56 protein-coding genes and 1 other RNA gene (1 of these 57 only partly in view) are annotated in these 57,531 nt (G+C 55.9%); 9 read left to right on the top strand and 48 right to left on the bottom strand.

What is annotated here, in order from left to right; translation table 11 throughout:
• Positions 1 to 429, bottom strand: partial view of a class I SAM-dependent methyltransferase gene (locus PKO02S_RS11345; RefSeq protein WP_127582734.1) — the 5' portion only. It extends 702 nt beyond the left edge of the window; the window shows 429 of its 1,131 coding nt (coding positions 1-429); the start codon lies at positions 427 to 429; its stop codon lies beyond the left edge, outside the window.
• A 56-nt stretch (positions 430 to 485) separates the two neighbouring features.
• Here PKO02S_RS11345 and PKO02S_RS11340 point away from each other — a divergent pair, with 56 nt between their 5' ends.
• Both PKO02S_RS11340 and PKO02S_RS11335 read left to right on the top strand, forming a co-directional pair.
• On the top strand, positions 486 to 1,418 hold the full coding sequence (locus tag PKO02S_RS11340) for a hypothetical protein (protein ID WP_127582732.1): 933 nt from the start codon (positions 486 to 488) through the stop codon (positions 1,416 to 1,418).
• 82 nt (positions 1,419 to 1,500) lie between these two features.
• Positions 1,501 to 2,595, top strand: coding sequence for a hypothetical protein (locus PKO02S_RS11335; RefSeq protein ID WP_127582730.1), 1,095 nt, complete (start codon positions 1,501 to 1,503; stop codon positions 2,593 to 2,595).
• A 14-nt stretch (positions 2,596 to 2,609) separates the two neighbouring features.
• Here the strand turns inward: PKO02S_RS11335 and PKO02S_RS11330 are convergent, their stop codons facing one another.
• On the bottom strand, positions 2,610 to 3,932 hold the full coding sequence (locus PKO02S_RS11330; protein WP_127582728.1) for an extracellular solute-binding protein: 1,323 nt from the start codon (positions 3,930 to 3,932) through the stop codon (positions 2,610 to 2,612).
• 151 nt (positions 3,933 to 4,083) lie between these two features.
• Here PKO02S_RS11330 and PKO02S_RS11325 point away from each other — a divergent pair, with 151 nt between their 5' ends.
• A complete protein-coding gene (locus PKO02S_RS11325) occupies positions 4,084 to 4,566 on the top strand; it encodes a hypothetical protein (protein ID WP_127582726.1) in 483 nt (160 codons plus the stop codon).
• A gap of 17 nt (positions 4,567 to 4,583) precedes the next feature.
• Here the strand turns inward: PKO02S_RS11325 and PKO02S_RS11320 are convergent, their stop codons facing one another.
• A complete protein-coding gene (locus PKO02S_RS11320) occupies positions 4,584 to 5,456 on the bottom strand; it encodes an AraC family transcriptional regulator (RefSeq protein ID WP_127582724.1) in 873 nt (290 codons plus the stop codon).
• A 149-nt stretch (positions 5,457 to 5,605) separates the two neighbouring features.
• Between PKO02S_RS11320 and PKO02S_RS11315 the strand changes: the two genes are divergently transcribed.
• Positions 5,606 to 6,904, top strand: a complete 1,299-nt coding sequence (locus PKO02S_RS11315; RefSeq protein ID WP_127582722.1) for an alpha-glucosidase/alpha-galactosidase — start codon at positions 5,606 to 5,608, stop codon at positions 6,902 to 6,904.
• A gap of 248 nt (positions 6,905 to 7,152) precedes the next feature.
• Here PKO02S_RS11315 and PKO02S_RS11310 read toward each other — a convergent pair whose 3' ends face one another.
• Positions 7,153 to 8,427: an AGE family epimerase/isomerase gene (locus tag PKO02S_RS11310; protein WP_127582720.1), complete on the bottom strand. Its 1,275-nt coding sequence runs from the start codon at positions 8,425 to 8,427 to the stop codon at positions 7,153 to 7,155.
• Positions 8,428 to 8,515: 88 nt separating this feature from the next.
• Positions 8,516 to 9,847 carry a PhoH family protein gene (locus PKO02S_RS11305; protein WP_127582718.1) on the bottom strand — a complete coding sequence of 444 codons (1,332 nt, stop codon included), beginning with the start codon at positions 9,845 to 9,847 and terminating at the stop codon, positions 8,516 to 8,518.
• Positions 9,848 to 9,945: 98 nt separating this feature from the next.
• Between PKO02S_RS11305 and PKO02S_RS11300 the strand changes: the two genes are divergently transcribed.
• The gene (locus tag PKO02S_RS11300; RefSeq protein WP_127582716.1) at positions 9,946 to 10,515 is read left to right on the top strand and encodes a YhcN/YlaJ family sporulation lipoprotein; all 570 of its coding nucleotides are present in this window, start codon (positions 9,946 to 9,948) and stop codon (positions 10,513 to 10,515) included.
• Between the two features lie 42 nt (positions 10,516 to 10,557).
• On the opposite strand, the gene PKO02S_RS11295 is transcribed toward PKO02S_RS11300, so the two are convergent.
• The 14 genes from PKO02S_RS11295 to PKO02S_RS11230 form a co-directional block, all read right to left on the bottom strand.
• Positions 10,558 to 11,010 carry a pyridoxamine 5'-phosphate oxidase family protein gene (locus tag PKO02S_RS11295; protein WP_127582714.1) on the bottom strand — a complete coding sequence of 151 codons (453 nt, stop codon included), beginning with the start codon at positions 11,008 to 11,010 and terminating at the stop codon, positions 10,558 to 10,560.
• Between the two features lie 133 nt (positions 11,011 to 11,143).
• Entirely contained in the window at positions 11,144 to 12,163 is a 1,020-nt protein-coding gene (locus PKO02S_RS11290; protein WP_246066933.1) for an LCP family protein, read from the bottom strand.
• Positions 12,164 to 12,185: 22 nt separating this feature from the next.
• Positions 12,186 to 12,464 (bottom strand): hypothetical protein, encoded by a 279-nt coding sequence (locus PKO02S_RS11285; RefSeq protein ID WP_127582712.1) that lies wholly within the window; start codon positions 12,462 to 12,464, stop codon positions 12,186 to 12,188.
• Complete coding sequence (locus PKO02S_RS11280) at positions 12,461 to 12,922, bottom strand: hypothetical protein (RefSeq protein ID WP_127582710.1); 462 nt, start codon at positions 12,920 to 12,922, stop codon at positions 12,461 to 12,463. Before PKO02S_RS11280 ends, PKO02S_RS11285 begins: the two co-directional genes overlap by 4 nt.
• Before the next feature lie 23 nt (positions 12,923 to 12,945).
• Positions 12,946 to 13,236 carry a YlaH-like family protein gene (locus tag PKO02S_RS11275; RefSeq protein ID WP_127582708.1) on the bottom strand — a complete coding sequence of 97 codons (291 nt, stop codon included), beginning with the start codon at positions 13,234 to 13,236 and terminating at the stop codon, positions 12,946 to 12,948.
• Positions 13,237 to 13,323: 87 nt separating this feature from the next.
• Complete coding sequence (gene typA / locus PKO02S_RS11270) at positions 13,324 to 15,165, bottom strand: translational GTPase TypA (RefSeq protein ID WP_127582706.1); 1,842 nt, start codon at positions 15,163 to 15,165, stop codon at positions 13,324 to 13,326.
• 167 nt (positions 15,166 to 15,332) lie between these two features.
• Positions 15,333 to 15,815 (bottom strand): hypothetical protein, encoded by a 483-nt coding sequence (locus tag PKO02S_RS11265; RefSeq protein WP_127582704.1) that lies wholly within the window; start codon positions 15,813 to 15,815, stop codon positions 15,333 to 15,335.
• Positions 15,816 to 15,917: 102 nt separating this feature from the next.
• Entirely contained in the window at positions 15,918 to 16,559 is a 642-nt protein-coding gene (locus tag PKO02S_RS11260; protein WP_127582775.1) for a TerC family protein, read from the bottom strand.
• A gap of 121 nt (positions 16,560 to 16,680) precedes the next feature.
• A complete protein-coding gene (gene thiI, locus PKO02S_RS11255) occupies positions 16,681 to 17,883 on the bottom strand; it encodes a tRNA uracil 4-sulfurtransferase ThiI (RefSeq protein ID WP_127582702.1) in 1,203 nt (400 codons plus the stop codon).
• Positions 17,880 to 19,028, bottom strand: a complete 1,149-nt coding sequence (locus PKO02S_RS11250) for a cysteine desulfurase family protein (RefSeq protein ID WP_127582700.1) — start codon at positions 19,026 to 19,028, stop codon at positions 17,880 to 17,882. Before PKO02S_RS11250 ends, thiI begins: the two co-directional genes overlap by 4 nt.
• Positions 19,029 to 19,180: 152 nt before the next feature.
• Complete coding sequence (locus tag PKO02S_RS11245; protein ID WP_127582698.1) at positions 19,181 to 19,837, bottom strand: lytic transglycosylase domain-containing protein; 657 nt, start codon at positions 19,835 to 19,837, stop codon at positions 19,181 to 19,183.
• 121 nt (positions 19,838 to 19,958) lie between these two features.
• Entirely contained in the window at positions 19,959 to 20,375 is a 417-nt protein-coding gene (locus tag PKO02S_RS11240) for a hypothetical protein (protein WP_127582695.1), read from the bottom strand.
• A gap of 16 nt (positions 20,376 to 20,391) precedes the next feature.
• Positions 20,392 to 20,610 carry a DUF1540 domain-containing protein gene (locus PKO02S_RS11235; RefSeq protein WP_127582692.1) on the bottom strand — a complete coding sequence of 73 codons (219 nt, stop codon included), beginning with the start codon at positions 20,608 to 20,610 and terminating at the stop codon, positions 20,392 to 20,394.
• A 1,071-nt stretch (positions 20,611 to 21,681) separates the two neighbouring features.
• Entirely contained in the window at positions 21,682 to 22,182 is a 501-nt protein-coding gene (locus PKO02S_RS11230) for a YpuI family protein (RefSeq protein WP_127582689.1), read from the bottom strand.
• Positions 22,183 to 22,396: 214 nt separating this feature from the next.
• On the opposite strand from PKO02S_RS11230, the gene PKO02S_RS11225 reads away from it, so the two are divergent.
• Complete coding sequence (locus PKO02S_RS11225; RefSeq protein ID WP_246066930.1) at positions 22,397 to 24,247, top strand: S8 family peptidase; 1,851 nt, start codon at positions 22,397 to 22,399, stop codon at positions 24,245 to 24,247.
• 140 nt (positions 24,248 to 24,387) lie between these two features.
• On the opposite strand, the gene rnpB is transcribed toward PKO02S_RS11225, so the two are convergent.
• From rnpB to PKO02S_RS11090, 27 genes are all read right to left on the bottom strand, one after another.
• Positions 24,388 to 24,803: RNase P RNA component class A (gene rnpB / locus PKO02S_RS11220), an RNA gene on the bottom strand.
• A gap of 93 nt (positions 24,804 to 24,896) precedes the next feature.
• Complete coding sequence (locus PKO02S_RS11215) at positions 24,897 to 26,012, bottom strand: Nif3-like dinuclear metal center hexameric protein (RefSeq protein ID WP_127582686.1); 1,116 nt, start codon at positions 26,010 to 26,012, stop codon at positions 24,897 to 24,899.
• A complete protein-coding gene (locus tag PKO02S_RS11210) occupies positions 25,988 to 26,743 on the bottom strand; it encodes a tRNA (adenine(22)-N(1))-methyltransferase (RefSeq protein WP_174819901.1) in 756 nt (251 codons plus the stop codon). The genes PKO02S_RS11215 and PKO02S_RS11210 overlap by 25 nt, the downstream gene beginning before the upstream one ends.
• 3 nt (positions 26,744 to 26,746) lie before the next feature.
• A complete protein-coding gene (locus PKO02S_RS11205; protein WP_127582680.1) occupies positions 26,747 to 27,574 on the bottom strand; it encodes a hypothetical protein in 828 nt (275 codons plus the stop codon).
• A 76-nt stretch (positions 27,575 to 27,650) separates the two neighbouring features.
• Positions 27,651 to 28,766 (bottom strand): RNA polymerase sigma factor RpoD, encoded by a 1,116-nt coding sequence (gene rpoD, locus PKO02S_RS11200; protein WP_127582677.1) that lies wholly within the window; start codon positions 28,764 to 28,766, stop codon positions 27,651 to 27,653.
• Between the two features lie 52 nt (positions 28,767 to 28,818).
• The gene (gene dnaG, locus PKO02S_RS11195) at positions 28,819 to 30,654 is read right to left on the bottom strand and encodes a DNA primase (RefSeq protein WP_127582674.1); all 1,836 of its coding nucleotides are present in this window, start codon (positions 30,652 to 30,654) and stop codon (positions 28,819 to 28,821) included.
• A gap of 52 nt (positions 30,655 to 30,706) precedes the next feature.
• On the bottom strand, positions 30,707 to 31,177 hold the full coding sequence (locus PKO02S_RS11190; protein WP_164821397.1) for a YaiI/YqxD family protein: 471 nt from the start codon (positions 31,175 to 31,177) through the stop codon (positions 30,707 to 30,709).
• A gap of 132 nt (positions 31,178 to 31,309) precedes the next feature.
• Complete coding sequence (locus PKO02S_RS11185) at positions 31,310 to 32,119, bottom strand: pyruvate, water dikinase regulatory protein (protein ID WP_127582671.1); 810 nt, start codon at positions 32,117 to 32,119, stop codon at positions 31,310 to 31,312.
• A gap of 140 nt (positions 32,120 to 32,259) precedes the next feature.
• A complete protein-coding gene (recO, locus tag PKO02S_RS11180) occupies positions 32,260 to 33,006 on the bottom strand; it encodes a DNA repair protein RecO (protein ID WP_127582668.1) in 747 nt (248 codons plus the stop codon).
• A gap of 56 nt (positions 33,007 to 33,062) precedes the next feature.
• Positions 33,063 to 33,200, bottom strand: a complete 138-nt coding sequence (locus tag PKO02S_RS11175) for a YqzL family protein (RefSeq protein WP_127582665.1) — start codon at positions 33,198 to 33,200, stop codon at positions 33,063 to 33,065.
• Positions 33,201 to 33,300: 100 nt separating this feature from the next.
• Entirely contained in the window at positions 33,301 to 34,197 is an 897-nt protein-coding gene (gene era, locus PKO02S_RS11170) for a GTPase Era (RefSeq protein ID WP_127582662.1), read from the bottom strand.
• 12 nt (positions 34,198 to 34,209) lie between these two features.
• A complete protein-coding gene (gene cdd / locus PKO02S_RS11165) occupies positions 34,210 to 34,641 on the bottom strand; it encodes a cytidine deaminase (protein WP_174819900.1) in 432 nt (143 codons plus the stop codon).
• Positions 34,642 to 34,687: 46 nt separating this feature from the next.
• Positions 34,688 to 35,401, bottom strand: a complete 714-nt coding sequence (locus PKO02S_RS11160) for a diacylglycerol kinase family protein (protein WP_127582659.1) — start codon at positions 35,399 to 35,401, stop codon at positions 34,688 to 34,690.
• Positions 35,398 to 35,961, bottom strand: a complete 564-nt coding sequence (gene ybeY / locus PKO02S_RS11155) for an rRNA maturation RNase YbeY (RefSeq protein ID WP_127582656.1) — start codon at positions 35,959 to 35,961, stop codon at positions 35,398 to 35,400. Before ybeY ends, PKO02S_RS11160 begins: the two co-directional genes overlap by 4 nt.
• Positions 35,958 to 38,201 (bottom strand): HD family phosphohydrolase, encoded by a 2,244-nt coding sequence (locus tag PKO02S_RS11150; RefSeq protein WP_174819899.1) that lies wholly within the window; start codon positions 38,199 to 38,201, stop codon positions 35,958 to 35,960. Before PKO02S_RS11150 ends, ybeY begins: the two co-directional genes overlap by 4 nt.
• A 68-nt stretch (positions 38,202 to 38,269) precedes the next feature.
• Positions 38,270 to 39,208: a PhoH family protein gene (locus tag PKO02S_RS11145; RefSeq protein WP_127582765.1), complete on the bottom strand. Its 939-nt coding sequence runs from the start codon at positions 39,206 to 39,208 to the stop codon at positions 38,270 to 38,272.
• Positions 39,209 to 39,262: 54 nt separating this feature from the next.
• Positions 39,263 to 40,447, bottom strand: coding sequence for a sporulation protein YqfD (gene yqfD / locus PKO02S_RS11140; protein WP_127582653.1), 1,185 nt, complete (start codon positions 40,445 to 40,447; stop codon positions 39,263 to 39,265).
• 44 nt (positions 40,448 to 40,491) lie between these two features.
• A complete protein-coding gene (yqfC, locus tag PKO02S_RS11135) occupies positions 40,492 to 40,773 on the bottom strand; it encodes a sporulation protein YqfC (RefSeq protein WP_127582650.1) in 282 nt (93 codons plus the stop codon).
• A 189-nt stretch (positions 40,774 to 40,962) separates the two neighbouring features.
• Complete coding sequence (locus PKO02S_RS11130) at positions 40,963 to 42,156, bottom strand: PQQ-dependent sugar dehydrogenase (RefSeq protein ID WP_246066928.1); 1,194 nt, start codon at positions 42,154 to 42,156, stop codon at positions 40,963 to 40,965.
• 6 nt (positions 42,157 to 42,162) lie between these two features.
• Positions 42,163 to 42,666, bottom strand: coding sequence for a YqfB family membrane protein (locus PKO02S_RS11125; protein WP_127582647.1), 504 nt, complete (start codon positions 42,664 to 42,666; stop codon positions 42,163 to 42,165).
• 56 nt (positions 42,667 to 42,722) lie between these two features.
• The gene (gene floA, locus PKO02S_RS11120; RefSeq protein ID WP_127582644.1) at positions 42,723 to 43,706 is read right to left on the bottom strand and encodes a flotillin-like protein FloA; all 984 of its coding nucleotides are present in this window, start codon (positions 43,704 to 43,706) and stop codon (positions 42,723 to 42,725) included.
• 40 nt (positions 43,707 to 43,746) lie between these two features.
• Positions 43,747 to 45,135 carry an NfeD family protein gene (locus PKO02S_RS11115; protein ID WP_127582641.1) on the bottom strand — a complete coding sequence of 463 codons (1,389 nt, stop codon included), beginning with the start codon at positions 45,133 to 45,135 and terminating at the stop codon, positions 43,747 to 43,749.
• A 568-nt stretch (positions 45,136 to 45,703) separates the two neighbouring features.
• A complete protein-coding gene (locus PKO02S_RS11110; RefSeq protein WP_127582638.1) occupies positions 45,704 to 46,471 on the bottom strand; it encodes a MerR family transcriptional regulator in 768 nt (255 codons plus the stop codon).
• 159 nt (positions 46,472 to 46,630) lie between these two features.
• Positions 46,631 to 47,074, bottom strand: coding sequence for a GatB/YqeY domain-containing protein (locus PKO02S_RS11105; protein ID WP_127582635.1), 444 nt, complete (start codon positions 47,072 to 47,074; stop codon positions 46,631 to 46,633).
• Positions 47,075 to 47,090: 16 nt separating this feature from the next.
• Positions 47,091 to 47,264, bottom strand: coding sequence for a 30S ribosomal protein S21 (gene rpsU / locus PKO02S_RS11100; RefSeq protein WP_010491812.1), 174 nt, complete (start codon positions 47,262 to 47,264; stop codon positions 47,091 to 47,093).
• Between the two features lie 136 nt (positions 47,265 to 47,400).
• On the bottom strand, positions 47,401 to 47,751 hold the full coding sequence (locus PKO02S_RS11095) for a histidine triad nucleotide-binding protein (RefSeq protein WP_127582632.1): 351 nt from the start codon (positions 47,749 to 47,751) through the stop codon (positions 47,401 to 47,403).
• 29 nt (positions 47,752 to 47,780) lie between these two features.
• Complete coding sequence (locus PKO02S_RS11090; protein WP_127582629.1) at positions 47,781 to 48,551, bottom strand: hypothetical protein; 771 nt, start codon at positions 48,549 to 48,551, stop codon at positions 47,781 to 47,783.
• 195 nt (positions 48,552 to 48,746) lie between these two features.
• On the opposite strand from PKO02S_RS11090, the gene PKO02S_RS11085 reads away from it, so the two are divergent.
• Positions 48,747 to 50,669: an FAD-dependent oxidoreductase gene (locus PKO02S_RS11085; protein ID WP_127582626.1), complete on the top strand. Its 1,923-nt coding sequence runs from the start codon at positions 48,747 to 48,749 to the stop codon at positions 50,667 to 50,669.
• Positions 50,670 to 50,751: 82 nt separating this feature from the next.
• Here PKO02S_RS11085 and PKO02S_RS11080 read toward each other — a convergent pair whose 3' ends face one another.
• A complete protein-coding gene (locus PKO02S_RS11080; protein WP_127582623.1) occupies positions 50,752 to 53,064 on the bottom strand; it encodes a sensor histidine kinase in 2,313 nt (770 codons plus the stop codon).
• A gap of 156 nt (positions 53,065 to 53,220) precedes the next feature.
• Between PKO02S_RS11080 and PKO02S_RS33630 the strand changes: the two genes are divergently transcribed.
• Together PKO02S_RS33630 and PKO02S_RS11075 are read left to right on the top strand one after the other, a co-directional pair.
• Positions 53,221 to 53,355, top strand: a complete 135-nt coding sequence (locus PKO02S_RS33630; protein ID WP_281280425.1) for a hypothetical protein — start codon at positions 53,221 to 53,223, stop codon at positions 53,353 to 53,355.
• A 306-nt stretch (positions 53,356 to 53,661) separates the two neighbouring features.
• Positions 53,662 to 55,467: a putative bifunctional diguanylate cyclase/phosphodiesterase gene (locus tag PKO02S_RS11075; protein ID WP_127582619.1), complete on the top strand. Its 1,806-nt coding sequence runs from the start codon at positions 53,662 to 53,664 to the stop codon at positions 55,465 to 55,467.
• An 86-nt stretch (positions 55,468 to 55,553) separates the two neighbouring features.
• On the opposite strand, the gene PKO02S_RS11070 is transcribed toward PKO02S_RS11075, so the two are convergent.
• Positions 55,554 to 57,531: SbcC/MukB-like Walker B domain-containing protein (locus tag PKO02S_RS11070; protein WP_281280424.1), on the bottom strand; the 1,978-nt coding region annotated here is incomplete at its 5' end.

Below are 57,531 nucleotides of genomic sequence, written 5' to 3'. Positions count from 1 at the left end.
GATTGAAGCATGTCGCTCCAGCTGCTTTTGTTGCGATACCCGATGGTAGGCGCTGCCGTCGACAAGCACGTAGTTTATGGTTTCGTACGCTTCCGGGGCTGCCGCTTGCAGATGATCGAGCACTTGCACCGCCAGCCTCCCGGTCCCGCCTCCCCATTCGACGATTTGCCATCGCTCCCCGCCCCAGCCTTCTTCCTGACGCAGCCGGAGACAGCATTCCGCCAGCATCATGCCCATAAAGGGGCCGATGGAAGCGCTTGTATAAAAATCGCCTTCTTTGCCGATTTTGACCGTATCCCGGTTGTAGTAGCCGAACTGCTCGTCATATAGACACGCGTCCATAAAGTCGCGAAACGAAATGGCCCCGTCTGCGCCGGCTTGTACCCGAGCGATCAAGGAGGCCGGCCATTCGTGCTTGCTGTTTTGCATGTCAGATTCATTCCCTTTATAATGATGAGACTTCATTTTCGAGAGGAGTCCGTTCTATGCGACTAACATGGAAAAAGCTCGCCGTGCTCGCCATGGCCTCGCTTGCCGTCGTCTCGGCAGCCGGCTGCTCCGAAGGGAAACAGGCGAAGGAGCATATGCTGCAGGCGCTGCGCAAGCAAGCGGAGATCCGCAGCTATTCGTTCGAAGGCCGGGCGGAATTGCAACTGAGCGAGACGCTGAGAGCGAGCGAGATGACCGGCGATCCGCTCACGGGTTTGCTCGTGCAATCGTTGACAGCCAGTCAGCTGCGCTGGAGCGGCACGGCGCAAGTCGAACCGTTGCGTCTCGAGAGCAAGCTGTCGGTCGCGCCGGCAAGCGGCATCGGCCAGCTGGACGTGCCGATTCTTATCAAGGATACCAAAATGTATATGCAGATTCCACTGCTGAACCCGAAGAACGAGTATGTCTCCATGGACTTGGGCGGCAAGTCGGCCAACCTGAGCCAGAGCTCCAGGCTGCTGGCCGACCAGACAGCGGCTCTGCTGGAGGCGATCGATTCGAAATGGTTCGCTTCTACAACTTCGTCGGGCGACAGGCCCGCTATTTATACAATTGACATCAAAGCGGACAATGCCGGCCCGATTTCCGCGCAGTTAAAGTTGCAGCTCCCCGAGTGGATCGATCGATTGGCGTCCGCCGGTCTGGTCGGCCAACCGCAAGCCAAGGCCCTGAAAGCATCAATCGCCGATCAGACGCTGAAGATTCAGCCGCCCAGACTTATACGGCTCGTTGCCGGAGCTGACGGATACGTCTCGGAGCTACAGACAGACATCAGCTACACACTCGAAGCGAACGGTACAACAACACCGCTTCAACGACTGGCGCTTTCGAACCAATGGAGCCGCATCAACGAGACTCCGGCGTTCAATCAAGATATTCCGGCGACAGCGAAGCCGCTCGAAGAGCTGTTGAAGCCGGTGAGCAAATAAGGGTGCTCGAGGCTCGGAAGTTGCAGGCATGTTTCCCCTCCGTTCTCGATACATTTAGTACGGAAAGGACGTGGGACAAACGATGAGCGCATGGGTTCGTCTGCTAGGCACCGTCTTGTTGGCCGTCTGTATCGCTGCGCTCGGCGGTTCGAATGCCGCTCTTGCGTTGGAAACCGGCACTCCCTCGCAGGAAGAGACGCAGGCGCTGCTGGAGAAGGGGCTAACCCTCTACGAGCTGGACAAAGAAATTGCGAGGCTATCCGGGATGGAGAAAGAGATGGCGGGACAAATCGAGGGCGTCCGCCGCAGCATCGGCGAGCTAGACGGACAAATCGAGGAGCAGCAAGGGCGAGTCAAGCAGCTGCTGCAAGCTTCCTATACCGGCGACCGGCTGCCGACATGGGCGCTGATCTTATCTTCGCGTACTTGGAAGGATGCACTTTACGTCTTCGAACAGATGCAGCTCGTGGCCGAGCGCGATCGGCGCACGCTGGATCGCTTCGCGGAGATGCGCGAAGCGAAGGCGAAGCTGAATGCGGAGCTGGAAGCCGCTCAGGCGAAGCTCGCCGATTCGCGGTCCCGCTACGAGGAGAGGCGTCGCCAGATGACGGAGCTGCAGCAGGAAGTCGCTCGCAAGCTGGAAGCGCTGCCGCACAAGGACGAGATCGCCCGTCAGATGAGCGAGCTGAACCGCAGCTGGGAATCGAAGGGGCTGCCGCTGTTCCGCCAATATTTCTCCGGGCTCGCACAGACGATGCAGAAGCTGCCTGAGCTGATCGCCCAGAACCCGAATACACTCACAATCAAAGGATTCACCTACACGTTCCGCATTCGCGACAGTGAGCTGAACGACTTTATCCATGCCCGCAACGCCGCCTTGAAGCCGCTAAACTTTACGTTCGGGGACACGGCCATCTCCGCTACCGGCCAGCAGGACGGCATCACGGTTTCGCTAACCGGTCAGTATGTGCTGGAGACGAAGCCGAATAATGTGATTCGCTTCCGAATCCAAGACATCACCTATAACGAGCTTAAGCTCCCGTCCTCAACCACGCAGGCGCTGCAAAAAGAATACGACTTGAATTTTTATCCAACCAAATTGGCGCCGTTCCTCCAAGCGACCGAGTTGAAGGTGAAAGATCGAGCCTTGTCCGTCACGCTGAAAATGGGCTTTTAGTTCTGCTGCGCCTGCTATCGGGCACCGCCGGCCCACAGTTCCTCCGTCTGCTCGGCTGCGGCCTTCCACGTCAGCTCGCCCTTCCACACCCGGCTCAAGCCGGTCGCCAGCTGCTGTACTTGACGGCTCAGCTGAGGCGGCTTGGCAAGCGCATCGTCCTTCTCGAGATAGGGTGCGATCGCCTTCACCGCCGCATCGCTGCTGACGCCGCCCGCCGCATAGCTGTTCACGACGGTCGGCAGCTTCGACCCTTCGCTCCAGAACCGGATATTCGCGGTCGTCGTCGTCATTTCACGAATCCACTCGTACGCTTCCTTCGGCATATCCGTCCTAGACGTGATGGCGAAGCTCCGACCGGTGAGCCAGCCGCTTTTCCAGACGGCGTCGCCCTTCGGTAGCGGCAGCCCGGTCATGGCAAGCCCGTCCTTGGCGTGCAGCCGGTAATCGGAGAGCGTCGTCAGCATCGCCGCCATCTTGCCTTGCTCGAGCTGCTCCCAAGGCTTCCACGTCTGCTGAACGGCCATGGACGGGAACGCCTTCGCAAGCCCTTTCAGTTCCCCTGCACCGGCCGAAGCAGCGACTAAGGTCTCGACCGCTTTGGACACCGCCGGATCGGTCAAGCCGAGCGGTCCGGCCTTCGGGTGCAGCTTGCTCCCTCCGATCGCCCGAACCAGCGAAGCGAAAGCGTAGGTGTCTTCGAAATCCCAGTAAAGCCCGTATTTGCCTTCGTCCGGCTTGGACGCGGCGGTATGTAAGGCGATCAGCTCGTCGGCCGAGACAGGAGGTTTGTCATGCCCGAGCTCCGTGAGCCGCTTCGTATTATACACAATGACGTAGATGTCGAAATCCTTCGGTACGCCCCACGTGTAACCGTTCCATTTCACCTGATTGACCGCCTGCTCCATCTGCTGCGCCAGCGCTTCGCCGGTCAGCATCGAATCGACGGGCAATAAATAGCCGAGCGCTGCGAATTCGGTCGTCCATACGTTGTCGAGCAGCAGGACGTCCGGTGCGTCTCCGAGCTGTGACGCTTTTTTCCATTTGCTATAGGCAAGCCTCGGGGGGACGTTCTCGAGCTGAATCGATAAATTGGCATGTCCCATCTGGAATTGCTGCTTAAGCTGCTGTAACGCCGCGAACTCTCTCGCTTCCATCGAAACCTGGATCGAGAGCTCCTGTGTGCCCTGCATCGGCTCGGGAGACGGTTCAGCGAGATGCCGACCTTGCGCGGGGCCGGAATCGATCACACCGGATCTGAAAACGTTTCCAGCACCAAACAGCAAAAGCACCGAAACTCCAATCAGGGAACCAAGCAACAGCCAACGTTTGCCGTTCACGCCTCGGATTCACTCCTCTTATCGATTGACTAGTTCCAAAGTCTTATTCTATTCTCTATAGTATATGAAATTGTCGAATTCGTGAACAAATATTTGTGTTATGCTTGCATAAACTAGCATTCATATCCAAACGACGGAGGAAACAGCTCTTATGATCGGCATCGAAATGCATTTGCCGGACGGCAAGCGGCCGGGCTATTATGCGCAAGTCGTCAAGGCGCTGGCGGATATTCCGCTGTTCGACCGCGACAAAGAGACGCTGATCGTGTCCGGCGAGCCGGAAGCTGAGGCGGTCCGCGCGCTTATGCAAGACTACAAATTCGAGTACGAAGAGTTCGGCTTGCTGCTGCTGCCGGATGGAGCGGACGTTCGTCCGAGTTTTACGGATTACGGCTTCGAAAGCCGGTCCGGCAACCGCTATCTTATGCAAGCTGTCACCGCCCGGTTCGTATTCGACTCGATTGGTCCCGATGGGAACGCTCAAGCGCTTGCGCAAATGGAGGAGCATCTGATCGCCTCTTGGAGCACGGATGGCGAGGCCTGTTATGCTGCTGATTCGAGCTTGGGCGAGCTGATGCACGGCATCGCTCGGGCATATGGCTGCACGGTGCGGATTTCGGTCCCGGAGGAATAAGGATTAATAATTATACATTAAGGACAGTCGTTATACTCCATTGCCTCCGCTTCTACGCCGTTGCGGAAGTCCGTTGGCGTCACGCCAAACCATTTTTTGAATTGTTTGGAGAAATAGAGCGCATCCGCGAATCCGACGGAAGACGCAACCTGCTCGATCGTAAGCTCCTCCTGAAGCAGCAATTTCGCCCGATCCATGCGGATTTTGAGCAAATATTGCATCGGCGCCATGCCGGTGTACTGCTTGAACATCTTGGACAAATGCGTTCGATGGTAGCCAAGTGCCTGCGAGATTTGCTGGATAGAGATCGGCTGGGCATACTGAAGCCGAAGCCATTGAATGGTCCGTTCTACTTGCTCGGCAATCGGACTCGCGTTCACTTTGCCGGCCGGCTGCGAGGACGTGTGAGCCTTGGCGAATTCGGCAAGCATTAGCCTCAGCAGGCCGCCGCTTTCCAGCTCACAGCCCGGATCGGCGTTCGACAGGACTGTGAGCATCCGCAGGATCAGAGCGGCCGTTCGGCGGCTGTTGGCCGGTGTCGCTACCGGACGGCTCGTCGTGAGGCCGACCGCCGTCAGCAGCTGATCGGCCATCGATCCGCGGAACGCCACCCACCGGTACGCCCACGGCTCCTCGGCATCCGAATCATAGCGAATCAGCTCTCCAGGGAAAATGACGAAGCTTTGCCCCGCTTCCACCTCGTACCGGCTGCCCATGCACTGAAACGACCCTTTTCCGCGCAGCACATGGTGGATCAAATAATAGTCCCGCACTTGCGGTCCTACTTGGATGGCAGGCTTCTTTTGCTCCTGTCCGGCGAACAGCACGACCAGCTCCCCTTTGCCAGGACTTGGCTGAATCGCTACCTCGTAGTTCCCCATCTGCGACATAACGCCTCTCCCCTTCTCTATCGTCCTTTCCCTATCGTATCAAAAAAACTACATTTGTCCATATGGCCGTCGCAAACATCCATAGTCCAGCCGCTGTCGGCGGTAGTATAGTTAAGACGAAATCATTCGATAGGGAGTGGGTACAGACAATGGACAAAATTACATTTCTAGGTGCTGGCAGTACGGTTTTCGCGAAAAACGTGCTGGGCGACTGCATGCTGACACCGGCGCTGCAAAATTTCGAGATCGCCTTGTTCGACATAAACGCGGAGCGACTGCGCGATTCCGAGCAAATGCTGCTCAATCTGCAAGCGACTAGCGGCAGCGGCTGCCGCATCAAGGCGTATTCGGACCGCAAGGAAGCGCTTCGCGGGGCGAAGTATGTGGTCAACGCCATTCAAGTGGGCGGCTACGATCCATGTACGATTACGGACTTCGAAGTTCCGAAGAAATACGGCCTCCGTCAGACGATTGCCGATACGCTTGGGATCGGCGGCATTTTCCGCAACCTGCGGACGATTCCCGTCATGCTGGACTTCGCCCGCGACATCCAGGAAGTGTGTCCGGACGCCTGGTTCCTGAACTACACGAACCCGATGGCCGTACTGACGAACGTGATGAACACGGACGGCGGCGTCAAGACGGTCGGTCTGTGCCACAGCGTGCAAGTGTGCGTGCCTCATCTGTTCAAGGCGCTCGACATCGATACGACCGGCGTGAAGAGCCGTATCGCGGGCATCAACCATATGGCATGGCTGCTCGAGGTGACGAAGGACGGCGTCGACCTGTATCCGGAAATCAAACGCCGTGCGATCGAGAAGCAGAAGGAGCAGCACAGGGACATGGTCCGCTTCGAGCTGATGCTTCGCTTCGGCTACTATGTGACGGAGTCTTCCGAGCATAACGCCGAGTACCATCCGTACTTCATCAAGCGGAACTATCCGGAGCTGATCGAGCGCTTCAACATTCCGCTCGACGAATATCCGCGCCGTTGTATCCGCCAGATCGAGAGATGGAAGACGATGCGCGAGGAGCTCATAGGTGACGTGAACTTGAAGCATGAGCGCAGCCATGAATATGCGTCGCATATTTTCGAGGCGATGGAGACGAACAAGCCGTTCAAGCTCGGCGGCAACGTGATGAACACCGGCTTGATCACCAACCTGCCGAAGGAAGCTTGCGTCGAAGTCCCTTGTTTCGTCGATGCGAACGGCGTGACGCCGACCTACGTAGGCGACCTGCCTCCGCAGCTGGCCGCATTGAACCGGACGAACATCAACACGCAGCTGCTCACAATCGAAGCGGCGCGTACGCTCAAGAAAGAGCACATTTACCACGCGGCGATGCTCGATCCGCACACCTCCGCCGAGCTGTCAATCGACGACATCGTGGCGATGTGCGACGATCTGATCGATGCGCATGGGGATTGGTTGCCGAAGTTCAAATAATAAATTAGTGCGTGGAGTTTTCGTAGTGCAGGGGAGGGCAGGATGAGGGGTTCCGAACCGCTGTTGTAAGCTTGGCCCTTAGTTTGGATTTTTGCTGAGGTTGGGCCAAGCTTACAAAGGCGGACGCTTCGCTTTCTCCACTCCCTCATCCTGCCCTCCTCGGTTCCACTATCGATCGTCGTGGTGGGTAGAGATAAAAAAACAAAACCTCTGGTCGCCACTACTGGCTCCAGAGGTTTTTTGGGTTGTTACTTGGGTTGCTCGTTCAGCAGCTCGACGATGAGGATCAGGTTGCGCAGGATGTGGTACGGGTCTTTGACCGGCAGCGCGACCACTTTGGTAAGCGGCTCGCCGGCGCGGTCGCGGATTTGGATCCATTCGCCGATCGCCGGATCCGGCTGCGGGAACGTGGCGAACGTGTACGCCTGCGTCAGCTCGTACAGCCGATGCAGCTCCGCGTCATCGCAGCCGGTCATCGCATCCGCCAGCAGCAGCGTGTACAACGCTTCCGAGTGCGGCCACCACAGCTTCGTCTCCCAAGTCTCTACGACATTGCGCTCGAAGCCGTCGCCGATCTCGCGGCCCTGCGGCGCTCCGCCTTCGCGATCCACGTAGTGCAGCAGGCCGCCATACTGCTCGTCCCATCCCATAGCGAACGCCTTCTTGGTCACATTTACCGCGGCCTTAACCGCATCCGTCCGCCCGAGACGCTTGGCCTCCGCAAGGACGAACCACATGCACTCGATCGCATGCCCCGGATTAAGATGGCGGGCCAGCACCGTATCGTCCAGCCGCTCGTCGACGGCGACAAGCTCCGCGACCGTATAGTCCGGCTGCACGAACACGGTCAAAATCCGGTCCATGTACGCAGCGGCGTCACCGCGTACCTCACCTGCCCGCGAGTGGCCGGCTGCCTCCAGAGCGGCGGCGAGCTCCTGCGCGACGTTCAGCATGATCATCGGCACGCTATGCGCCTCGAGCCCTGCCGGCGTCGGATACGGTTCACTGCGCTGCGTGCCCGCCTCCAGCCGCCTCCTGATCGAGTCGTACCGCTCGAGCGCCCACGCCAGCGCCTCCGCCTCGCCGCTCACGCGAGCGTATTCGCTCGCCCCCATCACGACGAAGCAGTCGGCGAAGAAGCTCGTGTCGTACCCTTTGCCCGCAATCGGCTCCTTCGGGGTGCCGTCCTCCGCGAGCAGGAAGGCGCAATTGCCGCTCTCCAGCACGCCATGCGCCTGCAGGAAACGAACCGCCTCCCCCGCCTGGCGCAAATAACGCTCCGCATCGCCTTCGAACAATCCGCGGCGGCAGCAGTCCGCAAGGCGGCTCCACAACCAGACGTAGCGGCCTTGCGACCAGGTGTACTTGTCCCGGCTTACTTGGACGGTGCCATCGTTGGAGAAGCAGGTGAACATCCCGCCATAACGTTCGTCCACCGCTTTGTGCCAGAACGGCAGCAATTGCTTCTCCACATGCTCCTTATAGAACAGCAGTTCTTTTTTTCGATCAAATGTGGCTTGCATCTGCTCTCGAACCCCTCCACGAATGACGAAGCTACGAAGCGGACGATCGTCCGAGCGAAGCAAACCCCATTCCGTCGATCCCTTCCGCCTACAGCAAATCCGCAGCCAGCTGGGCCAGATGAGATCGTTCGCCGCGCTCCAGATTGATATGGCCGCTCAGCGACTGATTTTTGAACCGTTCCACGACATAAGTGAGGCCGTTGCTGGAAGAGTCCAGATAGGGATGGTCGATTTGCTCCGGATCGCCGACGAGTACGATCTTGCTGCCTTCGCCTACGCGAGAGACGATCGTCTTCACTTCGTGCTTCGATAAATTTTGCGCCTCGTCGATAATGATGAATTGGCCTGGTATCGAGCGCCCGCGAATATAGGTGAGCGCTTCGACTTGGATGCTGCCCATACCCGCCAATATTTTCTCAATATCGCCCGGCTTTTTCGTATCGAACAGAAACTCCAGGTTGTCATAGATCGGCTGCATCCACGGACGCAGCTTCTCATCCTTCTCCCCCGGTAAATAGCCGATATCCTTGCCCATCGGAACGACGGGTCTCGCAATCAGCAGCTTCTTGTATTTACGTTCGTCCTCGATCTTCATAAGTCCTGCCGCGAGCGTCAACAAAGTTTTGCCCGTTCCGGCTTTGCCGGTCAAGGTGACGAGCGGGATGTCGTCGTTCAGCAGCAGCTCCAGCGCCATCCGTTGCTGCACGTTGCGGGCACCGATGCCCCAGATCGGCTCGTTGCTCAGGTAGAGCGGCTCCAGCTTCTTGACGTCGGCGCTCACCTTGAGCAGGGCGGACTTCGACGTTCCCATTTCATCCTTCAGAATAATAAACTCGTGAGGGTGAAGCGCATATGACAAATTGAGACTCGATACCGGCAAGAAACGAGCGTTGTAGAAATTATCGATAATCCCGGGATGCACATGAAGCGTCAAGTACCCCGGGTACATTTCATTCAGCGATACGATGCGGTCGGTCAAATAATCTTCGGCGTTCAATCCGAGCACATCGGCTTTAATCCGTACGAGCGTGTCCTTGGTAACCAGCGTCACCGGACGAGGCTCCGACTTGTTCTGCTCCTCGGTATGATAATTCAGCGCCACCGCCAGAATGCGGTTGTCGTTCGTGATTTCGGAGAACACTTCCTGCATCTTGATGAAGCTGCGGTGGTTCAGCTCCACCTTCACCGTGCCTCCTTGCTCCAGCTGAATCCCGTCATGCAGCCGCCCTTTCGTACGCAGTCCGTCGAGCAGACGCGAGGCGTATCTCGCATTACGCCCGATCTCGTCGGCGTTGCGCTTCTTCGAATCGATTTCTTCCAACACAATCGCAGGGATGATAACCTCATTGTCCTCAAAGGCAAAAATAGCATTTGGATCTTGGAGCAGCACGTTGGTGTCCAATACGTAAATTTTTTTCATTTGAGTTCCTCCCCGGCTTGGTGTCGGCAACCTTACATATTTGCAAACGTGGCGGACAAACTAACGGTACAAACTAGGAGAGACAGGAGTGCGATCAGATGCGGTATTGGATAATCATGGTGCTGTTGGCGGCGGTACTGTCGGGCTGCGGAAAAGGGAGTACGCAACCGGCTCCTTCGGAGGATTGGGGCAGCAATGGCCCGAACGACGGAGTCGGCCAAGTGAAAGTGCAGCAGACGGTTCCCGACAAACCCGAAATCAAGGACAAAAAGCAAGTCAGAGCACGTCTCGAAGCGCTTGCGGCCAGTATTCCTCAAGTGCATGGCGCGAAATGCGTAGTTCTCGGCAATACAGCCATCGTCGGCATCGACGTGGATCCGAACCTGGAGCGTTCCCGTGTAGACGTCATCAAATATTCGGTAGCGGAAGCGCTGGCTAAGGATCCGTACGGCGTGCACGCCTTCGTCACCGCCGATCTCGGCTTAAACGGCCGCATCCGCGAAATGCGGGAAGAGATGGACCGCGGACGTCCGATCGCCGGCTTCGCCGAAGAAGTCGCCGACATTATCGGGCGCATCGTGCCGCAGCTGCCGAAGGCGATTACGCCGCAGAACAACCCGCCGGCCGAGTCGGAAGACCGGAAGCAGTTGAACAACAAGGACATGTAGGGACAACCCCTCCGAAGACGTGAAAAGCCCAGTTCAAAGGAACTAGGCTTTTTTCATGGCGTCGAGCACCTGATTGTCCAGCTTGGCTGCCGCGCGTTTGTCATACGATTTCTCAACCTCAGGCTCTGCCGCAATACGGGAGCCATAGTACATCACATCTCGCACCGCTTCGACGGTCAGATCGACGCAGGCCAGCTTGAAGGGTACGCCCTCAAGCGGCTCTTCCGCCACAGCCGCCCGTCCCGAAACCGCGAAGACGGACCCTTCGGCGAACACCGTCAACGTAGCGCTCGGATTGCCGCGCAAATTCGCCACGATTCGGGACCTCTGGTCCACCGCGAAACGAACACAGTCCGGCGCGACGGCATACGTCCAGGAAATCGCATTTTGACTGGGCGCACCGGTATCCGCGTCGATCGTGCCGAGCAACGCCAGCTTTTGCTTCTGAAAATGGTTCATCAATGGCTCCGATAAAGCGGTAACTGTTTCTGCCATACTGTCATCCTCCTGATAGTCTGACGGAAGTAACAATTGTCGGAAGCTTGACTCCATTATACCACAAAGAAGAGCCAAACAACCATAGACTGCAGACAGGCATAGGGCTGAGGACCCGGACCGGCCGCCGGAATCAGGAACCCGTGGCTAGCGTTGTCCGCAGTGCCGCCTGCGCAGCTTGAATCGAATCGTTCGTCAGGATGACGTAAGGGCTTTGCCAGTCGCCTTCCAGATGAACATAATTTATTTTATCTCGATCTATCCCGATATATGTCCCAAGGAACGTTTTGATTTGTGCCGACGGGATGTCCGTCTTCATATGATTACCCAGCGTCTCGATGACTTGGCCCAGCTTCAGCACGCCTTCTATGGACTTCATCTTGTCCGCCAGCTTGTCGATGACCTGCTGCTGCCGTTCGTTGCGCTCCAGATCGTTCGATTCCGCCGTCCCGCAGTTCGACTTTCGGTAGCGGACGAAATCAAGCGTCTTTTGACCATTCAGGTGCTGCTCGCCTTTTTTCAAACGGATGTTCGTGCCGTCGAAATTGTCCCTGTAGCACATATCCATATCGACGTTGATCGTCAAGCCGCCGAACTTGTCCACAACTTCCTCGAAGCCTTGAAAATCCAGCTTGGCCACATAGTCGATCTTCACGCCGAGAAATTTGCCGAATAAGTCCTTCGTCTTCGCATCCGCCGTCTTCTTATCCGCCGCCATATAGTTGGCATAGAACGCATTAGCCTTGTTCGTCTTGACGCCGTTCATCGCGATTCTCGTATCCCGAGGAATGGAAACGAGCGAGGCCGACCGGCTCTCCGGATTCAGCGAAGCGACCATAATCACATCGGTGTTCAAGCTGCCGGTTTCGGCGCGCGTGTCCGTTCCGAGGAGCAGGATCGTGAGCGGCTTCTTTTTCGCCGATTGCGGAGGTGCTACCGTCGCATCGGTGCCTACATTATGGATCGCTTTATCGATTTGCATATACAAATAACCCGCATAGCCTAGTGCGCCCAGTACAACGATCATAAATACGGTAAAAAAGGATTTCAATAGCCAATGGGTACGGCGTTTCTTCTTCTTCGGTTTCTTCGAAGGGCGTCTCGGCGGAAGCGGGGACATCGGTGTCGTTCCGGTTGTCGGAACTGGGGTCATGAGGTACTCCCCCCTTCATCCATTAATTGTATTTGGGATTGTCCATAATTTCTTGCAGCAGCTGCTCGGCCGTTTCTTTGTCGTATTTCTCCGCATGGATGTCGCCGTCCTTCTCATAGCGAACCACGTAATGCCGATCGCCCGGGCCGGTGTTGTCGATTTCGTACTTTACTACCTGGTGGTCTTCCTTAATGATTTCCTCGAAAAAACGGAGCGTTTCTGCCGCCGCCGAGTCATCCGGCCGCTCCTGCAGCACGATTCTCATCTGCAGCCAATTGTACAACGCATCTCGCATATTCATCGGCGCCCCTCCTCTCTGATCAACAGTACCGGCTTGCCCTCTAGTAACCACTGTCGGATCTTGGCTAACCATACGTTTTGGACCGGATCGTGAAAAATCGGGTTATGGTCCTGCAATAGCTTGTATGCTGTTGATGAATCCACTAACCGTTCCACCATCGCTTGCGCGCATTCGGACAGCCCATAGGCGGGGCCGTCGAAACGGATCGGACCTGTGTCCGATAACGCAAAAGGGACCCGGTCCATCCCGCAACGGTCCGCTTCGGCGGAGTCCTGCTCGGATGAACCCGGATCCCCCGGCAGCAATTCCGCCTTGTACGGCATGAGAAGTCGCGGATGGATACGCTTGAGCCGCCCGCAGAACTCGTCAAGTCGGTCACCATGCGCACAGCTTATTCGATCCGCGCCCAACACGAACGGTTGTAGTCGATCGACCGGCGTGAGCCAGTAAACGGTCATCCCGCTTCCTCCTCGAATCGGCATCAGTTGCTTGGTTTGTCGGATTGGCGTTTTTGCCGCTCTTCCACCCAATACCGGATGCGCAGCATCAGCATGAGCCCGACGGCGACGCCCAGGCACAGGACGATCGGAAGCTCGAGATCAACCTGGAACAGCAGCAAAATAAATGCGCCGACCGCCATCAGTATGTAGAACAGCACCGCCTTGAGAACCGGCAGTCTTCGGGTGCGAAATACCTTGTTATAAATATAAACGAGGAACACGAAAATCAGAATATAGGTAATCCACAAATGTTCGGCCAACCAGCTTTGCATTGTCTCATCCCTCCGATAATGGAACGGCCGCAAGGGCCCGGGACGAATCGTGCGATCCGTCCCGGAGCTGTGCAGCCGGGTGATGCCTTATACGCTCGCTTCCGCCATCTTGCGATGCTTCTCGGCGCGCTCGCGGTCGCTTTTGTTCAATATTTTTTTGCGCAGACGAATCGATTTCGGCGTCACTTCGCAATATTCGTCGTCGTTCAAATATTCCAGCGCCTGCTCCAGCGAGTAGGAGCGCGGCGTCTTGATCTTCACGGTTTCGTCCTTGCTGGAGGCGCGCATGTTGGTCAATTGCTTCTCCTTGCAAATGTTCACGACGATGTCGTTGTCGCGCGTATGCTCGCCGACGATCATCCCCTCGTACACTTCAGTGCCTGGGTGGACGAACAGGATGCCGCGGTCCTCGATCGAGAGAATACCGTAAGCCGTTGCCGACCCCGACTCCATCGAGACGAGCACGCCTTGATGGCGGCCGCCAACGCCTGCACCTGCGTAAGGGCCGTAGCTGTCGAACGCGTGGTTCATCACGCCGTAGCCGCGGGTCAATGTCAGGAAGAACGTGTTGTAGCCGATCAACCCGCGTGCCGGTATAAGGAATTCAAGACGCACTTGCCCGGTACCGTTGTTCGTCATGTTGAGCATCTCCGCTTTACGCGTGCCCAAGCTCTCCATAACCGCGCCCATGCTGTCCTCCGGCACGTCGATCAGCAGCCGCTCGAGCGGCTCCATCTTGACGCCGTCGATATCCTTGATGATGACCTCCGGTTTGGACACTTGCAGCTCGAAGCCTTCCCGACGCATATTCTCGATCAGAATGCCCAAATGCAGCTCGCCGCGACCGGAGACGATGAAGGCGTCCGGGCTGTCGGTCTCGTCGACGCGCAAGCTGACATCCGTCTCGATCTCCTTGAACAGCCGCTCGCGCAGCTTGCGGGATGTGACCCACTTGCCTTCCTTGCCGGCGAACGGGCTGTTGTTCACGAGGAACGTCATCTGGAGCGTCGGCTCATCGATCTTGAGCACCGGCAATGCTTCCGGATTGGCCGGATCGGCCAATGTTTCTCCGATGTTGATTTCCTTGATGCCGGCAATCGCGATAATATCGCCTGCGCCGGCCTCTTCGATCTCGATCCGCTTCAGCCCCTGGAATCCGAACAGCTTCTCGATGCGGCCTTGTTTGATCCCGCCTTCGCGAGTCATGACGGCAACCACTTGGCCTTGACGGATTTGTCCGCGGTTCACCCGGCCGATGCCGATCCGGCCCAAGTACTCGTTGTAGTCCATCAGCGTCACGAGGAATTGGAGCGGCTGCTCCGTGTCTTCGGTCGGATGCGGAATATGGTTCACGATCATTTCGTACAACGCCTGCATGTTGTCGTCCTGCTTCTCCGGGTCCGTACTCGACGTCCCATTCAGAGCCGAAGCATATACGACAGGGAAGTCCAGCTGGTTGTCATTCGCGCCGAGCTCGATGAATAGATCGAGCACTTCATCAACGACTTCAGCCGGGCGTGCATGCGGACGGTCGATTTTGTTCACAACGACGATGGGCGTCAAGTTTTGCTCAAGCGCCTTGCGCAGCACGAATTTCGTCTGCGGCATACAGCCTTCGAAGGCGTCGACGACGAGCAGAACGCCGTCCACCATCTTCATAATACGCTCCACTTCGCCGCCGAAGTCGGCATGTCCCGGCGTATCCACAATGTTGATCAAGTAGTCCATATAATGGACGGCCGTGTTCTTGGCGAGAATCGTAATGCCGCGCTCGCGCTCCAAATCGTTCGAGTCCATCGCGCGTTCTACGATTTGCTCATTTTCCCGGAATGTACCGGATTGTTGAAGCAGTTTGTCCACTAACGTTGTTTTGCCATGGTCGACGTGCGCGATAATGGCGATGTTGCGAATGTTTTGTCTGGCGTGCATGGTTTCAATCCCCTCATAATGGTAGTTTTCTCTCTATTTTCATACTGCTTTCATTCTCGATCAACAAAGAAGCGCCGGCCGACGCGCCGACGCTAGACACACTTCTGTTATTTTACCGCGAAATTCGACACTTCGCAAGTTACCGGCCTGACGCTTCAGCGCGGCGATTACCAGAGCTTGCGCGATCTACGGAGAAGTACGACTCCGCCGATGATCAGTACGACGGCAATCAAGTAGATGCCGACCGTGAACAGCAACGTCAATCCGAAGAAGAAAGCGGAAATGATCGCCAAGATAAGGGCGGCCGTGAACGCTTCCCGCGGTCTGTGTTTGTCGAACAAGTAGTATTCGTAAAGCCCCACAGCTACCGAGAAAGGAAAGACCGGCCACAAATATTGCATGGAGGACCATCCGAAAACATTGCAAAATAAAAATAATATCGAGATGGTCACCAGGATGCCGCCCGGAATAAGTACCGCCGACGGAAGCATTCTTCCGAAAAACAGCATATGGAGAATAACGCCTGGTGCGAGAATGAATACGGGCCAGAGCAGGCCCCAGAAAAATCCGATGATGCCCAGCTTGCCGAGCAACAGGACGATCCCTAAAGCAACGATGATGAGTCCGATGGAATAACGGTTGTTAGCCATTTGCGTCCCTCCCGAATGAATAGCGCTTGTCCATAAACCGACATAACTAGTACTATTCTATCGAAAAGAGACAAAAATTGCTAGAGTATCGCTTGCCGCCAATTAGTGGGCGGGTCTGCCGCCGCCAGGTCCCATTTTTTTGATGACACCGGTACCGATGACGACCAACGTAGTAAGGACAGGAATCAACCAGTGGGTAGTGTGATTGCCGTGAAGCAAAAACTCATCCATCTTGGCGTCGCTGACGAACATTTCACCTGCAGTGTAGCCGAGAATACCAGCGCCCAAATAAACGAGAATCGGGAATTTATGAAGCATCTTCATAACGAGCGTACTGCCCCATACGATAATCGGCACGCTGAGCGCGATCCCGAGGATGATAACCGTGATGTCGCCTTCCGCCTTGGCTGCAATTGCCAGCACGTTATCTAGGCTCATGACGAAGTCGGCGATGATGATCGTCCAGATTGCCTTGCCGAGCGAGGAAGCTTCCTTCACATTGGCATGCCCATCATCGTCGATCAACAGCTTGATAGCTATGTAGAGCAGGAGCAGCGAACCTATTGCTTGAATGTAAGGAACCTTCAGCAGCGTCACGGCAACGACCGTCAGAATGAGCCGCAGCGCGATTGCCCCGAACGCTCCCCACCAGATCGCTTGTTTGCGCTGATTGATTGGCAAATTTTTACTGGCAAGCGCGATGACGACCGCGTTATCTCCGCTTAGTACGATATTAATGAGCATAATTTGCAAGAACAGTAAAAACCATTCCACGAAAAAGACCTCCCGGAAACCTATTTCATTTGTACAACTTATTACTTACGAGCCAATTTCACATCGGTTTCATCAAAATCAAAAATCAAAATCAAAATAAATAATCGGTTTCTTCGGCCTGATTGGGATAAATAAACAGCTTTTCCGTGTTCTCCACTGCCGTCCGGATCGCTTCCTCCAGCCAAGGCATCCACTGCTCCTGCCGTACGACTACGTTCAAATTCGGATTCGTCGACGGGTTTTTCGGTACGAACAAGGTGCAGCAATCCTCGTAGGGCAAGTTCGATACCGGCAATGTTCCGATTCGAGCTGCAATGGTAATGATCTCTTCCTTGTCCATCGTGATGAGCGGACGCAGCAAAGGCAACGTCGCGGCTTGTCCGATCACATGAAGGCTAGGCAGCGTCTGGCTGGCCACTTGACCGAGACTCTCGCCCGTTACGATCGCATGCGCCGCTCTCTGACCGGCCAGCTGCTCCGTAATCCGGAACATCGCCCGTCTCATCAATGTGATGATCAGATTTTCCCTGCACTCCTGCTTGAGTCTCGTCTGAATATCGGTGAAGGGGACGAGATGAATCGTAATTTTGCCGGCATACCCCGCCAATATTCGCGTCAGCTCGATGACCTTCTCCTTCGCTCGTTCGCTCGTGAACGGATAGCTGTGGAAATGAACGGCTTCGATCCGCAGCCCTTTGCGCATGGCGAGCCAGCCGGCAACCGGACTGTCGATGCCGCCGGAGAGCATCAGCATCGCACGGCCGTTGCTGCCGAGCGGGAAACCGCCGGGACCCGGCTGCACCTCCGAGAAGACCAGCGTTTCCTTCTCTCGAATCTCCACGCGGATCTCTAGCTCCGGATTGTGCACATCGACTGTGAGCCCTTCATATTCACGCAGTACCGCGCCGCCGAAGAAGCGGTTCAGCTCATACGTGTCGAGCGGAATGCTCTTGTTCACGCGGCGGGTGCTGATCTTGAACGATTTCGGCGGTTGAGGCAGATCCGCCATCGCCAGCAGCACCGCCGCCTCCATCTCCGGCAGCTCCAGCCCGCAGCGAATCGCCGGGCTGAACGAGTGCAGTCCGAACACCTTGAGCAGCTCGGCCCGAATCGCGTTCAGCGGCTCGCCTCCGAGCTCCAAGTAGACACGGCCGAACTCCTGGCGGATCGTTACGGCCGGATACGGCTGCAGCACCCGCTTCAGCTGCTGGAGCACTTGCGCCTCGAAGCGATGGCGATTGCGCCCCTTCAATGTTAATTCTCCTAGTCGGAGAAGAATAAGCTGCTTGTTCATGACAGTCGGGCCAACTCCTCTATAGCCTGAATGAGCGCGTCCGCGAGCCGGTCCGCCTCCTGGACCGTATGATCGGACGAGAAGCTGACGCGCAGCCCGCTAGACGCGGCCGCCCGGTCGAGCCCCATCGCCAAGAGCACGCGGCTTGGCTCCATCTCGCCGGACGAGCAGGCGGATTTGGTGGAGATAAACAGCTCCTGCTTCTCGAGCGCATGCACGATGATCTCCGAACGAATGCCCGGGACGGATATGTGCACGATATGCGGCGCCATTCGCTCCGGCTCAGGCGATCCGTTCACGCGGATGCTAGGAGGGCTGGCAAGCCGGTTCAGGAAGCGCGCGCGCAGCGCGCGCAGCTTGGCCTCGGCTTGCTCGCGGCGCTCCATGCTCATCCGCACCGCTTTCGCCATTCCTACGATGGCGGGGACATTTTCCGTGCCGGAGCGTATGCCATGCTCTTGTCCCCCTCCCGCCAGCAGCGGTTGGAGCTGGACGCCGTGACGACGGTACAGGAAGCCGATGCCTTTGGGCCCTCTCAGCTTGTGCGCCGAGACGGACAGGAGATCGATGCCCCATTGCGCCGGCTCAAGCGGCAGCTTGGCGAATCCTTGCACCGCATCCACGTGGAATAAAGTACGAGGACGACCCTTCAGCAGCTGTCCGATTTCTCGGATCGGCTGGATCGCCCCTACTTCGTTGTTGACGTGCATGATGCTGACTAGAGTCGTATCTTCGCGCAAGGCGGCCTCCACGTCCTCCGGACGGATTCGGCCTTCCGCATCGGGACGCAGGTAGGTCACTTCGTACCCGAACGTTTCCAGCTGCTTGCACGCTTCATAAACCGATGCATGCTCGAGCTCCGTCGTAATCAGATGCCGCCCTCTGGACGCGTATTGGAAGGCGGCGCCTTTCACCGCCAAGTTATTGCTCTCGGTTCCACCGGAGGTGAACACGATTTCCGAGGACTTCACACCGAGCAATTGGGCGATTAGCGCGCGCGCGCGCACTACCATACGCTCCGCTTCCATCCCGATGTGATGAATCGATGAAGGATTGCCATAATAGCGTTGCATCACTTCGGTCATCGCTTCCACTACTTCTTCGAACGGGGGAGTTGTCGCACAATGGTCGAAATATAAGGTCATGCCTGTTGCCTCCTCTAGTATGACCTGGCTCTATAGGGAATAAGCAAAAAGTACGATCAGGAGAGTCTTGATTGCTCCGCGTGTCAGCGGAAAACAAGCCATCCCTGATCGTACCTCATGATTCGTTCTAAATGCAACCCCCATCTTCGGTCCTACGGCTGGAGGGCGCCTAAAATTTTAGCTACATACTTCTGCGTTTCCAGCGGCAGCTGGGTCAATTTGGCCTTCAACTGTTCGTCGTTGCGGACGCCAAGCGCATCTACGCGGCCCGGTCCGGCATTGTAGGCGGCGAGCGCCATCGCTGCGTTGCCGTTATATCGCTGCAAGAGCGAGGCCAAATATTTGGTGCCGCCCTCGACGTTCTGAATCGGATCGAACGAATCCGACACCCCTAATGACTTCGCCGTGCCATCCATCAGCTGCATGAGCCCTTTGGCGCCTGCGGACGAAACGACATTCGGGCGGTAGCCGGATTCCGCTTGGATGACGGAATGGATCAATGCCGCATCGACTCCGTATTTGAGTGACGCTTGCTCAACGATTGCGTCGAAGTCATTGGTTGCCGTCGTCTTGCTGAGCTGCGGCAGCATGTACGCCAGGCGCTGCAAACCAAGCGGCTGCTCGGCGGCTGTCGTTGCTGTGGACTTCGCGGCATTGCTCTCGTCCATTGTCTCCAAGAGAGTGCTCAGCATCCCGGCGAAGTCAAATCCGCCTTCCGATGCAGGCTTGTTCGCCAGCATCCCGTCGAGGTCCGGCTTCAACTGCGCCTGCAGCAGCTGCTTCAAATATCTGGGGTCGATCCCGTTCATTTGCGTTCGCTCCGTTCTCCATGCTTTTCCACTCCCTATTGTACACTTCCTTTATCGGATTTGAACAGGGATTTTTGAATAGGAAAAAAACCGCCCCATCAGGAGCGGCCTCGAAACTAATCTAGGCATAATAAGGAATTAGAACCACAAACGCGAGGATGGCGATGCCTCCGATGAGAATCGACCAACCGCCAAGCGCACGCGCGCCGCGCATAAAAGCGATAAGACCGAGCACGACCGCCGCCCCGCCCAGCCAAACCGGCCAGACGAACAGCGCCAGCAACGAGCAAGCCAAGGCGACCCAGCCCCATGTCCGGCTGCCGGATTGCGACGACGAAGAAGTTGAATATCCGTCCTCATCGGCCGTCTCCGCATGGCGTCGCGCCATCCACACCGGCTCCGGGGCGAAATCGGTCGCGAACTCCTCGTTATGCCGCTGCTCTACATCCCAGATGCGCTGCCGCTCCCAGTTGCGAGCCCGCTCCTGATCGGAGAAGTCCTGCGCTTCGTAGCCTTCGCGATTTTCGAAATCTGCCACGTCGATCCCTCCTTCTTTAGTGCTTTTTGGGCTTGAACGTATGGCAGCAAGTGCTGGACGATTTGTCCGCTACATCCTGATGCTCCGAATCGAACCCTTCCCCAGCGAACTCCGCGTTGTAGTTGGCGTTCGCATGTTGGTCAATTTCGATCATGATGGCGTCGGCTCTGCATTGATTGCTCTCGCCCCAGAAGGAGCAGTTCGATACGCTGCATTTTACGATTGGCTTTGCCATTCGTCGATCACCCCCAGTTACAAGTTGCCCTCCCGGGGAGCCGGGTATCCGAAGGAACGATTGGCAGCGCAGAAAATAAGAAATACGGACGGTCCTCTGGCGAAGTTGTTAATTTGGTGCTTAGGGAGGACAGGAAGCAATGTTGTCAGGTTAAGGACAATAAGCACGCTCGCTCTGCTTAGTGGATGGAGCTATTTGATGGGAAGGGGGTGGGGAGTTGCTTCAGGCCGAGCTCGGAGCGGACACGGAAGCCCTTGATATTTCATTCTAAAGTAGCTTGAGGGTTGGATTGGCGGACACAGATGCGCTTATTTGCCCTTTCGCCCCCTCAAAACCTCACTTTTGGCCCTAATAACGCATCGTATGTCCGCTTATCCCGTAAACTAGCCATTTTGTTCACAAATAAGGGCCGTATGGTCCGCATACTCGCCGCTGTTGGAGTCGCTAACCTGACAGCATTGGGACAGGAAGAGGGGTTCCGACCTTTGTTTGAAAGCATGGCCCTTGGATTGTGAAGTTTAGTCGTTGTTGGGCCACCATTCAAAGACGGACCTTCGCTTCTCCACACCCTCTTCCTGCCCTCTTCGGTTCTACTTGGGTTCTTGGCGTTACGTTTTTTTGAAAAAAACCGTCCCCAGAATGATCCATGCTCGTCCCTGTCCACCAATTTCCCGCAATCAGCTATACCTGCTAGTATTCTCGAGCAATTTGGCTGCTGTACCCTTGCTCCCCAGTCCGAAAAACTCGGACTACCGCGCGCCTCACCGACCGGAAAAGCTCTGTAGTCCGAATCGGCCGAATTAGAGCGGCGTTTTCCAGTGGGAGCATGCGGAAACGGCTCTGCAAATGGGAAAACTCGGACTAGAGACCGCCTCAATCTTCGCCCCCGCCACGCAGTCCGAAAAAGTCGGACTAGCGACACCGATGCCGCGAGATGGCACCATGGATGCTGAATCCCCCCAGCCACGCTTCGCAAGCGTCCCTCTTACCATTTATTGCTGTAAAGCACTAAAACCACCAATAATGTTGAAAAACCCCGAACCATTAGGTCCGGGGCCACCTTACATACCGCTACATCCGATCGCCTTGCATGCGGCGCTGCGTCATGTAATCCGTCTCATAGTAGGACAGGTCCTCGCGAAGCTCCTCGAAAATTTTGGAAAGCTCGATCGTCAAATTGCGCGCCTCGCGGGAAGGCTTTTTCCGGAAACGGATCGCATCCTGACCGGTATAAGCATAACGGCCGTCCTCGGAATAACATTCGTTCTTCGGATAATAAAACCCGTTGACGCAATTATGGTAAACGTCGTACAACACCTTCTCCGCGTAATCCTCATTGAAATGCGGACGGCGCAAGTTCATGCCCAGCTTCTCGTAAGCCACTTCACAGAAGACGAGCAAATGCCGCGTATCCGACAAATACCCCCGGTAAAATTCTTCCATCGCCGGATCGTTCTCCATGCTCAACTGGGTCAAGCTGTAATGATTCAAGAAAAGTTCCATCTTCGCGATGGCTTCTTTTAATTTCGTCCGAGATGTTTCACATAAATTTTTCACTTGATGCATGACCATATCGTTGACCCTCCTCCGTGTCGCCATGAACCAACTTCCGTTTGTCTTTGGTGCATTACTTCCATCGTACCATAATTTCAATCGAAAAGTAAGCTTATCCTGCTTGCAAATTCATGAATCCATTCCTAACTGTCCGACCGTCATGCATAAATCGTCTTGCCGCTGCCCCACCTTAACAGTAAAGACAAGCGGCGAAAGCCGATGGGAGGACCTTATGCGAAAATGGACAGCTTGGGCAGCAGGAGCAGGCGTATGCGCCGTATTACTGTTTGCCGCGATGAACCACCAGCCGGGGAACCATGGGGACGATCATTCGAATCCTCCGCCCGATCAAGAATTGCAAATCAAACAGTCCATGCTGAAGCAGGATGTGCAGCTAACCGATGAATTATGCCGTTCGCAATGCACGCTTGATTTTCAGGCGGCGCTTCGTCAATTAAAAACGGTGTCGCCCGCCGATGTCAAGAGCAGCCTGACCGCGCTTCAGCAGGAGCATGAGCATATGCATTACTTGGAGTGGATCGGGAAGCGTGGCGAGCGAATGCAGACAGCCAGGGAAGGGACAATACCGGCAGCGGTAGAGACGGAGGTCCAAGGCTTGCTGGAGCAGGCCAAACAAAACGCAGCAAACGGTACTACCTACCAGTCGCAAGCCATTGGATCGGGTGACGAGACGTATTTTGTAATAGGGATGCCGGGGGAAGGGGGAACGGACTCGCTGGTCGGCGTCATTCATCAAGACTTGCTGCATCAGGTCGCGATCGAACAGCGCAAAAATTTGCGGATGGTTCCATACCCAAGCGACAAACGATTCAAGATTGAATCGGTCGATTCCAATACACTGCGCGACGTCAAAGTCGATCATCCCGAAGACAATGAAGGCACAAGCCATTATCACGTCAACCAAGTGGTCGTCAAATTTAACACCGATCCGAGCGAAGCGGATTTGAATACAATCAGGACTGAAATCGGGGCCGTAGACGTGCGCAAGCTGGGATATACGTATATTTTCCAATCGTCCTCAATGGAAGCGAAGCAGCTGATGGCTTATTTCAAAAAATGGGATGTCCTCTATGTGGAGCCGCATTTTCTATATATGACGAACGACACGGTATCTGCAGCGGAGCCGAACGATGTGCTGTATAAAAAGTACCAATGGAACTTGCCGGCGATCAATACGCTTCCGGGCTGGACGATTAACAAAGGCAACACGGATGTGATCGTGGCGGTCATCGATACCGGCGTCGATCTGACCCATTCCGATCTGAAGTCGCAGCTGCTGGAAGGGTACAATGTTGTGACAGTGGGAACGCCTCCTCAAGACGATGTCGGTCATGGGTCGCATGTGGCGGGGGTCATCTCCGCGCTAGTGAACAACAGCGAAGGCGTGGCGGGCATGACTTGGTTCAATAAAATATTGCCGGTCAAAGTGCTCGACTCCACAGGCGCAGGCAGCACGTATGCCGTAGCGCAAGGCATCATCTGGGCGACCGATCACGGTGCCAAAGTGATCAACATGAGCTTGGGCAACTATGCGGAAGCGAAATTCCTGCATGACGCGGTCAAATATGCGTACGATCGCGACGTCGTGCTCATCGCTGCGAGCGGCAACGACAACACCGATCGTCCGGGCTACCCGGCCGCATACCCGGAAGTGTTCGCCGTAGCCGCCACCGACAGCAACAAGCAGAAAGCCTCGTTCTCCAATTATGGAGACTATATCGATGTGGCGGCGCCCGGGGTCAACATCGCGAGCACGTATCCGCACAATCAATACGCGGCTCTGTCGGGCACTTCGATGGCAAGTCCGCATGTGACCGCGTTGGCCGCTCTGATTCGATCCGTTAATCCGCTCCTGAAAAACACGGAAGTGATGGACATCATGCGCCGGTCAGCCTCCGATCTGGGCACGCAAGGGAAAGACAACTACTTCGGCTACGGTCAAATCGATGTGGCGCGGGCATTGGAGATGGCGAGCGCAAATGCCGAGTCGCTCTCCTCGATGCCGAACTTGCTGGACCGCAAGCTTTCGCGAATTGCGGAGAAGTATAGGAGCGTGCAATAGCCGCCAGTCAGTCGAAACCGCCCCGCCCTGCCCTGCCCTGCCTGCGAATGCGTCGGGTCAGACAGCAGCTGCAACATTCAAAAGCCTCCGGTCTTCCGACCGGAGGCTTGCTGCATTGTAGAAGATTCGGTTGTGGTACGACGGAAAGCTTGCCGTAAGCCGGGTTCTGTGCTTCCAGTGGTCGTAGCGGGGACCACAGACCCCTCCCACCATTGAAGCGACAATCATCTATCTAGGCCAGCCATTACTGGCAGGCTCAAGCGACCAACCCGAACGCGCCTCGGGCAAAGGCTGCAGGCGCGAAGCCTGCGGCGTTCTCTTAGGTCTTGCTCCAGATGGGGTTTACCAGGGAGTATGTCGCCATAGCCCCTCGTGGTCTCTTACACCACGGTTCCATCCTTGCCTGATCTCGCCCCCGAGGGGACGAGCCATCGGCGGTCCATTTCTGTGGCACTATCCTTCAGCTCGCGCTGACTGGACGTTATCCAGCATCCTGCCCTATGGAGCCCGGACTTTCCTCCCGTGCTGACGCACCGGCGATTGTCTGTCAAGCTTTCCGCATTTCATCTACATGCTAGTATAACGGAGCATCCCGGCGCATGCAACCCAAGACTGCTTCCATTATTGCCAATCCCTCGGCGCAAACAAATTATTGCAAACGAAACGGCTCCGTGTCCACTTGTGACGCAACGACGGTTGTTGCATAACGGCTTTCGGCGAGCATAGCCGACAACCGATCCGCGACGCTTTTCTTCATGATCTTCTCGGCGTTATGCCCCGGATCGACAAGCGTGAGTCCGGCCGCGAGCGCATCATGCGCGGTATGATAGTCGATGTCGCCGGTCACGAGCACGTCGGCGCCCGCGAACTGCGCATGCCGGATGTAGCGGCTGCCGGAACCGCCCAGCACCGCGACCTTGCGGATGTCGCGGTCGGCCGGTCCGACGACGCGCACGAAAGGCACGTCGAACGCCTCCTTCACCCGCTGCGCAAACGCGCCGAGCGTCTCGGAAGCGGCCAGCTTGCCTACGCGCCCTAACCCGAACGTACGCCCTTTCAAGTCCATCGGATACAGGTCGTATGCGACCTCCTCGTACGGATGGGCCTTCAGCATCGCCTGCACGACCTTGCGCTCGATCGAGTCCGGTACGATCGTCTCGATCCGCATCTCCTCGACCCGCTCCAGCTTCCCTCTCTGTCCGATAAACGGCTGCGCCTCGTCGCCCGGGAGGAACGTGCCCGTCCCCTCGATGTTGAAGCTGCAGTGGCTGTACTTGCCGATGCCGCCCGCCCCTGCGGCGAACATCGCTTGAAGCACCGCCTCATGATGGCTCTTGGGCACGAAGACGACCAGCTTCTTGAGCTGCTCCGTATGAATGCTCTCCAAGTGCGTCGCGTTCTGCAAACCGAGCGCGTCCGCCATCAAATCGTTCATGCCGCCTTCGACGATGTCGTAGTTTGTATGGGCGATATAGACGGCGATGTCGTTTTTGATCAGCCTCTCGTACAGCTTGCCTGACGGGGTATCCGTCTGCAGATGCGCGAGCGGGCGGAAAATAATCGCGTGATGCGCGATAATAAGATCCGCCTGCAGCCGAATCGCTTCGTCCACGACTTCGTCGGTTACGTCGAGCGCGATCAGCGCCTTGCGCACTTCCCGGCTCAAGGAACCGAGCTGCAAGCCGATTTTGTCGTCCGGCATAGCCAAGTGCTTCGGCACCATCCGCTCGAACAATTGAACTACTGCCGCTCCTTTTGCAAACAAACGAGCACCTCCTTCGTCGCCGCTATGTCCTGCAGCAGCATCTCCCTCCGCAACCGCGCCGATTCCGCGTCCGAGCGAGTCATATCCGCCGCGATGCCCTCCAGCTTGGCCAGCTCGGAGCGCCATTTGGCGAAAAACGCCTCATTCGGCTGCTCGACCAAATAGGGCCCCAGCCGGTACAGCAGCGCTTCCGAAATCTCAATGCCGCACCCTAACTCTCGTGCCGCATATAAGTCCGCTCCGCCAGCCTGGTCGTCATTTCGAACCGCGGTCAGCACCTCGTAGAACTTGCCGTCTTCCTCCAGCAGCTGTTCGGCGGCAAGCTGCCAGCCGTTCTGCACGAGCCACCGCCGCACCTGATCCTCCCCGATGTTCGGCTGCAGCACGAGCGTATGCACGCCATCCAGCTTGCTCCGGCCTTCCTCGAGTATATGCACGATCAAGGCGCCGCCCATCCCGGCGATCGAGACGGCGTCGACTTCGCCTTCCAATACGGCTCGTAGCCCGTCGGCTTGGCGAACGACAATGCGCTCCCCGAGCGACGCTTCCTTCACTTGCTTGCGCGCAGCATCATACGGTCCGGGGTTCAGTTCCCCCGCCACGGCGTACGGCACCCGCCCTTTCTGGACCAAATAAACCGGCAGCAGGGCATGATCCGACCCGATGTCGGCCAGTCGGCTGCCGGGCGGCACTTGCAGCGCGATCGTTTCCAACCGCTTGGACAATTTCACCATTTAAGCAACCCACTCAATCCATTTTTTTCGCGTACCGAACAAGACGAGTCCCAACCCGACCAGCTTCAGGAACAGCAAAGCCTGGTACCAGGAATCAATCGATTTCAGCACATAAAATCCATATAGCTCCGGCGCAATCCAGAACACAAACGCCAGCAGCAGCAACACGATTCCGGATGGCCGCCCTCTCCGCTGGAGCAAAAACCCGAACCAGCCGAACAAGACGCACAGCGGCAGCCAGCTAAGCTCCGTGCCTAGCTTCGTATGACTCAGCTCCTTCGGATACAATAGCCATGCATATACAAGAGCGAGGCCTAACCAGCCGCAAAATTGAAACAACCGCAACCCCGCGCCGGCTCCGATCGCAATCCACATCAAGCTGCAGAAGGCCACGTATCCGACCAAATAGACCGCTTCTTCTTTCCCGTACATCCTCAGTAGCATTACGCCTCCCGCGAGCAGTGCCGCCGAACCGATGCCGATGAGCGCGAACGTCAGGATCGGGTTCTTGTGCTTGACTTTCAAACCGTAGGCGTAACAGCCGAGAACGGCGCAAGCAAGCAGCCCCATTTGCAATGGCAGGGGAAAAGAGTTAAAATGAAGGGCAAGCAAGGAAATAACGGAAATCGAGCCAAAGATTAGGAACCATATGTACCAGCGGCTGTTCTGAATCGTCTTCACCGAGACGCCGCCTATTCTACGTTCCCGCTCGACCGAATCGTCCGCATACAAGTTCAGCAGGAAGTCGCAATATTGCTCCGGCAGCAGCCTGCTTCGCCGCCAATGCTCAATTTCGCGAACGATGAGTCTTCGTTTCTCCGTCTCCATTGCCCGACACTCTCCTGATTTCGGCCAAAAAGGAAGACCTCACTGCAAGCAGGAAGGTCTTCGCTAAGCCAGCTTATTATTCGAGGAAATCCTTCAACCGCTTGCTGCGGCTCGGATGTCTCAGCTTCCGAAGCGCCTTCGCCTCGATCTGACGAATCCGCTCCCGCGTCACGCCGAACACCTTCCCCACTTCCTCCAGCGTCCGGGTCCGACCGTCGTCGAGACCGAACCGCAGGCGCAGCACGTTCTCTTCCCGCTCGGTCAGCGTGTCGAGCACATCCTCCAATTGCTCCTTCAGCAATTCGTACGCAGCGGCGTCGGCTGGTGCCAGCGCTTCCTGATCCTCGATGAAGTCCCCCAAGTGCGAATCGTCTTCTTCTCCGATAGGAGTTTCCAGCGACACCGGCTCTTGCGCGATCTTCATGATCTCTCGCACTTTTTCGGTGCTCAGATCCATTTCCTTAGCAATTTCTTCCGGGCTCGGCTCGCGCCCCAGCTCTTGCAGCAGCTGGCGGGACACGCGGATCAATTTGTTGATCGTCTCCACCATATGCACCGGAATCCGGATCGTTCTGGCTTGGTCCGCAATCGCGCGCGTGATCGCCTGGCGAATCCACCAAGTGGCGTACGTACTGAATTTGAAGCCTTTCGTCTGGTCGAACTTCTCAACCGCCTTGATCAAGCCCATGTTGCCTTCCTGGATCAAATCGAGGAACAGCATGCCACGCCCGACATACCGCTTCGCGATGCTGACGACCAGACGAAGATTCGCTTCGGCCAGCCGGCGCTTCGCTTCCTCGTCGCCCTTCTCGATCCGCTTCGCCAGATCCACTTCGTCGTTCGCCGACAACAGCGGAACCCGCCCGATTTCTTTCAGATACATGCGGACCGGATCGTTGATCTTGATGCCCGGCGGGAGCGAGAGATCGTCATCCAAGTGGAAGTCGTCATGTTCGTCCTCTTGATTGAGCGGCATATCATCCTCTGTCTCATTGCCTACGTCGATGCCCATCTCGGACAGTTGCTCGAAAAACTCGTCCATCTGCTCGGGATCTTGATCGAATGGAGCCAGCTTTTCCATAATATCCTTATAAGTTAACGAAGAGCGTTTCTTTCCCTGCTCAACTAGCTGTTCTTTGACTTGCTCGAGCGTCAGCTCTGTCTCTAGCTCGGTGTGTTGATCGTTCGCCATTCGAAAGCTCCCTCCTCCCCGAAATTCCAACTGCCGCAACCCCCGCTGCGGATTATACGCCTTTCAGCTGATTTTTCAGGGTAATAATCTCTTGTTCCATTCGTGCGGCACGCAACGGATCGCCCGCGCGTTCCACACGGATGCGTTCCTGCTCCATCTGCTCAATTGCCCTCAGCTTCGGTACGGTCTGGATAACCCGGATGCAATCGTCGATCACTTGTGCGTTGATCCCCTTGATCAGATCAGGCATCAGCATCGAGCTCGCAACCCGCTCCAGCCGTTCGTCCTGGAGCGAGCTCATGAAGCGGCTCGCATCGGGAGCGAATCCTTGTGCGTAGTAGGCATATAAATAAGCAGCTAGCGCTGCGTGAGCTTCCCTATTGAAGGCGTCTCCCAAGTGCTGCTGCACATAATCCGCGACTTCCTTGTCATGCATCATGGCTGTGAGCAGATCGGTTTCCGCTTTTTCGCTTTTGTCAATCGGTTTCGGAAGAGGAACCCCTTCTCCCCCGTCATTCCTAACATTATTCCACGAATTGTCGTTATTATCCCCATTTTGGCGCTTTTTTTGCAATTCCTGGCGGATCTGATTCGTTTCTTGCTTGATGGCATCCAGGCTTACTTGATACTCGGCGGACAACTCCTTCAAGTAATGTTCCCGCTCGGTCGGCGACGACAAATCGGCGATCACTTCGCGGATGGCGGTACGGACATAACGCAGCTTCGCATCCGGTTCGAGGAAGTTGAAGTTGCGCCGTAGGTGGTGCAGCCGGAACTTCACGGCCGGCAGCGCCGCTCCGACGATCTCGAGGCGGAAGGCGTCCGCTCCGTGTCCGGCGATATACTCGTCCGGATCGAGCTTGTCCGGCACGACCGCGACCTTGACGGTCAAGCCCGCTTTCTCGAGCAGGCTCAAGCTCTTGTACGCGGCCGACTGGCCGGCATCGTCTCCATCGTAGCAGAGCACGACTTCTTCGGCGGCGAGGCGCAGCGCGCGGGCATGCTCTTCGGTAAGCGAGGTGCCCATCGTGCCGACTCCGTGATGCACGCCGGCCGACCAGGCGCGGATGACGTCGGCGTATCCCTCGAAGATGACGACCGCGCCTTCCTTCTTAATGGCGGTGCGGGCTTGGTGCAAGTTATAGAGGACCCGGCTTTTGCGGAACAGTATCGTTTCGGGACTGTTCAAATATTTGGGCTGTTCGTTGCCCATCGTCCGGCCTGCGAAGGCGATTACCTTCCCTTTGGCGTCCCGGATCGGGAAAATGATCCGGTCCCGAAACTTATCCACATAGCCATCGCCTGAGGATCGGGCGGACAGCAATCCGCCCGATTCCATGAGCGGCATTTTGTACTCGCGTTTCTGCAGCAAGGTGGCCAGCGTATCCCATCTGGCGGGCGCATAGCCGATCTGGAACGTCTCGATCAGCGAGTCCGTGAAACCCCTCTGCTTCAAATACTGGATGGCCGGCTTGCCTTCCTCGAAGTTTATCAGGATGTGATGATACAGCATAGCGGCGAATTCATGCGCCTTGAGCAGATGATCCCGCTCCTGCTGCTTCTCGGTCTGTTCCTGCGTCAGCTCTTGCCAGCCGATCGTCATACCGGCTTCGGCGGCTAGATGGCGCACCGCTTCTCCGAAGCTGAAGCCTTCGATATCCCGGAGGAATGTAATCGCGTTCCCGCCTGCCCCGCAGCCGAAGCATTTGAAGATTTGCTTCTCCGGATGAACGTTGAACGACGGCGATTTCTCCGAGTGAAAGGGACAGAGCCCCTTCATGTTGCGTCCTTGCTTGGTCAGATGCACATACTTGCCGATTACGTCTACGATGTCGTGGTGTTTTAGGACAGCCTCAATGACTTCCTCCGGAATTTGTCCGTTACTCATCCTAACCACCTTCTTCGATTGTCAGAAAGCAAAGTGCCCCTATACGTATTCGCTATATGGAGGTATTCTCCTGCAAATCATGTAAAACTTTTGTCAAAGATTGTAGAAATGACCTTCGGTCATCGTCGGTAAAAGGCTTCGGGCCTTTCGAATGTTTGCCGTTTCGGCGCCGTTTGGCGCTCTCATGGCGGCTCTCCAACAAAAATCCGATCGTCTGATCCGTGTAGCGCTGTCCCCGATTCGACAACACGATCGAACGTTTCGCCAGACCGATCGTCGCAAGCCCAAAGTCCTGCGTGACGAGGATGTCGCCGGCTCGAAGATGGTTGGCGATGTATAGATCGACCGATTGATCCGAACGGTCAACCTGGACGATGCTCACCCGATCCAGCGCCTCCAGTCGGTGGTCATAGGAGGCAACCATCACGACTTCAGCTTCCGCAATTCGAGCCGCTTCGACAATTTCTCGTTTCACCGGACATGCGTCGGCATCAACAACGATTCGGGCCTGCACCATGTTCATCCTTCCACCAAATTTCTGCGGGATTCGTGACGCAGCCCACATTTCGCATATGCACGGACATGCGAAATGTGGGACTAGTATTAATATACGCTTCTAACGTCCAAATTCCTTCTTTGCTTTGAGGCCGAAATGCTAACGTCCGCGGAACATGCCGACAATTACGCTAGCCGTTTCTTCTACGGCCTTATTCGACACGTCGATCACGAAGCAGCCTAATCGAGACATGATTTTTTGCGCGTGCTCCAGCTCCTGCTTGATTCGTTCCACCTGCGCATACATCGCATTCCCCGACAAACCCAAGCTTTTGAGCCGTTCCTTGCGAATCATATTCAGCTTCTCGGGATCAATCACGAGGCCGACAATTTTCCGGCTCGGAATCGAGAATAGCTGCTCCGGCGGCTTCAGCTCCGGCACGAGCGGGACGTTGGCCACCTTGAACATCCGGTGGGCCAAATACATGGAGAGCGGCGTCTTCGAAGTCCGCGAGACGCCTACGAGCACGATATCCGCTTGAAGCACGCCGGAGAAGTCGCGTCCGTCGTCGTATTTGACCGCGAACTCGACCGCCTCCACCTTCTTGAAATAATCTTCATCCAGCTGATGGATCAAACCGGGCTGATGAAGCGCTTCCTTGTTGAGTACGCTCTCCAGCCGGGAGATGATCGGGCCGAGGAGATCGATGGTCGCTACCCCCAGCTTGCCCGCTCGCCCGGTCAAATGATCCCTGAGCTCCGGGATCACGAGCGTGAACAAAATGACCGCCTTCTCCCGGTTAGCTTCCTCCAGCACCCGATCGACGCCGGCGCGGTCCATAATATAGGAAGCCCGCCGGATTTCCACCGTCAGCGGGTGAAATTGAATCGCGGCCGCCCGCAGCACCGCTTCCCCGGTATCGCCGGCCGAATCCGATACGACGTACACAATCGGCTTCTTGTTACTCATGCTCCTCATCCCCCCGTCCGATTTGCCGAGAACGCAAAAACTCCCGTCCTGGTAAAAGCGTGGCACGACGGGAGAATTATATTCTGCTTTCGGACTATACTAGCAGACCGAGTCGGCCTTGTCAAATGAACGGCAGCCGGTCATATGCCGTATTTCTCCATCTGATCGAGAAACTGCCTGGATTTCCATTTCACATCGATATGAGTGTCGTATAAGCGACGGATGGCTGTTTTGAGCAGCGAGCGGGTTGAATCCGCAAGGTCGATTTGCCCGAGTCGCGCAATGTCCATTCGCTGGAACAATCGGATTAGCCTGACAACACTTTCGGCCAGCGGGATAGCTTGGGGATCGAGATGCCGACATCGAGGGCAAAGCGCGCCGCCCATGGCGGCGCTCAGTGACATTTCCTTGCTCTCCGCTCCGCAGGACACACATTGGCTCATGTCCGGCTCGTACCCCGCCAACGCCAATAAACGCATTTCATAGATGTGCGTCACGATCTGCAAATCTTTGTCCGCCTCCATCGCATCGAACGCGGCAAGCAGTTGATCGAACACCCAGCCCGCACGGTCCTGCTCGCCAAGCAGCTTCTCAGTCAACTCGGCCAAATAGGAGCCGTAGGCCGCCTTGTGAATGTCTTCTCTCAGCTTGTTGTACGGCTTAATAATCTCTCCTGCGCTCAAATTGCCCATCGAGCCGGATTTGAAAAACACGAATTCCCCATATGTAAACAGCTGCGTGATGGCCGAATAGCGGCTCTTCACCTTCTTCGCTCCCCGCACCATCACGCTCATCTTGCCATATTCATTCGTCAAGATCGTTATAATCTTGTTGCCTTCCCCATAATCGAAGCTGCGGATGACGATCCCATTGACCCGATACAGCATGTTTGGTCTCCTCCCCGAACCGATCGTCTCGGTCCGTTCCGGAGCCCGGCGATCCGTTAACCGTCCAATTCGTCCGGAAGCGGCTCCGCCTCCTCCTGCTCCGATTCTCCACCATTCCGATTCCATTCTTTGTATAGCAGGTAAGACTCCACATCACCAGTCAACGTAAAATACTTCCACGAGAAATCGCGCATTTGTATCCTCCCAATGAGACGGTCTGCTGCTCATTAGGTAGCATACACGCGGCGCGGTTTCCCTATCCAAAGCAATAATTGGAATGGCCAACCAGATCGCTCAGTCGAGCCGGAAGCCGAGATCCTTCAGCACATGCTCTTGGTTGCGCCAATCTTTTTTGACCTTCACCCAGAGCTGGAGAAAAATTTTCGAGCCCAGCAGCGCTTCGATATCCTTGCGGGCTTGGCGGCCGATTTCCTTCAGCAGCGCGCCTTGTTTGCCGATGATGATGCCCTTCTGAGAATCCCGCTCCACGTAGATGACGGCGGAGATATCGACCAGCCCGTTCTCCTGCACCTTCATATCCTCAATCGCGACGGCGATCGAATGCGGAATTTCTTCTCGCGTCTGGTGCAAAATTTTCTCGCGGATGAGCTCCGCACAGATGAACTGCTCCGGGTAGTCGGTCACCTGATCTCCCGGATAGTAGTGAGGTCCTTCCGGCAAATAACGGCCGAGCTGCTGCAGGAGCGTGTTGACGTTGTTGCCGCTCATGGCGGAAACGGGGATGATCTCGGCGAAGGCGTACAAATCCTTGTACGTGGCGATGATCGGCAGCAGCGCTTCCGGCTGCACTTGATCGATCTTGTTCATCACGAGAATAACCGGTGTCTTGACGTCTTTCAGCTGCTCCAGAATGAAACGATCGCCTCCGCCGAGTCCCTCGACGACGTCAATTACGAAGAGGATGACATCCACCTCGTGGAACGTGCTTTCCGCTACCTTCATCATGAAGCTTCCGAGCTTGGACTTCGGCTTGTGAATGCCCGGCGTGTCCAGGAATACGATTTGCATGGTTTCGGTCGTATAAACGCCTTGAATTTTATTGCGGGTCGTCTGGGGTTTATCCGACATGATGGCAATTTTTTGCCCGACGACTTGGTTCAGCAAGGTCGATTTGCCGACGTTCGGACGGCCGATAATGGACGCGAAGCCGGATTTGAAGCCTTTGGTCATAGCGAGTCTCCTCTAAGGTTCCAGTTGAAAAGCGCCGGGCAGCAGCTCCGCGATGTTCGTCACCGCGTAAGTGCCTGCCGTGTTGGCAAGAATGACGGGCATGTCGGGAGCGCACAGCTCCGAGATGACTTGACGGCAAATGCCGCAGGGGCTAATGGGTCCCGGGGTATCGCCTACGACCGCCATCGCCTTGAAGCTCTTGGGGGCGTTGCCGTCTGCGATCGCTCGGAACAATGCCGTCCGCTCCGCACAGTTCGTCGGTCCGTAAGCGGCATTCTCTACGTTGCAGCCGTAATGAATATGACCTTGATCGTCCAACAAGGCGGCGCCCACACGGAAGTTGGAATAAGGCGCATATGCCCGGCGCGCCGCTTCGATTGCGTGGCTGATCAATACTTCCGGCTGAATCGTTTCTGCAGGTGCGACTGGATTGGAATCCGGCATTGGCATTCACGCTCGCTTCTTCAGAAGTAGGTGGGTGGGCGGTCGGTTATGAAAAAGTATGAATCCAAGTAAACACTGCCGCCGTCAGTCCGCTTCCCAGCAAGGCGCCGGCGAGCAGCGACAGCAATCCTGTCCGCTTGCCGTCATATAAAATATACAGCATCAGTATCGTCAAGGCGAATCCCAGCAAAGCGATCAACGATTGCGATGTGAGCAGCGTCACCCAAGTGGACAATGAACAGGCTACGGCGGCTAACAAGCTAGGCTTGATCGGCCGAGCGGCATGTTTGTGCGAGAATCGGGACTGGAGCACGATCGCGAGCATCGCGATCAAAGCGATCAACGTCCAGACAAGACCCGGCGTCACCGCACCGCCTCCAAGCAGCTCGCCCTTGCGGAGCAGCCGGTCGATCGGCTCGTAGAACACGATCATCCCCGTAACAGCGGCAAAAACCGCAGACACTAACACCGAGGCTGCGGCAACGTCTTTGGCGATTTTGGCTAGCGGATGCAAGTCCGGCATCGCCAGATCGACCGCTTTCTCCACGGCGGTGTTGATCAGCTCGGTGACGATGACAAGCGTGATCGCGAGCAGGAGGAACAGGACCTCCACCTTCGGTAGCTTGAACACCAGCGCCAGGATGAGCGCGATCAGCCCGACGGAGAAATGGAATTGCATATTTTGTTGCGTCGATAGCGCGTAATGCAGCCCTTCATAAGCATATCGGAAGCTGCGGCGGAATCGTTTGACGTCTCTCAACGGGTTAAACCCGCCTTTAGCAGCACCTTCTCCTGCTGGGCAAACATATGGCGTTCGGTCGCTTCGTCCTCGTGATCATAGCCGAGCAAGTGAAGGAACCCGTGAACGAACAGGAAGCCGATCTCTCGTTCGACGGAATGACCGTATTCTTCAGCCTGAGCGATCGCCCGCGGGATCGAGATGACGATGTCGCCGAGCGGCTCCGGATAATCGTCGTCTTCGTCTTCCTCGTCGCCGTCGGCATCCTCTTGATCGTCATCGTCGGCGGCTTCCCCATCCTCGTCGTCTTCCTCATCTTCGTCGCCGAACACGATCTCGATCTCATCAGGCGTCGTCTCGAGCATCGAAAATGACAGCACATCCGTCGGACGGTCGATTCCCCGGTACTCTTTATTCAGCGCAAGGATGGCCTCGTCGTCGACGAAGCTGAGCGCTACCTCTCCATAGTTGATGTCTTCCTGCTCGCCGGCCAGCTTCAGCAATTGCTCCAGCTTCTCGATCAAGCCATCCGAAATCGGCAGCGCTTCTTGCTCGTTCGTCCATTCCAGCTTCAATGTCATGCCTTGCTCACTCCCTTGGTGTCGCTCTTCGACGGCAGCTCGCTCGGATACTCGATGCGCGAATGGAAAATGCCGAGCAGCGTCTCGTTAAGCGTCTTCGCGATCGTCTCCAGCTCCTTCAGCGTCAAATCGCAATCGTTGAACTGTCCGTCGTCGAGCCGTTCCTTTATAATTTTGCGCACGGTGGAATCGATCTGCTCAATCGTAGGGTTGCGCAGCGAACGCACCGCCGCTTCTACGCCGTCGGCGATGCCGACAATCGCAGCTTCCTTCGACTGCGCCTTCGGGCCGGGGTAGCGGAAATCCTCTTCGATGACCGGCTCTTCCCCAGGCTCATCAGCCTGCCTCTTAAGCGCCTTGTGGTAAAAAAACTTCAACAGCGTCGTGCCGTGATGCTGCTCTGCGATATCGCGGATCGGCTTCGGGATGCGTTGCTCCTTGAGCATCTCCACGCCGTCCCGGGCATGGGCGACGATAATCGATTTGCTAAGCTCCGGATCAATCCGGTCATGCGGATTCTCGATATTCATCTGATTCTCGATAAAATAGCTCGGGCGCCGCGTCTTGCCGATGTCATGATAGAACGATCCGACCCGGCACAGCAGCCCATCTGCGCCGACCGACTCGGCCGCCGCCTCCGACAGGTTGCCTACCATTACGCTGTGGTGGTACGTGCCAGGTGTCTCCGTCAGCAGCTTGCGCAGCAGCGGATGGTTCGGGTTGGACAGCTCGACGAGCTTGAGCGGCGACAAGATGCCGAACGCCGCCTCGAAAAAAGGCATCAAACCGATGACGAGCACCGCGGTCAGCAACCCGGCCGCAACCGCGAAGCAAGTTGAGAACAAAATCTGATTGCGCGTATAGTCGTTCTCCAGCAGTGTAAGCGCAATAACGGCAGCGGCTCCTGTAATTGAAGTCATCGTGCCGACCTTCAAGATGGAAGCCCGCTGGTTGGCACGCTGGGCGGCGAACACCGACGTAAGCCCCGTCACAAGCGACACAAAGCCGTAGCGGAAGTCGAACAGCTCGTCGTTGATGTTGAACAGCACGCTGGAAATGATACTGAATAGCAAAGCCGAGATGACGGCTAGAGGTATATCGAGCATCAGGGCTATCAGCATGCTGCCCATCGCCGCCGGCACCAAATACCCGATATACGGATATTCCAAATTTTGCCCCAAAGCGATGATCTTCATTCCGACCACGTTGAGCAGCACAATGACAATCAGCATGACGAGCTGGACATTGTTAGTACGGATCGGCAACTCGCTGTGGCGAATGAACATGTAGAGCCCAACGGTCATCAGCAAGGATGTTATCGCGAGGCCGAGCTGCGGCCAATAATTGACCTTCTCCTTGAGCAGCCCGGCGGATTTCACCCGCTGGTACAGCTCTTCGGTCACGAGCTCGCCCTTCTGCACAAGAATGTCGTCCTTGTTGATGTAGACAGGCTTTGTGTTATCGCGCGCCTGTGCTTTCTCCTCGTCCGTCGCCTGTTGGTTCAGGAACCGATTCGGTGTCAAGGCGAAACGGGCGATCTCTTGTACGAGCTCGCGGTTCGTCGCCTTCGCAAGCGAAGACGCGTTGACCAGCTCCGCTACCTTCGCTCGTGCCGTCTGGGCGTTCTGGATCTGGTCGGCCATCAGCCGCGTGACGATCTCGACAGTCACCGGCTCCATGACGGCCAAGTCTTCCTTCAAGAGCCGCGGGAACTTGAAATACATCTCTTCCGGGATGCGGTAAGGCTGCTCTTCCATCCGCGCCTTCATCTCCGCCACGAACAGATCGCTGCCCGGACCAGGCGAGATGGAACGATAAATCATATCGGTATGATCCTTATAAATAACGGGAAACACATTGCGGAACACATTCACCTTGTCGTTCAGCGCCAATTGCTCGTCGGCGTTGATCTGCCGCAGCTTCTCGTAAATCACCGCGACCATCTGCTCGTTTTTCATCGGGACGATCGTAAAGACCGGCTGCACCTTCTTGCCGGCTTCTTCCTTCGCCTTCTGAGTCTCGATCGCATTCTCGATCTGCGTAGGCGCAAAGATCGTTCGATCGCTGACGACGCCAAGCCGGATATCGTACCGTTCCGGAATCCACTTGCCGGACAACGACATGTAGAATATGACGGCGAGCAGCAGCAGCAGCAATACCCGAACGCCGATACTGTACTTCCAACCGCCCGTCCGGTAAGAAAACGATTTGCCCTTGATCGATAATCGCTGATTTGGAATCACTGCGTTCTATCCCCTTTGTTCATTTCCCAGGAACGGGGCTCGGTTGCACCGGGTCCTGCGAAGGCTCAAGCCTGCTCGGAGTAGGCCATGATGATTTTCTGCACCAATGAATGCCGCACGACGTCCTGTTCCGTAAAATGAACAATACCGATCTCCTCGATCGACTTCAATATGCGCTCGGCTTCCACCAACCCCGAGTTTTTGCCACGCGGCAAATCGATCTGCGTCACATCGCCCGTGATGACCATCTTCGACCCGAAGCCGAGACGGGTCAGGAACATCTTCATCTGCTCCGGCGTCGTATTCTGCGCTTCATCGAGAATAATGAACGAATCGTCCAGCGTACGGCCGCGCATGTAAGCGAGCGGTGCAATCTCGATCAGCCCGCGCTCCAGCGACTTGACTACCTGCTCCGGCCCCAGCACATCATTCAAGGCGTCGTACAGCGGCCGCAAATACGGATCCACCTTCTCCTGCAGATCGCCGGGAAGAAACCCGAGGCTTTCCCCGGCTTCCACGGCCGGACGGGTCAGCACGATACGCTTGACTTGACCTTCCTTCAATGCGACGACAGCAAGTACAACGGCCAAATACGTCTTGCCTGTTCCGGCCGGTCCGATGCCGAATACGATATCTTTCTTGCGGATCGTAGACACGTAGTGGCGCTGTCCGATCGTCTTTACTCGAATCGGCTTGCCCTTCTGCGTCGTAGCAATCTCTCCGCGCAGCAGATCGAGCAGTTGGTCGGCCTTCTGCTCCTTTGCCAGTTCGACGGCATACGACACATCGCGTTCGGTCAGCATCAGACCGCTGCGTATGAGCTGCAGCAGCACGTCGAACAATTGTTCCAGCCATTCCACTTCCGCAGGCTCGCCGTGGATGACGAGCTCGGCTTCGCGGCTGAACAAATGCGCGCTCGTCTTGCTCTCTATCAACCGCATGAATTTATCCTGTGGCCCGAACAGAGCAAGACCTTCTGCGGTACTCTTCAGAGGTATTCTAATTCCGTTAGCATGTTCATTGACATTAACTTGATCCGGCAACTATCCCATTCTCCTTCAGTTCACGATCGCCTGTTCCACGGCTATATCTTTCTCTACTTCGAAAAGCACTTTCATATAAACTTTACCATTGTCCGACTTTTCATGCAAAAGAATCTTTTCTCCGCGCAGCTTTGCATCCTTACCCGCACCCGCGATCACTTCCGATCTGGCCTGCTCCAGCGCGATGGCGGCCCCCTCCTCGGGAGCGAGCTGCACCTCTTCGATCCGCGACTCCATCACGGTTTCCTTCAACCAGCCGATCGGCAGCACGTATTTTCTCCACCCCAGCGCTTTCCGGTCGGAATGGGTCTCAAACCTCTCATAGCTTACCTTGCCATAACCGGTTACTTGCAGCCCACGACTGCCCAGCACCAAATAATTGCGGGTTTTGGACTCCCCCGTATATACTTTTTGCTTCTGCGCCAGAGGCATCTCCACAACGGCTTCCTGCCAAACTACGCCACGCACTTTTCCTTTCGCAACGACCGTCTGCAAATAAGCCCCTTCTCCAATGATGCCGGAAATGAGAATATCGCCTTTTTTGACATTCATGTTCGGTTTGGCGATCGGTTTTCCCGTCTCGGCCAAAATCTCGGTCACCAGCGCATTCTGGGAGGCAACCAAATGCCTCGGATTCATGAGCGGACTTTGGTCGGGGCGCGTCGCTTCCACAATCTTGATCTGCACCTTCGTCCCATGCACTTCCACGCCCACCCAAGACACCCCCGACAACTGCCGATGTATGGCATCCGACAGCTCATCCGGAGCGGCCATGCGGAATTTCCACTGGAGCCGGTACAGCCCCTGCTGCTTGGCTGCTTGCAAAATATCGGACCGCGCAATCGACTCGTTGCCTTCCACATCGATGCGCCAGACGATAGAAGACAGAAGATACAAACCCACGATAAAAGCAGCCAGCCCGATGGCGAACGTCTTGCGATGGCCCAGCTTGTCCAGCCAAAAAGGAAGCCCGAACCGGCCCACCACATGCATTCGGCAGCCTGTCTCCTTCAAAATCGGCTTCAGGCGGAAAAAATCGCGGAGCAGCATATAGAGCCGCACCGATTGCTCGTCCTTGCGGCGGACGTCCCAAATCCGGAACCGCTTGCTCACAAGCGCATTCAGCAGCTGCTCTTGCCGGTTGCCGCGCACATCAATCGCTACATAACCGCGGATTCGATTGAAAAGTGTCACATTCATTGCCTCGTCCTCCCCATTCCCGTTCAACTCGACTAGCAGCACCGTTACGAATCCAAATATTTCACATCCGTTATGATTCCTTCGATGAACACTTCCTCCGGTAAAATCGCGCGGATCGTCAGCTCCTTGCCGCGCACCTCCAGTACCCCTTGGCTGAGATGCAGCTTAAGCAGGTCGCTCGAAAAGTGGATGACGCCGCGATGATTCTCTATGTACAGCTGCCGGTTCCCGATCATCGTAAACCGGGGCAGGTCGAACACTACGTCCTGGGGAAGATCGAGCAGCTTGGCGGTCCATCTGCTCCATCTGCGGTTCTTGCGCTGCATCGGCGGCCTTTCCCCCTTCGCTTAGGACTTGCTGAAAGCAGAATCATTCAGCAACCTCTACTAGGTAACAGATTATTATACATATGCGGCGAAAGGGCCGTTTATAACGAAAAGAGGCCGTCCAGGGCGAATTTGCTCGCCGCTCGACAGCCTTTGGGTTCGGAACTATAAGGAATGGGGAGTCAGCCATTACTGAGGCGTCAGACGGATGATTTTGTCGTCTCCGGGCTTCGGAGAGCCTCGTCCGTCCCGATTGTTCGTCATGACGTAGAGCGCGCCATCAGGCCCTTCAGAGACGTTGCGCAGCCGGCCCCACTCGTTTTTGTACAGCTTCTCGGATTTGACGACCTTGGCCGGGTCGCCTTCTTGCAGCGTCACCTTCAGCAGTTGGGCGCCTCGCAGACTGGCCACGACAAGGTCGTTCTTCCACGGCCCCTTGGTGACGAAGGTCATCCCGGAGGGGGCCCATGTGTCCGAGCCGCTGTGCAGAATCGGCGTTCGCAGCTTCACATTCGGCGGGACGGAGTTCCCTTGCTTCGGCGACATAGCGTCGCCTTCGATCAGAGGCCAGCCGTAATTTGCTCCCGGCTCGATCAGGTTGATCTCGTCCATCGTCGACTGGCCGTGTTCGGACGCGTACAGCCGCCCGCTCATCGGGTGCCATGCGAGACCTTGCGGATTGCGGTGGCCGTAGCTGTACACCGGCGAATCCGGGAACGGATTCGTCTTCGGGATCGTGCCGTCCTTCGCGATGCGCATGATTTTGCCGGCCCGGCTGGTCGGATCCTGCGATTGCTGCGGGTCCTGGGCATCGCCTACAGTGAAGTACAAGTAACCGTCGGGTCCGAACCGGATGCGTCCGCCGTCATGCGTAGACTGACCTGGCAGCCCGTCGATCAACACCTTGTCGATCGTCGCTTTGTTGTTCTTCTCCACTAGCCGCAGGACGCGGTTCCGCAAGCTGCCGCGCTCTTCGTAGGTGTGGTACACATACATATAGCCGTTGTTCGCGAATTCAGGATCCGGGACAATGCCGAGCAGCCCGCTCTCGCCGCGGCTCTGGAACGGGATGCCGCCCGTCTTGAACGACAGCACCGGCTCGCCGACCAGCTTGCCCTTATCGATGACGCGGATCGTACCGGGACGCTCCGTGATGAAGATACGTCCATCCGGCACGAAAGCGATATCCCAAGGCACATCAAGCTGCTCGGCAAATACTTCGACCTTGTAGCCGCCGCTATTGCCGCTTGCTGACCCTTGCGGAGCGGTCGCCTGCGGCGAGCCGGCCGCTTGCGACGGCTGCGGGGCGGTCTCCTCCCGCGCCGAGCAAGCGAACGTCGTCGTCAACAGAACCGCCGTCATTGCAAGCACCCATGTTTTCATCCACGGTCACTTCCTATAGCTATAAGGTTTCTTGGCGCGGGGCGGGCCCAGAATTTCCGCCCAGACCACGCCTCGGCGCAGATCATCGGCATCGCCCATCCCAGCCCAATTGCCGTCGCTTGATTCATGGCGCTGTCGGGAAGCCATCGACGCAGCCTCTGTCTCGGAAGTCGGTGTTGAACTCGACGACAAGGAAGTCCGATCCGGTACACTCTCTCCATAAAGCAGTGCTCGCTGCTCAGAAGCCGATGGACCCTGGGGAGCTTTCGCCTGCGAAATTGTCGACGTCCGAGGCGCCTCACCTGTCGAGACGGAAGGCTTTTGGCCGGGCATCCACGAGCCAGGCTCGCGGTCGCCGGGGCCACCGCCGAATGTCGGCATGCGCGGCGATTTGTCCGGCTGCCCCATCTTCGCTCTTACTCGAGTCAGCAGCGTGTAGAGAACGCCTCCAATAATGACGACGAAGTAGATATTGCGGAACAGAAATTCAATCAAACGTTCTATGCTCATCCTGAACCTCCTTCCGGAAGCACTCGACTCCCGTGCTTACGAGCATGAACTTTTTCCTATTCGTGCTTCTCATTCGGGTTCGTCTTGCCGATCGATGAACGCATATTAGTGTCGGCTTCGATGTTGCGCAAGTTCATGTAGTCCATGACACCCATCTTGCCTTCGCGCAGCGCTTCCGCCATAGCGAGCGGCACTTGCGATTCGGATTCCACAACGCGCGCACGCATCTCTACGACCTTCGCCTTCATCTCTTGCTCTTGGGCAACGGCCATAGCACGGCGTTCCTCGGCCTTCGCCTGTGCAATCCGCTTGTCGGCTTCGGCTTGCTCGGTTTGCAGGTGGGCGCCGATGTTCTTGCCTACGTCGACGTCCGCGATATCGATCGATAAAATTTCAAAGGCAGTACCGGCATCCAACCCTTTACCCAACACGGTTTTGGATATCATATCGGGATTCTCAAGTACATTCTTGTGCGAATTGGACGAACCTACAGTGGTTACGATCCCTTCGCCGACACGAGCGATAATAGTTTCTTCGCCTGCACCGCCGACGAGTCGGTCGATGTTGGCGCGAACAGTGACGCGTGCGCGGACTTTCACTTCGATTCCGTCCTTCGCTACGGCAGCGACGATCGGTGTTTCAATGACTTTAGGGTTGACGCTCATTTGAACAGCCATCAGGACATCCCGTCCGGCCAAGTCGATCGCAGCGGCACGTTCAAAGCCGAGTGGAATGTTTGCACGTTGGGCCGCAATCAGGGCGTTAATGACCCGATCGACGTTGCCGCCTGCCAAGTAATGGCTCTCCAACTGGTTGATGTTGAGGCCGAGACCGGCTTTGGTCGCCTTAATCAGCGGATTGACAATCCGGCTCGGGAGAACGCGGCGAAGCCGCATAGCGACAAGGGTGAAGATGCCGACGCGCACACCCGATGCGAGGGCGGAAACCCAGAGCATCACCGGTACGAAGCTCAGGAAAACGGACAATACGATGATCGCTAAAGCGATGATAAGTAGAATGCTAATCCATGCTTGATCCATTAATGAGTTAATCCTCCTTTTATTTGGGGGCCGTTAAGGCCTATTCCAAAGTTCTGACTACGACTCTCGTTCCTTCCACTTTCTCTACTCGTACTCGAGTCTGGACCGGGATAAACTCCCCATCCGTCACGACATCGATCCGTTCGCCATTGATCTCGGCCGTTCCGGCCGGACGCAGCGGCGTCACGGTAACTCCTTCATGGCCAACCAAATGCTCCTTGGATGCCTGGGAGATGAATCCTTCCTCCGAGGTCAGCTGCTCTTTCAGAATAAACTTGTTCCAAATGCCTCGATGTTTGAACACCCGGATGAACACCGCGATTACGATGATCGACAGCACAACCGCGATCCCAAGGGATAGCAGCGCATTCCCCGAATCGAACGCCGCCATGACGACCCCGGTAATAATAGAGATAATACCCAGGATGCCCAAAATGCCGAATGTCGGTAAAAAAATCTCAATAATAAGCAGCACAATCCCGATAACGAATAACGTCACATCTTCACCCCCCGCAAAACCGGCTATATAATGGCCGAAGAAGTAAAGCCCGAAGCCTGCGATACCCAGTATCCCCGGTACGCCGAAGCCCGGCACGAACAGCTCGATCGCGACGCCGGCGATGCCGATCAACAGCAGGAGCGTCATGACTACCGGATGTACGAGGAACCGCGCCAGCTTCTCATAGAACGTAGGCTCGAACTGGAGGAGGATCGGATCCTTCACGCCGGCGAATGCAATCACTTCATCAACCGTAGACGCCACCTTATCGGCATAACCGACCGCCAGCGCCTCCTCCGCCGTCAGCGAGACAAGCTCTCCCTTGCCTACCGTCCTTTTGATCTTCGTCATGACGACCTCGAGGTTCTCGTCGACCATCCCTTCGGCGATCGCCGGATTGCGTCCCCGCAGCTCGGCGGCGGCGCGCATCTCGCTCGACCAATGCGAGACGATCTTCGAGTCCTTCACATGATCGCCGTTGCCGTCGACGACGGCGGCCGACCCGATCGAGCTGCCGGGCTGCATGACGATCTTGGTTGCGTTCAGCGCAATGTAGGAGCCTGCCGAGACGGCACGGCCTTGGACGAACGCGATCGTCTCCACCTTGCTCTGCCGAATGAGCTTGCCGATGTTCTCCGCCGCGTCCAGCCGGCCGCCGAGCGTGTCGATGTCGAGCACGATCAGCCTCGCATTGGCCTCTTCCGCATCGGCGAAAGCCCGCTTGAGGAAGCTCTCGAGCCCGCTCTCGATCGTCTGCTGAACCGGCACGATGTAAACGAGCCTTCCGCCGGACGTGCCCGGCGTTTTGTCCGCCGCCAATGCCGGAATCGCTCCGGCCAAACTGACTGTGAGGAGCAGCAGTGCCGCGATCAGCTTGATCATGGCGATCAGTCCGCGACCGGCCCCCCGTTTAACAAACCATGCTTGCATGTAAGACCTCCTTTTGAAAGCGTTATACCGATTATTACGTATCAGGTGGTTACATGTTTCATTCTACCATTTATTCGCAGCGCGGAAACGTAAACATGGCTTGTAGCAGTAATAAATTCGTTTTTTAAGAAAAACCTGATGGGAAGTTCAACGATCAGGTTTTTCGAATCCCCACTTCCCCGCACGACACTCTCGGGTCCAGCCAGTAACTCCCGGCCTAAATTTCTAGTTCCCGCACGACACTTTGGGTCCAGCCAGTAACCCGGCTTTGCAGCCCTATCACTTTCCCCACCCGACTGACGCAGTCCGACTTTTTCGGACTCCAGACACCGATGCCGCGGCGCGACACCACGGCTGCTGAAAGGGGGAGAATTTTCAGAGTAGAGTAGCGAACGGAGATTGTATCTCCTTCCCGTATGAATAGTTACTGGCCGGGACCGGGAGTGCAGTGCCGGCAAGCGGGGAGTGAGCTGTGAAGGAGAGGTAGGTGCAACCCCCAGTCGAATCCCAGAAGTCAGAAAAAAGACCCGGCAACCAGCCAGGTCTTCTCCGAATCCGAATCTTACTGCTAAGCATCGCCCATTCCAGTGTAGATCAGCACCGCGTCGCGCAGGAAAGCGGCAACGCCCGGTTGGTCCTTGTCGTAGTAGGCGGTGAATCGCTCGTCGTCCACATACATTCGGGCTATGCCTGCATGCGCTTCCTTCGAGTACTGGTCCCACCAGTAGATGAGCCATTGCCGGTGCAGGTCGGCGGCTTTCTGGGCCAGCTCGCCTGCCGGATCGCCGGTCGCGAACGCGGCGGCCAAAGCCTCATGCACCTGGGCCGCGAGCTTCTCGACTTCGGCATATTGCTGCTCCGTCATGTTTTTCACCTTGGCGTTGGACTTGCTCACTTTCTCGTCGCCGTACTTGGCGCGGACTTCCGTCCCGTATTTGTTCTCGTTATCATCGATCAGCTTTTGCTTGAAACCTTCGAATTTCTGCTTATCGGACATCGTTTTCGTCCCCTCTCTTTGAGCCAATGTCAGCTCTACATTCGCGATCAGCAGATCCAGCTGCGCCCGTTTCTCCAAGAGCTGCGCGCGATGCTCGTGAAGCGCCCGGTCCGCATCGAAGGCAGGCGACGTCACCAAATCCTTGATCTCCTCCAAGCTCACGCCGAGCTCTCGGTAGAACAAAATTTGCTGCAGCCGGTCCACCTCTTGCTGGCCGTAGATGCGGTACCCAGATGAACTGATTCTCGCCGGCTTGAGAAGTCCGATTTCATCGTAATAACGCAGCGTCCGTGTGCTGACCCCTGCCAGGAGCCCTAGCTTCTGCACGGTATATTCCATGTTTGCACCTCCTGACAAAATGATCGTACACCTTGACGCAACGTGAATGTCAACAGGGGAATTTCACAGCATTTACGCACAAAAAGACTGCCGCAGATGCGACAGCCTTTCTCTCTTCCCATTATAAACGTTCGAATCATTCCGACCGATCAGCCGGCGTTACCCCAGAAGCCGCAGCACCGCCTGATTGACGAGCTTGCCATCGGCACGCCCTTTCACTTTCGGCATCAATGCAGCCATGACTTTTCCCATATCCGCTTTAGAAGAAGCACCCGTCTCCTGAATGGTCTGTTGTACAATGACTTTGATTTCTTCCTCTGTCAACTGCTGCGGCAAATATTCGGAAAGAATCACAAGCTCTTCCTGAGTGGCCTCGGCCAAGTCGGAGCGGCCCGCTTTCTCAAATTCTTGGAGGGAGTCTTTGCGCTGTTTCACTTCACGACTGAGAATATCAAGCACTTCATTGTCATCAAGCGTTCTCTTCAGATCTATCTCAACATTCTTAATCGCCGATCGAATCATGCGGATGACGGAGAGTTTGAACTTGTCCTGATTCTTCATCGATTGCTTCATATCGTCATTCAATCGTTCGCTTAAGCTCATTGCTGCCAAAATCCTCCTAGAACTTTCTCTTGCGAGCAGCCTCGGACTTCTTCTTACGTTTTACGCTAGGCTTCTCATAGTGCTTGCGTTTCTTAACCTCAGCCAGGACGCCGTCCTTCGCGATGGAGCGCTTAAAGCGACGGAGTGCAGCATCGATGGTTTCATTTTTACGAACTCGAGTTTCAGACACTAGTTTTTCCCTCCCTCCGAACAGACCGTCCCAAATACCCAGGAACACGGTTATCAAACTACATTATACGTGAAAGCAAAAGTGGGTGTCAACCTAACACCGCTTGCTATTTACAGCCAACGTCCGCAGCCAAAAATCAGACAGGTTTGACGTTCAATCCGCCAAGCTTCTCTCCGCCGAGCAGATGCATGTGAATGTGGTACACCACTTGGCCGCCGTCCGAACCGCAATTGTTGATCAGACGATAACCGGATTCCGCTACGCCAAGCTGACGAGCGATCTGAGGGGCCGCCAGCAGCACCTCGCCCAGCACTTCGCGGTCCGCAGCCTCGACTTCATTGATAGAAGCGATATGCTTCTTCGGGATGATCAACACATGTACGGGAGCGGCAGGCTGAATATCATGAAACGCCACGACATGCTCGCTCTCGAATACTTTCTTGGAAGGGATCGTGCCTTCGACGATTTTACAAAAAATGCAATCCATCGGTCAGCCTCCTACGGGCACAATAGGGTTTAGAACAAGCGAAGCAGCACGGTCGACAAAAACTCCATCTCGAACTTCTCGGTCATGAAATCCGCCGCCATCTTCGTCTGCTTCTCGATCAGCGTCTCGTTCCCCGCGTCGGTCTGCAGCTGCTGCTCCGTGGAGATGAGCATATCGCGCAGCCACATGAGCTCTTCCTGCTGCTCCTGGATCGTCTTCAGCAGCTTCTCGATCTCCTCGGATTCCATAATCAGCTCTACCATATAATTGTAGCTTGCAGTGAAAAACTCTTCCCCCGCGTAATAAGGCTCCTCGGAATAGTTCGTGCGCAAGTACTGCTGCAGCGCCATGCCGATGAAGTGAGCCGTCACTTCGGGTTTGCAGTTCATTTTCATGTAGCGAAGGAAGCCTTGCGGCGTCCGGCCGTCCTTGTTGCTCAGATCAGGTTCCCGCTTGTACAGCTGCATGAAAATCCAAACGAGCAGCCGATGCTCCGTTCCCAAATAAATGTTATGGATAATCAGCTCATGCAAATCTTCCTTGAGCTCTTCGATCTGCTCGAGCGTTTCGGAGTAATGAACGATTTGGCGGAACAGAAGCTGCTTGTAGTTCAGCATCTCCTCGTATTCCGCTTCGCTCTCCACCTTGGACAGCACGCCAAACAAACTTTGCTTCAAAATACCTACATTCGAAGCGTCCGCGAACAACGGATTGCCGACCATTTGCTCGTCGTTAGCCAGAAAAAAATCAACAACATCATTAATATCTTGAATGGAATTGTAGCGAATTTCAGTCGTCATGGATGTGAGGTGTCTCCCTCCGAAAAAGAATTAAAAAGTCTCCAATCATCATACCAGAAATAAATCGGACTTGCATACTTTGTTGCGCAACCGCTTCCCTGGAGCGGATTCGCCACTGGCTCACAAAAATATAGACCGTCAGTCTAATTTAAAGTACAATGAGACCATAAATGGGAAGCAGGAGTTGATGCCGAGATGAATATCATGCGCGCCTCTACCCGCAAAAAACGCGACTATGTGCTCGAGGTGGCATTCCGTATGTTCGCGGAGCGAGGCTATGAGCACGTCTCTGTCGACGATATCATCGCCGCCACGAACACGTCCAAAGGTACTTTCTACCACTATTTCGACGGCAAGGAAGATTTGCTGTCGATCGTCAGCGAGCGTCAAATCGAAGTGGTGGAGCAATGGGTCAAGGAGACGCCAGCCAAGGTGCAATCGCTCGAGAGCCATGTGAACCGACTGTTCTTAGACTTGGCGTCTAACATCCAGTCGATGCCTCGTCTCATCCGGAGCATCCAAGGGCTTGCCATGCACAATGAAACGGCGGCCGCCAAGAGCCGGGAGCAGCTCCGCCATTTGACCGAGAGCCTGCTGCACTGGCTGCCGGAGCGCCATAAGGTCGACTTGCTCATTTCCGCCTACAGCGGCATCGTGAATCGATGGTGCATGTCGGAGGATACCGACCTGGAGTCGCGCGTGCGCACGCAATTCGCCTTGCTCTGGACCGGGCTTCGCTCGTCCGATCCTCCCTCTCCCTTAGAAGTCGCCCCGAAATTGAAGGAGGAACCAAAAATGAAAGTCGCCGTCATCGGCGGCGGATTGGCCGGATTGACGGCCGCCGCCTATTTGTCCGAGGAATCTTCGATCGAAGGCATCTTGTTCGAGCGTAGCCCGCAGCTTGGCGGAAGAGCATTCACATACGAAAAAGCAGGCTTCACCCTCAACTATGGCGCCCATGCGATTTATGGCATCGACCGGCATACCCTTACCGTCATGGAGAAAGAGCTGGGTTTGTCTTTCAGCAGCAAACAAGTCGACAGGCGCAAAGTCGTATACGAGAAAAACAATCAGTTGACGCAAGCCCCGCTCGATTTTGTCAATCTGATGAAAACCGACCTGCTCAGCCCCGTCCAAAAAGTAAGATTCGCGGGAGAAATTACGGCCATCATCGCCAATATTCATCAGCTCAAGCACTACAAAACACTCGGCGACTACCTCGCCTACTCCAACGCCGACGAAGACTTGAAGGAGCTGTGGGAGCATCTCGTCTGCTCCAACTTCTTCATTACGCCGGAGGATGCCCGCCTCGTCTCAGGCGCTGTGATCAGCGAGTACTACCACAACCTGTTCCTGTCGACCCGTCCGGTGAACTATGTGCTGGGCAGCTGGGCGGTCATCACGAATCAGCTGAAGAGCAAGATCGAGCTATCCGGCCGATGGGCGATCTCGCTGCAAGAGGGCGTGGACGGCATCCGCTATGAAGGCGGGCGTTTCGTCCTGCAGACGAAGACGCGCGAAGAAAGCTTCGATCGGATCGTCTTCGCCATGCCGGTTCAGCAAGTGACGAAGCTGCTAAAGGGGACCGCCTGGGAGCCGTTCCTGGCCCCTTACGAGCACAACACGTCCACGGAAGTCATGGTATATGACGTCGGTCTGAAACGGGTCGTAGCTCGCCCCTTCTCGTACATCAGCGACATGGACAACAAAATGTTCATCAGCGACGTATCGGCGACTGACCATACGCTAGTGCCCGAGCAAGGCCAGCTGCTGCAAGGCATCGCCTACTTGTCCGACCAATTCGCCGACGACGCGGAGCGCAAAGCTTACTTGGAACGCAAAACCGAGCAAATCGAGCAGCTGTTCGACAAACATTACGCGGGCTGGCGCGACGAGGTCGCCGTGAAACGCGTCTCGAAAAAAGCGATGGTAGCCAGCGTCAAAAACGTCCATACGAACAAGCTTCTGCCCACTCGTGTCGAGAACATGCCGTTTTATTTTTGCGGAGACGGCTGCACGGGCAAAGGCGAGCTTGCGGAACGCGCCTTCTCCAGCGCACGGCAAGTAGCCCAAGGGATTTTGAAGGATACGAAGCAGCTTGTCGGTGCCGGAATCTAGATGCAATGAAAAAACCTTTGGAGCCATCCAGGCTTCAAAGGTTTTTTGGCGTCCGCAAGGCTGTATCGCCATTAATAAGGCGTTACGCGGTTATTCCTTCTTTGAGCGGCATCGTAATCCATATTTTTACGCCATTCCCTCTTGAGCTCTCCAGCTCCATATTGCCGTTCAGATGAAGAATCCGCGTCCGCATCTGTTCCAACCCGATCCCGGCCGTGCCTGTTTCCTTGGGGGCTGGAGCCGGCTCGAAGCCTATGCCGTTATCCTCATATAGCAAATAGAACGTTTCATGCACGACGGACAGATGGAGCGACACTTTCTCCGCGAGCGAGTGTTTTTTGGCATTATTGAGCAGCTCCTGGACGACCCGGAAAATGTGACGCTTCGTCTCCAAATCCTTATGCTCGATCGCCCCTGCTCTTACCATTTTCAACTCGACCGCGAACGGGCACGAAGCCCGCTCCTGCTCCACCAGCTTGTGCACCGTCTGCAGCAGACCGATCTCCTGAAGCAAATGAGGATGCAGCTCGAAGCAGCTTTGCCGCAGGTTCGCGTTAATGATGTCCACATATTCACTGAGCGCGATCATTTGCTCGCGATCCTCATCGTTGCTGATGTACCGGGTGGTCAGGGCGTTCAAGCGGCGTTTCAAAAAAAACAAGTCTTGCATCGTCGTATCGTGGATATCTGTGGCAATGCGAGATCGTTCCTTCTCCTGCAGCTCGAACATGAGCTTCCGGAACCAGTCGAGATCCTTGGCCAGCTGCTCGCTTGGCATTTGGGCCGCCAGTTGCTCCAGCTTAAGCGTCAGCTTGCGGATCAGGAAAATATTTTCAAGCGACACGGACAAATAGGAAATGATCAAATTTAGCCACTGCACCTCTTCTTGCCCAAGCAGCGTATTCGTCATTTTACGGGTCGTGATCAAATAGCTCGTATACTCCTCGTGCCGGTTCACCTCATGTATCAAATAAAACGGATGCTCCATAACGCCGAACCTGACAAGCTGCTCCACCTCGCCCAAATTGATTTCCCCGACCTCGATCAGCTCCATATCTTCGCGATAGCGGAATACGAGAGCTCCCCCGTACACTCGCAGCGTGGAGACGATGTCCACGAGGATAATATCCTTAATCTCGCGGAAGCTGGTAATGTTGCCTAAGTTTCGGGCAATCTTTTTGAGCGCTGTTTGCAACACATATTTGCGGGGGAACATGATCCATTCCAATTTTGTGGAAAAATGTTCCAGTGCGTAGAGCAGCACAGTCAGCAGTACCAGGGTGAAGCAAAACACGAAGGACAGATGCCGGGCGGTCGCATGCTGCTGAAAAATGAGCCAGATGAAGGCGACCAGGATCGTGCTCGGAAACACCGAAATCGCACCGGTCATCATCAAACGCCGAAGGACGATATGAATATCGTAGAGCTGCCGCGTCCCGATCAAATATGCAAACGACAGCGGAAATATCATAAACATCCAGCCGGAAAAATATGTGGAAATGAACGGATGCCCGAAAATAAGCAGGGGTAGGAAAGATAAGAAGGCAAACGGCATAAAAGAAAGCAGGAACGAGATCCAGACCGTTTTGATCAGCATGCTGATCGTATCGCCGGTACTCCAATGTTTAATCAACAGCTTGGTCATCATGTAGAAGTTAAGCAAGATCCCGATCAAGAAGAAGCTGATGGTAACCGTGTTATTATGAAAATAAAAATCAAACGCGATATCCGGAAAATAAAAGCTGAACCGCAGCAGGAAGCTCGCGATGACGATCGCATAAAGGGGAACAAGCAGCTTTTTGGAGGTCGCGATCCCTCCCTTCTCTTTGAAAAATTCCAGCAAAAAATGATAGAACATGACGGGGAGCAGCATCATCAAGCTGTTGATCAGCACTTTACCGGTCGAGTCGCCACGGATAGAAGCCAGCAGGCTCATGAAGATGAGTCCGATATTGATGAACACTCCGGCCAGGAAAGTGGCGGAAGGAGACCCGCGCAGCGTGGTCAGCAAAATGCCGGCAATAGCCAAACATGTCGTTTCACCGATGATCGACAAATAGTCGACGGAGCTGCGGATTTGCAGGATATTGGCTTCGAACGTCTCTCCGTTCCTGGAAATAAGCAGCGTGTCGGCTTGGTCTACCGTACGGAATTTACGAATCGACGGATGCTCGTCGGTCGGCTTGCGGTCGATTTCCAATACAATGTCGCCTACCCTGAGATCAAGATCTTCTCCGATCTTGCTCATCTCGAAGTCTTCAATCACCCATTCCGACTTCTCGTTCTGTTCGACCACGATACCGGTATGCGGGTAGCGGAACGTGAGATAGAAGAACCAGGATTGGACGGTGATCAGTACTAGGACTATCAAAATCCATATGGACTTTTTTTTCATAATCTCCACCTTTTCGACAGCATTTTTTAGTATAATGAAGCGAACAAGCTCGTACTAACACATATGTTGTTTTTAACATCCAAAATGGGGGGTCTATGGATGCAAGCAGTCGGATGGTCTACCGGCTTACAACTTGCCGTACGCAGCGCTAAGAGGATGAATGGACAACTGGAAGGCATCATGTGGAACGAGGCTCAACTGAGATTGTCTGTGGAAGAGCGCGGTGCTCTGGATGAAGTGTTCAGCCAAGCGAAGAACAGTGAAGAAGCGAAAGAATCGTTCTGGTCATAGCCATAGCCAGCCTTAATTTTACCAAACACAAAAAAGATTGTATAACGGATGATTCCATTATACAATCTTTTTTTACATAATGTGGATTTTCGTCGAATCCTCGGGAAACATGTCACCGATGCTTTTAGACCTAATTCCAATTGTCAACATAAAAAATTGCCTGCTAATAATAGAATTGGATAATAAAATCAGTTATAATTTCCTATTGAGCGCCTAGTAAATATTTCTACTTTTTTCGACACATGTCAATCGATAGTTCGAAAGACTAGCGGTCCCGCTCTACATTCAACCAACCAGAGGTGCCAAATGATCGTCCACAAAAATGCGGAAGCGTTCGCCCTGGGGCATTGTTTGCTCCCGATCGTTCTTCTGCTTCTATACGGCCATAATCCCCAGATCGAGCTGCTTCCGATTGCGGCTCTAGGTTTGGCATATACCGTCTTGCTCTTATGGCGGGCATTTCATGTCAAAGATTTGGGCCAACTGCTGAAGCTGCCGGGATTGGCCGGACTGATGGCCGTCGATTGGCTGCTTGTCACGGCTTCGCTCACTTGGCCCGAGTGGCAGAACGGTCTGCAGCCTACGTGGCTGCTCTTGTTCGTCATTCCGCTCTATGCTTCCGAAGCCGGCTTCCTCGCCACGCTCGTGTTCGGGGTGCTGGGGATGTTCAGCGTCTTTCTGTACCATTGGGCGGCAGGAACACCCTTTCTCACACTCGATACACTGCTGCTTGCGTTCGGCATGGTGCTGCTCAACGTCTTCATAGGACGGGTATCCTACAATCTGAACCGGATGGCATTCTTCGATACGCTTACGATGCTGCCGAACCGGGAGCTGTTCAAACAACGACTGAACACGCTGCTCCATCGAATGAGGACGAAGCCGGTGCCGATGGCGGTGTTTTTCCTGGATCTGGACAAGTTCAAGAATGTGAACGACACGATGGGCCATGAGATCGGCGATCAGCTGCTGCGAGCCGTTTCCGAACGGATAGGCGGGAAGCTGCCTAGAGGCGCCACGTTCGCCCGTATGGGCGGGGACGAGTTCGCCCTGCTCACCCGATTCCATCGGATGGAAGAAGTAGTGGCGCTTTGCAAAGACATTTTCAACTCGCTGCAAGAATCGATCGTGCTGAATGATCAGGAAGTCTACATTTCCACCAGCATAGGGGTTGCCATCTTTCCCGAGCATGGTCGGACCGCCGAACAGTTGATGAAAAACGCCGATGTGGCCATGTACAGAGCCAAGGAACAAGGCCGCAATCATTACCAGTTCTATTCGCCGCCGGAAGGTGTGCAGCTGCCTTACGAGCGGTTCGCTATGGAGGCGATGCTGCGCAAGGCACTGGAGAAAGACGAGCTCGTCGTCTACTATCAGCCGAGAGTAAGCGCCCGGACGGAGCAGCTCGTGTGCGTCGAAGCGCTGGTCCGCTGGATTCACCCGGAGCTGGGCTTAATCTCACCGGCCGATTTCATCCCGATCGCCGAGGAAACCGGGCTCATCGTCCCGCTTGGCGAGCTCGTGCTTCGCAAGGCGTGCTATCAAGTGCGCAAGTGGCAAATGATGGAGGGCTGCTCCGAGCTGCGGGTGAGCGTCAACTTGTCGACGCTGCAGTTCCGCCAGCAAAACTTGCCTGTGCTGATCCATCGGCTGCTGCGCGAGACGAAGCTGTCGCCTGAATATTTGGAGCTCGAGATTACAGAATCCGCCGCGATGCAGAACGTAACGAAAAACATATTGATGCTGCGCGATTTGAAGGAAATGGGCGTCAACATCTCGATCGACGATTTCGGAACCGGTTATTCCTCCCTCAGCTACTTGAAGCGGTTCCCGATCGACGGCTTGAAAATCGACCGTTCGTTCATCAACGGGATTTCCGAAGATCCGGACGATGCAGCCATCGTCACCGCCATTATCGTTCTGGCTCGCACGCTGAAGCTCAAAGTGACCGCAGAGGGCGTGGAGACGGAGGAGCAGTACATGTTCTTGCAGCAGCTCGGCTGCGATGAGATTCAAGGCTATTTGTTCGGCAAGCCGATGCCGGCGAAGACGCTGGAGGACTGGCTGCAGCTGCAAATGTCGGATGAGAAGCTGGTGCTTTCCTCGATTTAACCGTTTAGAAGTGTAAAGACGTTGAAGAGTGTAAAGAAGGAGGCTCGACACGCTGTGTCCGGCCTCCTTCTGTAGTTCTTATTGATCTAGCCGGATTCCAGCGTGACGCGGCTGCCTCCGCCGGCGGTGCCGGCAGGCGATACGATGAGCCGTCTCGGCAGCCGGGCGCGCAACTCAGGCACATGGCTGATCACACCGACCGTCAGACGCTCCAGATGAAGCTTCTCCAGCGCTCCGATTACCGACTCGAGCAGCTCCTGATCTAATGTCCCGAAGCCTTCGTCCAGGAAAAAAAACTCCAGCGGATACTTCCCCTTCAGTTGGATCTGGGCGGACAAGGCTAGCGCTAGCGCCAGCGAGGCCAAGAACGTCTCCCCGCCGGAGAGGGTCGAGACGGGACGTTTCACACCGCCGTTCCAATCGTCCCGGATAAGGAAGCCGCCTGTTGAGTCGACTTCGATCGCGAACCGCTGACCCGTCAGCGCCCCTAACCGCTGCGAGGCGTCCCGGCTGACCACCGTCAGCTGCTCTTCCGCCACGTACTCGACGAATGCGTTGCCTCTAAGCACGCTCTGGAGCTTGGCCATTCGCGCCAGCTTCGTCTCGAGCTCGATGCGGCTTCGCTCCAGCCCGCTCCACTTCGTATGTTTGGCCTCTACGTCTTCGAGATCACGTCCCGCTCTAGCCGCCTCTTGAAGCGCAGCTTCGTCCCGCTCCCTGGCCGCTATCCATTCGGTTTCGCAAGCAAGCCATTCTTCTTCGGTCACGGTTCCATGGGCAAGCTGCTCCTCCAGCGATTGGCGCAGCAGCTTCAGCTTCGTCTCGCGCTCCCGATGCTCGGATACACCTGAGGTACGCGATTGGCGCATTTCCGGGGTTAGACGGGCCTCGAGCACCTCATCTTGATTATGGAATGCTGTGGCGGAGAGCGCCTCTGCCCACGTTGCTTCCGCTCTCGACGCCGACTGCTCGGCTGAGCGGCTCGCTTCGAGAGAGCCGCTGTGACGCTCCGCACTTGTCTGCAGCTCGGCGAGCCGATGAGCGAGAGCGGTTCGAGCGTCCTGCTCCTCGAGGCGAATTCGGTCGAGCTCGGATTGGGTCTGCCGAGCCAAGGCGGGAATGTCCGCACCTGGCTCGGCCCATTGCAGCAGTTGCTCCTGCTTCTCGCGGTTTGCGCGGGAGGCGGATTCGTGCTGAGCTTCCAACTGCGCCAGCTCCTTGTCGAGCTGGATCGTCCTGCTCTGCAGCTGCTCGATCTGGGCGTTCGTGCTCTCGAGGAACGGCACGCTCTTGGCCAGCCGCTCGCGCAGCTCTTCCGCCTGGCGGTCGCGCTCGGCCAACTGCGCCGTCTCGTGCGCCGCTTCCTCCGGCGACATGTTGGGATAACGCTCCGCCCAGTCGGCGGCGGCTCGGTCGGCTTCGGCTTGAGCGGCGGCGTGTTTGTCGGAAGCCGCTTGGGCGGATTGGCTCGCCGCTTCCAGGCGAGCGGCCAGCTCGTTCTGCTGCAGCTCGAGCTGACGCCGCTGCTGCAGCAGCCGCTTCACAGTCTCGGCCAAAACCGGGAGGCGGGCGGCAGACTCGGCAGCGGCGGTATCCAGCTGCTGCACGGTGTGGGCGAGATCGTCGGGCGTTAGGGTGTCTTCTGCGACGGTTGCCGCCGCTTCGGCTATGTATGACGATTCTGGGTGAGTATGGTCCGGAGTCGCTGTTGTTGCTTCGCTTAGCAGCGCCGTCAACTCGTCCAGCTTGGTTGTTTGCTGGTACATCCGGAACTTAAGCTGCTGCAGCGACTCTTGCTGCCGCGAGAGGGCCTCGGTGAGCCGATCGTGCTCGTCGCCGGCCGCGCTGCTGTAGGGGATGACGCCTTCGGCGGCTGGTACGGTGGCTGTGGCGGCCACAGGGTCGTGCGTGCGGTGGCTCGCCGGGTGGTCGAGCGAGCCGCACACCGGGCACGGCTCGCCGGCCACGAGCGACGCGGCTAGACGCGCCGAGAGGCGCGCCGTCTCGCGCTCGCGGGCGAGCCGCTGCAGCTGCGCGTGCGCGGCCAGCGCCGCCGCCTGCGCG

The organism is Paenibacillus koleovorans NBRC 103111 (genome assembly GCF_004000845.1).
Classification (GTDB): Bacteria; Bacillota; Bacilli; order Paenibacillales; family NBRC-103111; genus Paenibacillus_AA; species Paenibacillus_AA koleovorans.
This window is presented reverse-complemented; position numbering and strand designations above follow the sequence as displayed.

Bases quoted from the DNA above. Each gene is read 5' to 3' on its own strand.
- PKO02S_RS11235 (WP_127582692.1), bottom strand. From the start codon at position 20,610: ATGGCAAAGCCAATCGTAAAATGCAGCGTATCGAACTGCTCCTTCTGG.
- PKO02S_RS11245 (WP_127582698.1), bottom strand. From the start codon at position 19,837: ATGAACGGGATCGACCCCAGATATTTGAAGCAGCTGCTGCAGGCGCAG.
- era (WP_127582662.1), bottom strand. From the start codon at position 34,197: ATGACCAAAGGCTTCAAATCCGGCTTCGCGTCCATTATCGGCCGTCCG.
- PKO02S_RS11090 (WP_127582629.1), bottom strand. From the start codon at position 48,551: ATGACGACTGAAATTCGCTACAATTCCATTCAAGATATTAATGATGTT.
- PKO02S_RS11190 (WP_164821397.1), bottom strand. From the start codon at position 31,177: ATGAACATGGTGCAGGCCCGAATCGTTGTTGATGCCGACGCATGTCCG.
- rpoD (WP_127582677.1), bottom strand. From the start codon at position 28,766: ATGGCGAACGATCAACACACCGAGCTAGAGACAGAGCTGACGCTCGAG.
- PKO02S_RS11115 (WP_127582641.1), bottom strand. From the start codon at position 45,135: ATGCAAGCATGGTTTGTTAAACGGGGGGCCGGTCGCGGACTGATCGCC.
- PKO02S_RS11265 (WP_127582704.1), bottom strand. From the start codon at position 15,815: ATGGCTAACAACCGTTATTCCATCGGACTCATCATCGTTGCTTTAGGG.
- yqfC (WP_127582650.1), bottom strand. From the start codon at position 40,773: ATGCAGCGCAAGAACCGCAGATGGAGCAGATGGACCGCCAAGCTGCTC.
- PKO02S_RS33630 (WP_281280425.1), top strand. From the start codon at position 53,221: ATGAATGGACAACTGGAAGGCATCATGTGGAACGAGGCTCAACTGAGA.
- recO (WP_127582668.1), bottom strand. From the start codon at position 33,006: ATGCTGTATCGGGTCAATGGGATCGTCATCCGCAGCTTCGATTATGGG.
- floA (WP_127582644.1), bottom strand. From the start codon at position 43,706: ATGGATCAAGCATGGATTAGCATTCTACTTATCATCGCTTTAGCGATC.
- PKO02S_RS11185 (WP_127582671.1), bottom strand. From the start codon at position 32,119: ATGAGTAACAAGAAGCCGATTGTGTACGTCGTATCGGATTCGGCCGGC.
- PKO02S_RS11095 (WP_127582632.1), bottom strand. From the start codon at position 47,751: ATGGATTGCATTTTTTGTAAAATCGTCGAAGGCACGATCCCTTCCAAG.
- PKO02S_RS11130 (WP_246066928.1), bottom strand. From the start codon at position 42,156: ATGAAAACATGGGTGCTTGCAATGACGGCGGTTCTGTTGACGACGACG.
- PKO02S_RS11290 (WP_246066933.1), bottom strand. From the start codon at position 12,163: ATGACCCCAGTTCCGACAACCGGAACGACACCGATGTCCCCGCTTCCG.
- PKO02S_RS11340 (WP_127582732.1), top strand. From the start codon at position 486: ATGCGACTAACATGGAAAAAGCTCGCCGTGCTCGCCATGGCCTCGCTT.
- PKO02S_RS11230 (WP_127582689.1), bottom strand. From the start codon at position 22,182: ATGGTCATGCATCAAGTGAAAAATTTATGTGAAACATCTCGGACGAAA.
- PKO02S_RS11310 (WP_127582720.1), bottom strand. From the start codon at position 8,427: ATGCAAGCCACATTTGATCGAAAAAAAGAACTGCTGTTCTATAAGGAG.
- PKO02S_RS11315 (WP_127582722.1), top strand. From the start codon at position 5,606: ATGGACAAAATTACATTTCTAGGTGCTGGCAGTACGGTTTTCGCGAAA.
- cdd (WP_174819900.1), bottom strand. From the start codon at position 34,641: ATGCCGGATTCCAATCCAGTCGCACCTGCAGAAACGATTCAGCCGGAA.
- PKO02S_RS11275 (WP_127582708.1), bottom strand. From the start codon at position 13,236: ATGCAAAGCTGGTTGGCCGAACATTTGTGGATTACCTATATTCTGATT.
- PKO02S_RS11080 (WP_127582623.1), bottom strand. From the start codon at position 53,064: ATGAAAAAAAAGTCCATATGGATTTTGATAGTCCTAGTACTGATCACC.
- PKO02S_RS11110 (WP_127582638.1), bottom strand. From the start codon at position 46,471: ATGGAATATACCGTGCAGAAGCTAGGGCTCCTGGCAGGGGTCAGCACA.
- PKO02S_RS11285 (WP_127582712.1), bottom strand. From the start codon at position 12,464: ATGAATATGCGAGATGCGTTGTACAATTGGCTGCAGATGAGAATCGTG.
- PKO02S_RS11295 (WP_127582714.1), bottom strand. From the start codon at position 11,010: ATGGCAGAAACAGTTACCGCTTTATCGGAGCCATTGATGAACCATTTT.
- PKO02S_RS11085 (WP_127582626.1), top strand. From the start codon at position 48,747: ATGAATATCATGCGCGCCTCTACCCGCAAAAAACGCGACTATGTGCTC.
- PKO02S_RS11125 (WP_127582647.1), bottom strand. From the start codon at position 42,666: ATGAGCATAGAACGTTTGATTGAATTTCTGTTCCGCAATATCTACTTC.
- PKO02S_RS11320 (WP_127582724.1), bottom strand. From the start codon at position 5,456: ATGTCGCAGATGGGGAACTACGAGGTAGCGATTCAGCCAAGTCCTGGC.
- PKO02S_RS11335 (WP_127582730.1), top strand. From the start codon at position 1,501: ATGAGCGCATGGGTTCGTCTGCTAGGCACCGTCTTGTTGGCCGTCTGT.
- PKO02S_RS11225 (WP_246066930.1), top strand. From the start codon at position 22,397: ATGCGAAAATGGACAGCTTGGGCAGCAGGAGCAGGCGTATGCGCCGTA.
- yqfD (WP_127582653.1), bottom strand. From the start codon at position 40,447: ATGAATGTGACACTTTTCAATCGAATCCGCGGTTATGTAGCGATTGAT.
- PKO02S_RS11105 (WP_127582635.1), bottom strand. From the start codon at position 47,074: ATGAGCTTAAGCGAACGATTGAATGACGATATGAAGCAATCGATGAAG.
- PKO02S_RS11250 (WP_127582700.1), bottom strand. From the start codon at position 19,028: ATGACCTTATATTTCGACCATTGTGCGACAACTCCCCCGTTCGAAGAA.
- PKO02S_RS11305 (WP_127582718.1), bottom strand. From the start codon at position 9,847: ATGAAAAAAATTTACGTATTGGACACCAACGTGCTGCTCCAAGATCCA.
- PKO02S_RS11300 (WP_127582716.1), top strand. From the start codon at position 9,946: ATGCGGTATTGGATAATCATGGTGCTGTTGGCGGCGGTACTGTCGGGC.
- typA (WP_127582706.1), bottom strand. From the start codon at position 15,165: ATGCACGCCAGACAAAACATTCGCAACATCGCCATTATCGCGCACGTC.
- dnaG (WP_127582674.1), bottom strand. From the start codon at position 30,654: ATGAGTAACGGACAAATTCCGGAGGAAGTCATTGAGGCTGTCCTAAAA.
- PKO02S_RS11175 (WP_127582665.1), bottom strand. From the start codon at position 33,200: ATGCGCGATTTCTCGTGGAAGTATTTTACGTTGACTGGTGATGTGGAG.
- PKO02S_RS11205 (WP_127582680.1), bottom strand. From the start codon at position 27,574: ATGGAGACGGAGAAACGAAGACTCATCGTTCGCGAAATTGAGCATTGG.
- PKO02S_RS11325 (WP_127582726.1), top strand. From the start codon at position 4,084: ATGATCGGCATCGAAATGCATTTGCCGGACGGCAAGCGGCCGGGCTAT.
- PKO02S_RS11280 (WP_127582710.1), bottom strand. From the start codon at position 12,922: ATGACCGTTTACTGGCTCACGCCGGTCGATCGACTACAACCGTTCGTG.
- thiI (WP_127582702.1), bottom strand. From the start codon at position 17,883: ATGAACAAGCAGCTTATTCTTCTCCGACTAGGAGAATTAACATTGAAG.
- PKO02S_RS11075 (WP_127582619.1), top strand. From the start codon at position 53,662: ATGATCGTCCACAAAAATGCGGAAGCGTTCGCCCTGGGGCATTGTTTG.
- PKO02S_RS11260 (WP_127582775.1), bottom strand. From the start codon at position 16,559: ATGCTCATTAATATCGTACTAAGCGGAGATAACGCGGTCGTCATCGCG.
- ybeY (WP_127582656.1), bottom strand. From the start codon at position 35,961: ATGACATTGAAGCTGGAATGGACGAACGAGCAAGAAGCGCTGCCGATT.